General features: G+C 55.1%; 53 protein-coding genes and 2 tRNA genes (2 of these 55 cut by a window edge). 38 read left to right on the forward strand and 17 right to left on the reverse strand.

Features of this window, described 5'->3' with window-relative positions; all coding sequences use genetic code 11:
• Both ACCW71_RS04980 and katG read left to right on the forward strand, forming a co-directional pair.
• Positions 1-518, forward strand: partial view of an LLM class flavin-dependent oxidoreductase gene (locus tag ACCW71_RS04980; protein ID WP_436369976.1) — the 3' portion only. The gene continues 505 nt to the left of window position 1, outside the view; the window shows 518 of its 1,023 coding nt (coding positions 506-1,023); its start codon lies beyond the left edge, outside the window; its stop codon occupies positions 516-518.
• Between the two features lie 430 nt (positions 519-948).
• Positions 949-3,159 carry a catalase/peroxidase HPI gene (gene katG, locus ACCW71_RS04985; RefSeq protein WP_436369977.1) on the forward strand — a complete coding sequence of 737 codons (2,211 nt, stop codon included), beginning with the start codon at positions 949-951 and terminating at the stop codon, positions 3,157-3,159.
• Positions 3,160-3,405: 246 nt separating this feature from the next.
• Here the strand turns inward: katG and ACCW71_RS04990 are convergent, their stop codons facing one another.
• From ACCW71_RS04990 to ACCW71_RS05020, 7 genes are all read right to left on the reverse strand, one after another.
• Complete coding sequence (locus ACCW71_RS04990) at positions 3,406-4,428, reverse strand: type II toxin-antitoxin system HipA family toxin (RefSeq protein WP_436369978.1); 1,023 nt, start codon at positions 4,426-4,428, stop codon at positions 3,406-3,408.
• A complete protein-coding gene (locus ACCW71_RS04995) occupies positions 4,425-4,736 on the reverse strand; it encodes a HipA N-terminal domain-containing protein (protein ID WP_436369979.1) in 312 nt (103 codons plus the stop codon). Before ACCW71_RS04995 ends, ACCW71_RS04990 begins: the two co-directional genes overlap by 4 nt.
• The gene (locus ACCW71_RS05000; protein WP_436369980.1) at positions 4,721-5,053 is read right to left on the reverse strand and encodes an XRE family transcriptional regulator; all 333 of its coding nucleotides are present in this window, start codon (positions 5,051-5,053) and stop codon (positions 4,721-4,723) included. Before ACCW71_RS05000 ends, ACCW71_RS04995 begins: the two co-directional genes overlap by 16 nt.
• Positions 5,054-5,454: 401 nt before the next feature.
• Positions 5,455-6,033 (reverse strand): hypothetical protein, encoded by a 579-nt coding sequence (locus tag ACCW71_RS05005; protein WP_436369981.1) that lies wholly within the window; start codon positions 6,031-6,033, stop codon positions 5,455-5,457.
• Positions 6,030-6,392 carry a tlde1 domain-containing protein gene (locus ACCW71_RS05010; protein ID WP_436369982.1) on the reverse strand — a complete coding sequence of 121 codons (363 nt, stop codon included), beginning with the start codon at positions 6,390-6,392 and terminating at the stop codon, positions 6,030-6,032. The genes ACCW71_RS05005 and ACCW71_RS05010 overlap by 4 nt, the downstream gene beginning before the upstream one ends.
• Positions 6,392-6,880 (reverse strand): type VI secretion system tube protein TssD, encoded by a 489-nt coding sequence (gene tssD, locus ACCW71_RS05015; RefSeq protein ID WP_436369983.1) that lies wholly within the window; start codon positions 6,878-6,880, stop codon positions 6,392-6,394. The genes ACCW71_RS05010 and tssD overlap by 1 nt, the downstream gene beginning before the upstream one ends.
• Before the next feature lie 590 nt (positions 6,881-7,470).
• Positions 7,471-7,546: transfer RNA gene (locus ACCW71_RS05020), tRNA-Asn, on the reverse strand.
• Positions 7,547-7,889: 343 nt separating this feature from the next.
• On the opposite strand from ACCW71_RS05020, the gene ACCW71_RS05025 reads away from it, so the two are divergent.
• Entirely contained in the window at positions 7,890-9,017 is a 1,128-nt protein-coding gene (locus tag ACCW71_RS05025) for a Gfo/Idh/MocA family protein (protein WP_436369984.1), read from the forward strand.
• A gap of 78 nt (positions 9,018-9,095) precedes the next feature.
• Here the strand turns inward: ACCW71_RS05025 and ACCW71_RS05030 are convergent, their stop codons facing one another.
• From ACCW71_RS05030 to ACCW71_RS05040, 3 genes are all read right to left on the reverse strand, one after another.
• Entirely contained in the window at positions 9,096-9,926 is an 831-nt protein-coding gene (locus tag ACCW71_RS05030) for a glycosyltransferase family 8 protein (RefSeq protein ID WP_436369985.1), read from the reverse strand.
• A gap of 8 nt (positions 9,927-9,934) precedes the next feature.
• Positions 9,935-11,320 (reverse strand): D-arabinono-1,4-lactone oxidase, encoded by a 1,386-nt coding sequence (locus ACCW71_RS05035; protein WP_436369986.1) that lies wholly within the window; start codon positions 11,318-11,320, stop codon positions 9,935-9,937.
• 76 nt (positions 11,321-11,396) lie between these two features.
• Positions 11,397-12,035: a TetR family transcriptional regulator gene (locus ACCW71_RS05040; RefSeq protein ID WP_436369987.1), complete on the reverse strand. Its 639-nt coding sequence runs from the start codon at positions 12,033-12,035 to the stop codon at positions 11,397-11,399.
• 152 nt (positions 12,036-12,187) lie between these two features.
• Here ACCW71_RS05040 and ACCW71_RS05045 point away from each other — a divergent pair, with 152 nt between their 5' ends.
• Entirely contained in the window at positions 12,188-12,727 is a 540-nt protein-coding gene (locus ACCW71_RS05045) for a DUF2058 domain-containing protein (protein ID WP_436369988.1), read from the forward strand.
• 18 nt (positions 12,728-12,745) lie between these two features.
• Here ACCW71_RS05045 and ACCW71_RS05050 read toward each other — a convergent pair whose 3' ends face one another.
• Positions 12,746-13,444 carry an RluA family pseudouridine synthase gene (locus ACCW71_RS05050; protein ID WP_436369989.1) on the reverse strand — a complete coding sequence of 233 codons (699 nt, stop codon included), beginning with the start codon at positions 13,442-13,444 and terminating at the stop codon, positions 12,746-12,748.
• Between the two features lie 573 nt (positions 13,445-14,017).
• Between ACCW71_RS05050 and ycgZ the strand changes: the two genes are divergently transcribed.
• The 3 genes from ycgZ to ACCW71_RS05065 all read left to right on the forward strand — a co-directional run bounded on the left by ycgZ (position 14,018) and on the right by ACCW71_RS05065 (position 14,918).
• Complete coding sequence (ycgZ, locus tag ACCW71_RS05055) at positions 14,018-14,257, forward strand: regulatory protein YcgZ (RefSeq protein ID WP_436369990.1); 240 nt, start codon at positions 14,018-14,020, stop codon at positions 14,255-14,257.
• 68 nt (positions 14,258-14,325) lie between these two features.
• A complete protein-coding gene (locus ACCW71_RS05060) occupies positions 14,326-14,601 on the forward strand; it encodes a hypothetical protein (RefSeq protein WP_436369991.1) in 276 nt (91 codons plus the stop codon).
• Between the two features lie 65 nt (positions 14,602-14,666).
• Positions 14,667-14,918 (forward strand): biofilm/acid-resistance regulator YmgB/AriR, encoded by a 252-nt coding sequence (locus tag ACCW71_RS05065; RefSeq protein WP_436370167.1) that lies wholly within the window; start codon positions 14,667-14,669, stop codon positions 14,916-14,918.
• Positions 14,919-14,962: 44 nt separating this feature from the next.
• On the opposite strand, the gene ACCW71_RS05070 is transcribed toward ACCW71_RS05065, so the two are convergent.
• Entirely contained in the window at positions 14,963-15,115 is a 153-nt protein-coding gene (locus ACCW71_RS05070; RefSeq protein WP_436369992.1) for a hypothetical protein, read from the reverse strand.
• A 295-nt stretch (positions 15,116-15,410) separates the two neighbouring features.
• Here ACCW71_RS05070 and ACCW71_RS05075 point away from each other — a divergent pair, with 295 nt between their 5' ends.
• Positions 15,411-15,671, forward strand: coding sequence for a hypothetical protein (locus ACCW71_RS05075; RefSeq protein ID WP_436369993.1), 261 nt, complete (start codon positions 15,411-15,413; stop codon positions 15,669-15,671).
• A gap of 273 nt (positions 15,672-15,944) precedes the next feature.
• Here ACCW71_RS05075 and ACCW71_RS05080 read toward each other — a convergent pair whose 3' ends face one another.
• From ACCW71_RS05080 to ACCW71_RS05090, 3 genes are all read right to left on the reverse strand, one after another.
• Positions 15,945-16,424, reverse strand: coding sequence for an Hcp family type VI secretion system effector (locus ACCW71_RS05080; RefSeq protein WP_436369994.1), 480 nt, complete (start codon positions 16,422-16,424; stop codon positions 15,945-15,947).
• Positions 16,425-16,661: 237 nt separating this feature from the next.
• Positions 16,662-17,351, reverse strand: a complete 690-nt coding sequence (locus ACCW71_RS05085; RefSeq protein ID WP_436369995.1) for a hypothetical protein — start codon at positions 17,349-17,351, stop codon at positions 16,662-16,664.
• Between the two features lie 399 nt (positions 17,352-17,750).
• The gene (locus tag ACCW71_RS05090) at positions 17,751-19,673 is read right to left on the reverse strand and encodes a methyl-accepting chemotaxis protein (protein WP_436369996.1); all 1,923 of its coding nucleotides are present in this window, start codon (positions 19,671-19,673) and stop codon (positions 17,751-17,753) included.
• Positions 19,674-20,955: 1,282 nt separating this feature from the next.
• On the opposite strand from ACCW71_RS05090, the gene ACCW71_RS05095 reads away from it, so the two are divergent.
• From ACCW71_RS05095 to ACCW71_RS05115, 5 genes are all read left to right on the forward strand, one after another.
• Positions 20,956-21,738, forward strand: a complete 783-nt coding sequence (locus tag ACCW71_RS05095; protein ID WP_436369997.1) for an alpha/beta fold hydrolase — start codon at positions 20,956-20,958, stop codon at positions 21,736-21,738.
• A gap of 101 nt (positions 21,739-21,839) precedes the next feature.
• On the forward strand, positions 21,840-22,421 hold the full coding sequence (locus tag ACCW71_RS05100; RefSeq protein ID WP_436369998.1) for a peptidylprolyl isomerase: 582 nt from the start codon (positions 21,840-21,842) through the stop codon (positions 22,419-22,421).
• A 25-nt stretch (positions 22,422-22,446) separates the two neighbouring features.
• Positions 22,447-22,773 carry a hypothetical protein gene (locus ACCW71_RS05105; RefSeq protein ID WP_436369999.1) on the forward strand — a complete coding sequence of 109 codons (327 nt, stop codon included), beginning with the start codon at positions 22,447-22,449 and terminating at the stop codon, positions 22,771-22,773.
• A gap of 10 nt (positions 22,774-22,783) precedes the next feature.
• Positions 22,784-23,620 carry an MBL fold metallo-hydrolase gene (locus tag ACCW71_RS05110; protein ID WP_436370000.1) on the forward strand — a complete coding sequence of 279 codons (837 nt, stop codon included), beginning with the start codon at positions 22,784-22,786 and terminating at the stop codon, positions 23,618-23,620.
• Positions 23,621-23,794: 174 nt separating this feature from the next.
• Positions 23,795-25,006, forward strand: a complete 1,212-nt coding sequence (locus ACCW71_RS05115; protein WP_436370001.1) for an acyltransferase family protein — start codon at positions 23,795-23,797, stop codon at positions 25,004-25,006.
• Positions 25,007-25,161: 155 nt separating this feature from the next.
• Here the strand turns inward: ACCW71_RS05115 and ACCW71_RS05120 are convergent, their stop codons facing one another.
• Entirely contained in the window at positions 25,162-26,049 is an 888-nt protein-coding gene (locus ACCW71_RS05120; RefSeq protein WP_436370002.1) for a LysR family transcriptional regulator, read from the reverse strand.
• A gap of 465 nt (positions 26,050-26,514) precedes the next feature.
• Between ACCW71_RS05120 and ACCW71_RS05125 the strand changes: the two genes are divergently transcribed.
• The 4 genes from ACCW71_RS05125 to ACCW71_RS05140 are packed head-to-tail and all read left to right on the forward strand — an operon-like array spanning position 26,515 to position 31,520.
• Positions 26,515-27,942 (forward strand): bifunctional 2-methylcitrate dehydratase/aconitate hydratase, encoded by a 1,428-nt coding sequence (locus ACCW71_RS05125; protein ID WP_436370003.1) that lies wholly within the window; start codon positions 26,515-26,517, stop codon positions 27,940-27,942.
• A 47-nt stretch (positions 27,943-27,989) separates the two neighbouring features.
• Entirely contained in the window at positions 27,990-29,132 is a 1,143-nt protein-coding gene (locus ACCW71_RS05130; RefSeq protein WP_436370004.1) for a hypothetical protein, read from the forward strand.
• Positions 29,129-30,109 (forward strand): hypothetical protein, encoded by a 981-nt coding sequence (locus tag ACCW71_RS05135; protein WP_436370005.1) that lies wholly within the window; start codon positions 29,129-29,131, stop codon positions 30,107-30,109. Before ACCW71_RS05130 ends, ACCW71_RS05135 begins: the two co-directional genes overlap by 4 nt.
• Before the next feature lie 28 nt (positions 30,110-30,137).
• Positions 30,138-31,520, forward strand: coding sequence for an MFS transporter (locus ACCW71_RS05140; protein ID WP_436370006.1), 1,383 nt, complete (start codon positions 30,138-30,140; stop codon positions 31,518-31,520).
• A 221-nt stretch (positions 31,521-31,741) separates the two neighbouring features.
• Here ACCW71_RS05140 and ACCW71_RS05145 read toward each other — a convergent pair.
• Positions 31,742-31,817: transfer RNA gene (locus tag ACCW71_RS05145), tRNA-Asn, on the reverse strand.
• Between the two features lie 504 nt (positions 31,818-32,321).
• Here ACCW71_RS05145 and ACCW71_RS05150 point away from each other — a divergent pair.
• The 21 genes from ACCW71_RS05150 to ACCW71_RS05250 all read left to right on the forward strand — a co-directional run.
• On the forward strand, positions 32,322-33,245 hold the full coding sequence (locus ACCW71_RS05150; protein ID WP_436370007.1) for a sugar ABC transporter substrate-binding protein: 924 nt from the start codon (positions 32,322-32,324) through the stop codon (positions 33,243-33,245).
• A 32-nt stretch (positions 33,246-33,277) separates the two neighbouring features.
• On the forward strand, positions 33,278-34,762 hold the full coding sequence (locus ACCW71_RS05155; protein ID WP_436370008.1) for a sugar ABC transporter ATP-binding protein: 1,485 nt from the start codon (positions 33,278-33,280) through the stop codon (positions 34,760-34,762).
• Positions 34,763-34,785: 23 nt separating this feature from the next.
• The gene (locus ACCW71_RS05160; protein ID WP_436370169.1) at positions 34,786-35,811 is read left to right on the forward strand and encodes an ABC transporter permease; all 1,026 of its coding nucleotides are present in this window, start codon (positions 34,786-34,788) and stop codon (positions 35,809-35,811) included.
• Between the two features lie 454 nt (positions 35,812-36,265).
• Positions 36,266-37,183: a nitrogen assimilation transcriptional regulator NAC gene (gene nac / locus ACCW71_RS05165; RefSeq protein WP_436370009.1), complete on the forward strand. Its 918-nt coding sequence runs from the start codon at positions 36,266-36,268 to the stop codon at positions 37,181-37,183.
• 969 nt (positions 37,184-38,152) lie between these two features.
• Complete coding sequence (cbl, locus tag ACCW71_RS05170; RefSeq protein WP_436370010.1) at positions 38,153-39,109, forward strand: HTH-type transcriptional regulator Cbl; 957 nt, start codon at positions 38,153-38,155, stop codon at positions 39,107-39,109.
• A 159-nt stretch (positions 39,110-39,268) separates the two neighbouring features.
• Positions 39,269-40,726: an NAD-dependent succinate-semialdehyde dehydrogenase gene (locus tag ACCW71_RS05175; protein WP_436370011.1), complete on the forward strand. Its 1,458-nt coding sequence runs from the start codon at positions 39,269-39,271 to the stop codon at positions 40,724-40,726.
• Between the two features lie 437 nt (positions 40,727-41,163).
• A complete protein-coding gene (locus ACCW71_RS05180) occupies positions 41,164-42,633 on the forward strand; it encodes an aldehyde dehydrogenase family protein (RefSeq protein WP_436370012.1) in 1,470 nt (489 codons plus the stop codon).
• A 28-nt stretch (positions 42,634-42,661) separates the two neighbouring features.
• Positions 42,662-43,330 (forward strand): haloacid dehalogenase type II, encoded by a 669-nt coding sequence (locus ACCW71_RS05185; protein ID WP_436370013.1) that lies wholly within the window; start codon positions 42,662-42,664, stop codon positions 43,328-43,330.
• Between the two features lie 10 nt (positions 43,331-43,340).
• Positions 43,341-44,618 (forward strand): NAD(P)/FAD-dependent oxidoreductase, encoded by a 1,278-nt coding sequence (locus ACCW71_RS05190; RefSeq protein WP_436370014.1) that lies wholly within the window; start codon positions 43,341-43,343, stop codon positions 44,616-44,618.
• Positions 44,619-44,692: 74 nt separating this feature from the next.
• Entirely contained in the window at positions 44,693-46,300 is a 1,608-nt protein-coding gene (locus ACCW71_RS05195; RefSeq protein WP_436370015.1) for an ABC transporter substrate-binding protein, read from the forward strand.
• A gap of 235 nt (positions 46,301-46,535) precedes the next feature.
• The gene (locus tag ACCW71_RS05200; RefSeq protein ID WP_436370016.1) at positions 46,536-47,492 is read left to right on the forward strand and encodes an ABC transporter permease; all 957 of its coding nucleotides are present in this window, start codon (positions 46,536-46,538) and stop codon (positions 47,490-47,492) included.
• On the forward strand, positions 47,489-48,340 hold the full coding sequence (locus ACCW71_RS05205) for an ABC transporter permease (RefSeq protein ID WP_436370017.1): 852 nt from the start codon (positions 47,489-47,491) through the stop codon (positions 48,338-48,340). The genes ACCW71_RS05200 and ACCW71_RS05205 overlap by 4 nt, the downstream gene beginning before the upstream one ends.
• On the forward strand, positions 48,337-50,001 hold the full coding sequence (locus tag ACCW71_RS05210) for an ABC transporter ATP-binding protein (RefSeq protein WP_436370018.1): 1,665 nt from the start codon (positions 48,337-48,339) through the stop codon (positions 49,999-50,001). The genes ACCW71_RS05205 and ACCW71_RS05210 overlap by 4 nt, the downstream gene beginning before the upstream one ends.
• Before the next feature lie 138 nt (positions 50,002-50,139).
• Positions 50,140-51,471 (forward strand): NAD(P)/FAD-dependent oxidoreductase, encoded by a 1,332-nt coding sequence (locus ACCW71_RS05215; RefSeq protein ID WP_436370019.1) that lies wholly within the window; start codon positions 50,140-50,142, stop codon positions 51,469-51,471.
• 11 nt (positions 51,472-51,482) lie between these two features.
• A complete protein-coding gene (locus tag ACCW71_RS05220) occupies positions 51,483-52,325 on the forward strand; it encodes a GNAT family N-acetyltransferase (protein ID WP_436370020.1) in 843 nt (280 codons plus the stop codon).
• Positions 52,325-53,251, forward strand: coding sequence for a 2-hydroxyacid dehydrogenase (locus tag ACCW71_RS05225; protein ID WP_436370021.1), 927 nt, complete (start codon positions 52,325-52,327; stop codon positions 53,249-53,251). Before ACCW71_RS05220 ends, ACCW71_RS05225 begins: the two co-directional genes overlap by 1 nt.
• A gap of 1 nt (position 53,252) precedes the next feature.
• Positions 53,253-54,386: a M20 aminoacylase family protein gene (locus tag ACCW71_RS05230; RefSeq protein ID WP_436370022.1), complete on the forward strand. Its 1,134-nt coding sequence runs from the start codon at positions 53,253-53,255 to the stop codon at positions 54,384-54,386.
• A gap of 113 nt (positions 54,387-54,499) precedes the next feature.
• Positions 54,500-55,816, forward strand: coding sequence for a 4-aminobutyrate--2-oxoglutarate transaminase (gene gabT / locus ACCW71_RS05235; RefSeq protein ID WP_436370023.1), 1,317 nt, complete (start codon positions 54,500-54,502; stop codon positions 55,814-55,816).
• Between the two features lie 289 nt (positions 55,817-56,105).
• Positions 56,106-56,618, forward strand: a complete 513-nt coding sequence (locus ACCW71_RS05240; RefSeq protein ID WP_436370024.1) for an Lrp/AsnC family transcriptional regulator — start codon at positions 56,106-56,108, stop codon at positions 56,616-56,618.
• A 238-nt stretch (positions 56,619-56,856) separates the two neighbouring features.
• A complete protein-coding gene (locus ACCW71_RS05245) occupies positions 56,857-57,303 on the forward strand; it encodes a GNAT family N-acetyltransferase (RefSeq protein WP_436370025.1) in 447 nt (148 codons plus the stop codon).
• Between the two features lie 18 nt (positions 57,304-57,321).
• A protein-coding gene (locus ACCW71_RS05250; RefSeq protein WP_436370026.1) for a hydantoinase/oxoprolinase family protein crosses the window boundary here: on the forward strand, positions 57,322-57,671 show its beginning. Its footprint extends 1,693 nt past the window's final position; 350 of the gene's 2,043 nt are visible here — the first part of the coding sequence; the start codon lies at positions 57,322-57,324; the stop codon falls past the right edge of the window.

The raw sequence follows: 57,671 nt of genomic DNA on the forward strand, positions 1-57,671 counted from the left end.
TGCTGCGACTGGAGCCGCTTTCTGAAGGTTTGCGTCAGCGCATCTGGTGGGGCTCCGGCTCCAACGCCACCGCCGAGTGGGCGGCAAAAATGGGGATGAACCTGCAAAGCTCCACCCTGAAAGATGATGAAACCGGCGAGCCGTTCCACATTCAGCAGGCAAAACAGATCCGCGCCTATCGCGAGGCCTGGAAAGCGGCCGGGCATCAGCATGCGCCGCGCGTCTCCGTCAGCCGCAGCATTTTTGCGCTGGTCAATGATATGGACCGCGCTTACTTTGGCCGCAGCGGTAACGACCGTGATTCCGTCGGCTTTCTCGATGAGAAAACCCGCGCTATCTTCGGCCGCAGCTATGCCGCTGAGCCAGAGGCGTTAATCAAAGAGCTGGCGAAGGATGAGGCGATTGCCGAAGCCGACACCTTGCTGCTCACCGTGCCTAACCAGCTCGGTGTCGACTATAACGCGCATGTTATTGAGTCGATCCTGAAGTATGTCGCCCCGGAACTCGGCTGGCGGTAAATCAATGGCACCGCGTCCCACTTAGCGGGGCGCGGTGCAGCGTTCGGCAGGCAAATGCCGCGCTCTTCCTTGCCTCAATTATCTTCTCTGTTTTCCTCTGCTGTTTGGACAGCGCTGAGTTCTGCCTTTTTTACGCTGCACATCTTTTGCTCGCTATCCCGGTTTAGCTGCCGCTCAGGCAGCGATCGGCTGACCGCTGCGCACGATAAGCCGGTTGTGCAACCGCGTCGGTCGGAATAGTCTGAGGACAATCGGTGCCGCTTCGCTCCGGTCTGACTGTGCAAGAAGACACCGGTTTTCCATCGTTGGAAGCTGTCATAAAGCGTCGTATTCAAAGGGATAAGCTATCAAATATATAGGATGAGACAGGTGTGCGTTCCCGCCAATCCTCTATAGAGTAGCGATGAAAATACAAAGAAGAGGTGTGACCATGAGCAGTTCTGTTGATGAAGATGCAAAAGATGCCAAGCCAATTGTCGAAGCCGATCGGGAAGCACCGGCGGGCAAATGTCCTTTTCACGCCGGAAAGTCAAATCAGGCGCCGGGTGGCGGCACCACTAACCGTGACTGGTGGCCGAATCAACTGCGGGTTGACCTGCTGAATCAGCACTCATCCCGTTCTAACCCGCTGGGTGAAGCCTTCGATTACCGTAAAGAATTTGCCAAATTAGACTACTCCGCGCTGAAGGCTGATATTAAAGGCCTGCTCACCGACTCACAAGCCTGGTGGCCCGCCGACTGGGGCAGCTATATCGGCCTGTTTATCCGTATGGCCTGGCACAGCGCCGGAACCTATCGCTCCGTTGATGGACGTGGTGGTTCAGGCCGTGGTCAGCAGCGCTTCGCCCCGTTAAACTCCTGGCCCGATAACGTCAGTCTGGATAAGGCCCGCCGTTTACTCTGGCCGGTAAAACAGAAATATGGTCAGAAAATCTCCTGGGCCGATCTCTACATTCTGGCGGGCAACGTGGCGCTGGAAAACTCCGGCTTCCGTACCTTTGGTTTTGGTGCCGGACGTGAAGATGTCTGGGAACCGGATATGGATGTGAACTGGGGCGAAGAGGCCACCTGGCTGGAGCATCGCCACCCGGAAGCCCTGGCGCAGTCACCGTTAGGCGCCACCGAAATGGGGCTGATCTACGTTAACCCTGAAGGCCCTGAACACAGCGGCGATCCCGCATCCGCCGCCCCGGCGATCCGTGCCACCTTTGGCAATATGGGGATGAATGACGAAGAGATCGTGGCGTTAATCGCCGGTGGTCATACGCTGGGGAAAACCCACGGTGCCGCGCCCGCAAGCCATGTTGGCGTTGATCCTGAAACCGCGCCACTGGAAGCGCAGGGCCTCGGCTGGGTCAGCGACTACGGCTCCGGTGTCGGCGCAGACGCTATCACTTCCGGTCTGGAAGTGATCTGGTCCCAGACGCCTACCCAGTGGAGCAACTACTTCTTCGAGAACCTGTTCAAATATGAGTGGGTCCAGACCCGCAGCCCGGCGGGTGCCATTCAGTTTGAAGCGGTGGATGCGCCGGAGATTATCCCGGATGCGTTTGACGCTAACAAGAAACGCAAACCCACCATGCTGGTGACCGATTTAACGCTGCGCTTTGACCCGGAATTTGAAAAGATTTCGCGTCGTTTCTACAACGATCCGCAGGCGTTCAATGAAGCCTTTGCCAGAGCCTGGTTCAAACTGACCCACCGCGATATGGGGCCAAAGGCGCGTTATATCGGCCCTGAAGTGCCGCAGGAAGATCTGATCTGGCAGGACCCGTTGCCTGCACCGGTTTATCACCCGACCGTGGCTGATATTGCGCAGCTGAAAGAGAAGATCGCAGCATCCGGTCTCACTGTGACCGAGCTGGTTTCGGTTGCCTGGGCCTCGGCGTCTACTTTCCGTGGTGGCGATAAACGGGGTGGTGCGAATGGTGCCCGTCTGGCGTTGCTGCCGCAGCGTGAGTGGGAGGTCAATGCCGTAGCCGCGCGCGTGCTGCCGACGCTGGAAGGTATTCAGCGTGAAGCAAACAAAGCGTCGCTGGCGGACATTATCGTTCTGGCCGGTGTGGTTGGTGTTGAGCAAGCGGCGAAAGCGGCTGGTGTCGGGATTGAAATGCCGTTTACTGCTGGCCGGGTCGATGCGCGTCAGGATCAGACCGATATTGAGTCGTTCAACCTGCTTAAACCGCGTGCCGATGGTTTCCGCAACTACGGCACCGGCTTTGGCAAAACCACTACCGAAAATCTGCTGATCGACAAGGCGCAGCAGCTGACGCTGACCGTGCCAGAGCTGACGGTGCTGGTGGGCGGGATGCGTGCGCTGGGCGCAAACTTTGACGGCAGCCAGCACGGGGTTTTTACCCACCACGTCGGCGCGCTGAATACCGACTTCTTCGTGAACCTGCTGGATATGCGCAACGAGTGGAAAGCCACCGACGGCAGCAATGAACGATTCGAAGGACGCGACCGCGCCACGGGTGAGGTTCGCTTCACCGCTACCCGCGCCGATCTGGTATTTGGTTCAAACGCCGTGCTGCGCGCCTCGGCGGAAGTCTATGGCAGCAGCGATGCCCGCGAAAAATTCGTCAAAGACTTTGTCGCCGCCTGGACCAAAGTGATGAATCTCGACCGGTTTGAACTCTGATTAATCTCTGAGTCGTAAAGGTAACAAACCCGCTGAAGCTAGCGGGTTTGTTTATGGTGAGGGTTTTCTGCGGTGAAGAGAGAGGGGCAGAGGATGCGGCACGAGGGGACAGGCGATTCACAACGGGTGCGCTGTAATGGATTGCGCAGCCTTTTTTTACCGTGCTGCCCACAATGCTTTGTCAGGATTTACCGTATGAGCTTCTGTCAGCGAGATGGCAGCAAAATGGTGAATAGTCGCCTCGTATTAAAGCTCCATTACTTCCAGCAATTTGATCCTGCGCGCAACATAGTTAAGGACAGCTTCCCGCTGCGCTTCAGGCATATGACTTTCAGTGTAAGTATCACTAATAAGCTTATGATTGCTGACAACTTCTTTCAGCCATTTTTTTGCAAGCGCGGGATTAATATCCATACCCTGAGCAAGCAGGATAAAATCTGCTCCCACATATTCGCCATAGTCTGAATCCAGGCCCGGTGCATTTTCGGTATCATTTTCTTCACGCTCAAGCAGAGGGAGGGCTAAATATTCTCCGAACGCCGCAGGATAGGGGACCACGCTAATAAAATCATAGACTGGTGCCAGCCGGGGGGAGTGATTTTCAGGTAGTATGATGCCAATATTCCGCAGATGAAAATCGTTATTACCCAGTACATAGGCATAAACAATGCGCAAAAAGAGGTCGCGTTTACTCTTTAAGCTGTTGCTCACTCTGCTGTTCAGGAACTTAGCGGCTTTCTCATAACTGATAGTTTTTTTGTTACTGACCCTGCCATATTTATCGCTGAGTCCCATCGCACCATCCAGCTGCTCCTGATGCAATCTCCCCTGATTAGCACTCAGGCGATCATACCTTTTAATGACAAACGCCAGTTCGGTTCGCTGGTTTTCCTGCTGCCTGAAGGGCATGAGTCCAAAGGGGGGGACATCAAATTTCAGGCGTTGCATGACGCACATTGTCGCATGCTCATTCTCTGCCAGATGAGGATACTCTTCGGGTGAGGGCTTCAGGATATAGGTGCCGTCATTGTTGACAACCACCAGTTCTCCCTTCTCCAGCCGAAGTGACAGTTTGGGTTGATAGCCAGAAATGCTCATTCCTTTCTGACGCTCAGGCAGTTCCTGAATGAACTGGCTGCGCGTAAAAGGCAGGCTCAGCGCGACATTCTGCTCACCCAACAGATGCAGAATTCCTTTTTTTGAAAAGCCGGTTTTTAAGCCAGAATCATCCAGTGGGTTCAGGTTTATCAGACAGCGTTCCGTATTCATGATGTTATCTCTCTGAACACGACTGCACCGAGCAGGTCGTTACTATTTTGCATCAGTAAGCCAAACAGATCTTTATCGTCAATTTTTTGAATTTCGGAATATCGCTTACGCAACCAGCCCTCAGGGGCTAATCCTTTAAAAAAAGGATGAAGCTCCTCATTCAGATAAGGCTCACGTCTCACCGGCATGCTCAGTGATATTGCACATCCGTTATAATCGGGCAGGTAGCAAAATGAATACCCGCCATCTTGCTCACTTAATATGCCCACGGGTCTGTTGTACAGCCACACCGCTACTTTTCGATCCATACTTTTATACCCAGTTCCCTAAGCAGTGCATGGAGATTGACCGCCTTAGCAGAAGAAGGTTTAGCGATCATTCGCTTAAACGTAGAAAGTGAAACGCCAATCTGAATAGCCATCTCTTCATAGGTGATGTTCTGCCGCTTCAGCTCGCTGACTAAACGTTGCGGCAATAGAGCGAACACTTCAGGCGTCATCACCTGGCTCTTTTCCGTCATAGCTGCATCTGAGGATTGATTCTCCAATGCCCACTTTGCTATCACTTTCTTTTTTTCTGACTCAGGAAGGTTTTCCAGCAGCGAGTCAATGTCGTAAAGGTTCATTTTTGACCCTTTTAGCCATTTATTGAGCTTACACCAGGAGTATAACGCCAGAAAGGGTCATTTTTGAACCTTTATGTCCCTCCGTGGTGAATATCAGCTGTCCGTTCAGGCTAAAGTTGCGCAAAGTGTCATTTATGACCCTGAGGCTATAGAGAAGAGAGCAGTAACAGAAGCGGTATTCTTAGCCGGTCACATCAGGCTGGCAGCTGGATAGCAGGAGATAGCCGATGCCACAGATGGTACAGGCAGGAAACGAACGGTAAACAGCTACAGAAGGTTTTTTCCTTAAGTGAGCGGGATAAGCAAGGTGCCCATAAATTCATTGAAGCCTTCACCTGGCCTGAAGTTAACGGATGTTGAAGGTAAAAGGCCATCCTTCGGACAGCCATCTGGGTTAATTTTTAGTTGGATGTGATCTGATTGATAATCACGCCTTTAACATTATTTTTTTTAAAAAAATATTGAAGACAGTTCATCTGAGTAAAGTTACCGTAATTTTTAGTGTTGTTACAATATTGAACCGTATTACCATTTGGTTTATGCGAAAATAGTGATGAGAGAGTTTCTAATGAAGCGTTTAGCAAGGGAATTTTCTTAACTGTAACGCTTAAATCACCATTATAAGAAGAGCAACTTTTTGGCTGGGCGGTCCTGGCAATTGCTATAGAAGTTAAATCTCCTTGCCCCATCTCATTATCAGAGATAAACCAGTAGTTGATACCTTTAGAAGTAAGACACAGCCATGATGTCTGGTCATCGTGGTTAACAATCACGCCAGCAGTTTTTGCAATATCTGTAAGGCTGCTAAATTCCATCGAGTAGGCATGATCGCCAACAATCACATCAGGCACTAAGTTTTTATTGGTATCGTAGTTAATGATGGATGAATCGTCCTGGTAATAGTTAGCTCCGAAACTTTCCATTTGCGCAGCCATCGCTACGGAAGATGTTACGGAAAAAGCAAGAAGGATATATCTCATTTCACCTTTAACTCCCTATCACCGCTAGCCCAGATGTTCTTTCTGACGCCAAGCGGGGCGATAATACAACCTTCTGATGAATCAAGCGGATGCTTTTTGCTTGCACCATGAATACGGAAAGCCGAACGCCCACACATAGCATTACTTAAATTGGGGGTAAGGTTGAGGGTGTATTTACCCGTATGGGCTGAGTTATGAGGGGAGCCAATTGTATAAGTGCCTCTGGGAAGTGGGCCTTTACCACTTACACATTCCTTTGAGCTATCATTCTTATAACCTGTCGCACCTGCGTAATCTGCCGCGTATTTTTCACCATTCCGGGTGAAGGTGTGTGTTGCTACATCGTATTCCCAGGCCATTATGCAGTCCGTCCTTTCCATGAATCAGAGTGAATAATATTGCCATCCAGGTAGTGCCATGTGATTTTCTCGTAAGCTAAATCAACATATTCAAGGTGGTCATGCCTTTCCCATCGAGGATTTTTTATGTCCATCATAAAAGGCTCAATCTCTGTCACCTTCACGTTCTCCAGTGTAGTCCTGAAATATTCTTCTTCCTGGCCGTTATAGTTGATTCGGTAGAATTTGAATACGGCCTTTTTAAGGGTTTGACCAGAAGAGAGTGCTTTGTATAGATGGGATGATGAGTTATCAACGCTTTTCATAAATGCATATGAACTATGTAAGCGTTTTGCTGTAGCCTTGCCAGTCAGGGGATCGGTAGGCTGTTCAATGGAGTGCATTAGTTCGCTTACTTCTATGCTTCCTTCTCTGCCATTCACATCAACACTGCCTTTTACAGGCGCGCCGCCATCATCCTCAAGCCATAAGTAAACCGGAATAGCCATTCAACATACTCCTTTGTCGAGATAAAGAGGAAGATTATCTTCCTTATCGCCGGTATAGATAAAATGTTAATCAATATTTGATTGATTTGTATCAATCAAATTTCACAATCAACTGATGGTTCTGTGCAAAAAAGAAAGGGATAAATAAGCGCATTCTGAACAATGTTATCACCAGTGTAGTTGATGACTTTTGTCATTAATAATAAATTGGCGGTAACTGCGGGAGTTATTTATATTTATGGCTAAGTGGGGTGCTGACATTAAAATATTATTTAAATTTAAAAAACTGAAATTACCTGGCTATGACCGGGATAAATTCTGTTCTTAATTATGGGTGGACAAAAGCGCGTTCTCTGGTGTGAAAGGGATGAATAAACCTGCTGATGGTGCGAAAACAAGCTTACTTTGGTATCAGTAAGTGTCATTACAGCACTCACCCGCTTGTTGGTAAAAACGCAATCGAACTACCATCATATTTACCAGCCAAAGGGTATGGCTTCGAGTGAACGAGGGGGGAACGTGAAAGAAGGGATAACCAAGTGATAGAAATGCAGAAAGCAGACGTCAGTGAACGTCTGCTTTCTTGAATTTGGCTCCTCTGACTGGACTCGAACCAGTGACATACGGATTAACAGTCCGCCGTTCTACCGACTGAACTACAGAGGAATCGTTTGAACGGGGCGCATAGTAACGGCCCCGCCGGATCATGTCAAAGCTCTTTTTCACAAAATCGCACGACTGCTGAAATAGTCGCCACCGCCGGGTTTGACACCGCTTAAAAAGCCGCGACACCCCCGGAACGGGCTTGCCACCAAAGAAAACCACCGCCGCTAAAAGTGAGGTGTTTATGAGGTGTTTTCTGGCCGTCACCTGCTTGTCAGCCCCGATGGAACGTGGTTTGCCAGGATAGTTTTCTACTATCGTCACAAATATTTCATTCTGGCTTTGTCACCGGCATAAATGAAATTTAGATTTCATTTTACCCCTGAACTGCGTGTGTGGAGTGAAAATGAATAAAGTCAGAATCGGCATGATCGGCAGTGGCTATATCGGACGCTGTCATGCCATTGCTTATGCTCAGGCGCCCGCTGTGTTTGCTCTGAAAGGTGAAATTGTGCGGGAGATGCTGGCGGAGGTGAATCCTGAACTGGCGGCCCGCCAGGCGGCGGCATTTGGCTTTGCCCGCTCCACCGGCGACTGGCGTGCGCTGGTCAGCGATCCGGCGATTGATGTGGTGGATATTTGCGCCCCCAACTTTCTGCATAAAGAGATGGCGCTGGAGGCGATCCGTCATGGTAAGCATGTCTATTCCGAAAAGCCACTGTCGCTAAGTGTGGCGGATGCGCAGGAGATGGTGGCGGCAGCGGAGGCGGCCGGAGTCAAAACCCTGGTCGGCTTCAACTACATGAAAAATCCCACCAGCCAGCTGGCGAAAGAGATTATTGCCCGTGGCGAGATTGGTGAAGTGGTGCATTTTTATGGTACTCACAATGAAGATTACCTCGCCAGGCCGGAAACGCCGCTCGACTGGCACTGCCAGAAAGCGCTGGCTGGGCTGGGGACGCTGGGCGATCTGGCGGCGCATATCGTGAACATGGCGCACTATCTGGTGGGTGAGATTGCCGAAGTCAGCGGCGATATGATGACGGTGATCACCTCCCGACCCGATCCCGGTGATCCGACGCAGCAGCGACCGGTGGAAAATGAAGATCAGGCCAGCGCGCTGCTGCGTTTCCAGAGTGGCGCGCACGGTGTGATTGAAACCTCACGAATCGCCTGTGGGGCGAAAATGGGTCTGACCTATGTGGTGACCGGCACCAAAGGCACGCTGCGCTACACTCAGGAGCGGATGGCGGAACTGGAGCTCTATCTGCATGATGAACCCGCCGGACGCCAGGGATTTAAAACTATTCTGACCGGACCGGCGCATCCTGACTATGCGAACTTCTGTGTCTCAGCCGGGCACGGCATCGGCTTTAACGATCAGAAAACGGTGGAGATCCGCGACCTGATTAACGGTATCGCGGCGGGCGATCGCCTGTGGCCCGATTTCGCAGAGGGATTACAGGTGCAGAAGGTGCTGGAAGCCATTGCTCACTCCGCCGAGCAGCGGTGCTGGATAAGGGTATCAGGCTAAGCCACGCGAGAAGAGCGAGGCCAGCACGGATTAACTCACAGACAGGGCGGGAAACTGCGGCTTCCCGCCCGCACTGAATCAGATCAGACCGCTTTTTTCCCACCAGAGTTTATCCAGTGAATAAAAGCGATCGCGCTCGCTTGCGGGCTGGCTGAGATCGCGCTTCCAGGGCTTGGCCAGAATGTAGTGCAGGTTTTTCACCTCATTCTCGCGCCAGAGTCCGCTGTGCTGAAATGGCAGCGTCTTGAGAGCATTGTAGATGTAAGAGAGCGGCTGCCAGCGGTCGGCAAACACTTCGTTCAGCAGATCCTGCTCGGAGAAGGGATAGGCGCTGAGATCGTCAATGGCGTTAATGCGCTTTTCCAGCGCCGCAAACACCGCGGCGTCGGGCGTCAGTACCAGAAAACCGCCGTTCAGGTAGAGATCCACACTCTCCGGGGCAGCTTCGCCGCGTGCCTGCCAGGTGTAGTGACACTGTTCAGGCTGCCAGTCGGCGGGATAGGAGGCGATCTGGTTAGGGTTACAGCGGCAGGCGTGACAGGCGGCCAGCGGCTTATCAGCCAGATTCAGGGTAAACAGCTCATCCATGTTGCGCAGCACCAGCATATCGGCGTCCAGAAAGACTACGCGCTGGTATTCGGTCAGCTGCCAGACCCGCAGCTTGGTCCAGACCTCCCCGAACTGCGCCGAAGCGTAATGCTGATCGAGGTCGGCGCGCGGGTAGAGCGGATCGACCGGTTTTACCACGCAGCCCGCCTCCTGCAATGCCTGACAGTCAGCCGCGGAAATCGCCGGGGTGGTCATGACCACCAGCGGCCACTGGCTGTGGCTCTGTTGCAGTGAACGGTGCAGCGCTTTTACGCCCACCAGATAATCGGGTTGTGTTAACAGCGTTACCCAGGCAAACATAATGTTCCTCAGTCAGTCAAAAGTGGCGTGATGTAGTCGTTACCCAGCCGGCCCTGCGGGTCAAGCTGGTTGCGCAGGGCGCGGAAGGCGTCCCACTGCGGATAGATCTCACGCCAGTGATAGCGTTCTTCATCGTAATATTTGCCCCAGTGCGGGCGGCCACCCTCTTCGGCCAGCAGTTTTTCCACTTCAGTCAGGAAGTGCAGCCCCTCCTGAGAGAGCGAGCCATCGTCGGCGTAATAGACCACAAAGCCGAAAAAGCAGGTGGGCTGATCGGCGGCGGGACTCAGCCAGGCGGACGAAGCACCGGTGCAGCGCAGAATAATCGGGTAGTGCATATGTGGCCGGTTTTCGGCATACCACTGCTTGATGCGGCGGATAATGGCCGGGGTTTTCCCCAGCGGCACGCCGATTTCCACATTAATCTGCGGCACCGCGATGCCCCGGCAGAAGAGCTGGTAGATGTCACCGGTAACATCGGTAAAGTCGCGAAAGCGGGTCACGGTGCGAAACTGCTTACCGCCTTTACCCTCAATCTGGGTATCGCGATGCATGTGCGCCAGCGTCTGATCGATGGTGTCGTTCAGGCTCTCATCCACTTCACCCTCGTGTTCTACCACCTGGCGATCCTGCTGCTCATAGCGCTGGCGCTCCTCCTCGCTGGCTTGGTGGGCGTTCCAGACGTGCACCAGATTGTCATCGACAAACCACCAGGCTTTACTCAGCGGATAGTCGTTGTTCCAGCGCAGCAGATCCTCTTCCAGGGTATCGGCGGAGACGGCGTTTTTGTGGCAGGTGAAAATGCGAAACGGCTCGGTACGCAGCGTCACGGCGGTGACAATGCCGAGTGCGCCCAGCGAAACCTGCGCCGCCGGGAAATCGGGCTCGCCGCGGATGAACTCGCGGATGGTGCCATCGGTCAGCACCATACGGATCGCCAGCGCTTCATCAGCAATCGAACTCTGCTGGAGTCCCTGGCCGTGGGTGCCGGTCGCCATCGCGCCAGCCAGCGTCTGAATGGCAATCACGCCAGGCGAGGAGGCGAGCATCCGGTTCATTGAGGTCAGGTGGCGATAAACCTGATCAAGCGGCGTCGCGCCGCCGAAGGTCACACTCTGTTCATCACTGGCGATCGCACCGCTTAACGCGCTGAGATCGAGCAGCAGGTCATCATCTTTGACGTGCAGCATCCGGCCGGGTGACAGTTTGCTGCCAATGACGCGGATCTGGCCGCGTGTCTGACGGATCATCTCCTGAAGCTCCGCTTCACTGGCGGGGCGCTGAACCTGGTGGCGGTGACCAATTTGCGCGTTCTGGGCCCAGTTCCATAGCGCATCATCACTGGGGTCGATCCGGGTCTGACGAAGCGGATAGAGGTGTGCGTCTCTGCTCACAGCAGCATTCCTTTTTGACAGTTTTATGACGAATGTTTAGTAAGCGTAGACCATGACTAAGCGAAGCCCGTACGGGTCATGCGGATTTGCGGATATAGCGTAACGTTGCGGTGACCGCCAGCTGGCGATTGCGACGGATACTCTCTTCTTCGCTATTATCCGGGCTGAATAACGCATTGAAGGTATAGCGGTTTGAGACATGATGAACGCAGATACTGCTGATCAGGCGGTGCACATCGATGGTCTGCACATCGGCAGTAAACACGCCCTGTTGCTGACCGCGCGCCAGGATCTCATCCAGCAGATCCAGCGCGCTGCGGTTCAGCGCTTTAATCTGCGGTGACTGGCTGATATAGCGGCCGCGCAGCAGATTCTCGCTGCACACCAGCCGCATGAAATCGGGATGGGCAACGTGATAATCGAAGCTGGCTTCCACCAGGCGGGTCATTGCCAGCTCCGGCGTCATCGCCGCCAGGTTCAGTCCGGTTTCGTGCTGACGGATCTGCTGATAGACCTGCTCCAGTACCGCAATATAGAGCTGTTCTTTATTGCCAAAGTGATAGATCACCATGCGCTTGGTGGTGGAGGCATACTCGGCGATCTGCTCCACTCTTGCCCCCTGCATACCAAATTCAGCAAAGGTTTTCAGCGCCCCGGCGAGGATGCGTTTCTTTAATCCCTCGGGATCGTTTTTACGTCTGGTTATCTCTGACATGGTGCTCTGTAAGGTGATTTTCCCGCGAAGAATGGTAGCACAGCGTTGATCAGATACCGTCAAACGTCAGCAGGCGGATTCTGCTGCCTGGCACAGCCCGGCTGATTACAGGTATAATCCCGGAAAATGCGTTTACAGATTCAGAGGCGATAATGACAAAGCTCACCTTACAGGAGCAGATGCTGAAAGCAGGATTAGTCAGCAGTAAAAAAATGGAGAAGGTCCAGCGCACCGCGAAGAAATCACGGGTTCAGGCGCGTGAGGCCCGGGCGGCGGTGGAAGATAACAAAAAAGCCCAGCAGGAGCGGGATAAGCAGCTGAACGAGCAGCAAAAGCAGGCGCTGTTAGCGAAAGAGTACAAAGCGCAGGTCAGGCAGCTGATTGAGATGAATAAAATTGATGTCGCAAAAGGCAATATCACCTTTAACTTCACCGACAATAACCTGATCAAAAAAATGCTGGTAGACAAGCTGACCCAGACACAGCTGATCAACGGCCGACTCGCCATCGCCCGTCTGGTGACCGATAGCAGCGCGGAGAGCCAGTACGCGATCATCCCGGCCAGCGTCGCCGATAAAATCGCCCAGCGCGATGCCAGCGCCATCGTCCTGAACAGTGCGCTGAGTGAAGAAGCGCAGGATGAAGACGATCCTTATGCCGACTTCAAAGTCCCTGACGATCTGATGTGGTAAAGCCAGGCGCAGCCCGCTTCAGAACGGGCTGTCTTGCGCGGTGACGATGGTCTCGCCGCTGACCGGATGAACAAAACGCAGTTCACTGGCATGCAGCATCAGCCGCGCGACCTGTTCCGTGCCTGGCAGCAGGCGGCCGCCATAGAGATCACATCCCAGAATCGGGTGTCCCAGCTGCTGGCAGTGAATACGCAACTGATGGGTGCGCCCGGTTTCCGGCAATAGCCTGACCCGCGTTACCGGCACGCTCTCTCCCTGTGTCAGCGGATAATCGCCTCGCGCCATAACCTGATAACCTGAGCGCGCCGGCTTGCCGTGGCGGTCGCAAATCACCATGCGCGGAAACTGCGCCGGATCTTTCGCTATCGCGGCATCAATCACCCCCTGATTTTGGGGAAGATGCCCGCACAGCAGCGCCTGATAAACTTTGGTCACGCTTCGCTGGCTGAACTGCTGGCTCAGAGCCGCGTTGATCGCTTTATAACGGGCGACCACCATCAGCCCGGAAGTGCCAAAATCGAGCCGGTGAACCAGCGTGCAGCCGGGAAAATCTCTGACCAGCCGGTGATGCACGGAGTCGAGGTTTTGCGGATTTTTGCCCGACAGACTCAGCAACCCGCTGGGTTTACTGATCACCAGCAGATGGTCGTCCTGATAGAGAATGGCTATCTCATCGTGGCAGGGTGGGGCAATAAAAGTATCGATAATCGCAGACATCGGGCAACCGCAGAGTAAAGGGCAGAGGATAATAACGGATTGTCCGGCCAGTGACGAACCTGACGGCAGCGAATGCCGCTGTCAGGCAAAAAAACGGCGGTGCCGGGTGCCTCCCGGTAGAGAACAGATGTTCTCCGCGCCAGCTTCATCATCCCCCTCAGAATTATGATCGCCAGACGCCCCTTCGCTGAGAAGAGATCCACCGCCGTTTGCAGACGCTTCCTGATTGCCCGCTATCGAAGCGTAGCTGGAGAAAACCGAAGCGGGAAGGCTGAATGAAAATAGATCGCCAGATTTCTTTCTGGCCTCGACCCGGCAGGGCGTGATGCCGTGGCTGGAGGCGACCGCATCCTGCAACGCGGGCGGATATTTTCCCGGTTAACACCGGTTGTACACCTTTTTTCCTGATATTCAGAAATCAGATGGTTTCATAAGTGATTGTCTGAAAACAAATTATCACAGCACTAAAAAAAAGTTCCTTTTTGTGCACAATATTTCTGTACAACTTTGCCTGGTTTGTATAACTTTGCCCTATCGTTCTTCGTTTAATTAATGTACAACAAGGGGTGGTTCATGCAGCAGAATCTGCGCTCGCCTGACTCGTCAGAATTTATTGCCGCTTTTTTTACTAAAGCCTCACAGCCTTCGCAGCAGGAGACGCTGGGAACCGTGGTAGTGGAGATCCTGCGTTCAGGCCGTAGCCTGAACCGCAAAGCGCTCTGTTCACGGCTGCTGGTCCGGCTGGAGCTGGCCGAAACGCCGGATGAAGAGCAGCATTTGCAGACGTTAATCGCCCTGCTGCTGCGCGACTGACGGGTTTCTGCCCGGAACAGAAGATTGTTGCCAGGCAGGTGATTACCCTTTCAGTGAGTCGATCAGATATGAATAAAAAAGAGAAGCTCAGCGAGATTCTCATTGGTGAAGCGGTACTGGCGTTACTTGAAGCGGACGAAGCCATTTCCTGGCGTGCTCTGCTTGGCAAACTCCAGCTTAAGCTCGCCGAAGGTTTGGATGAGGATCGTACGCAGGCCGCAATGCTTGCGATTCAGGAAGTGAAGGCCGAAATGCGTTCGCGCGGCACCCGCAGGGGCGGCGAAGCGGACAACGTCGTTACTCTCACTCGCCATGGCAGTGACAGTGACTCAACCAGACACTGACCCCGACCGACGGGGCAAGGCGGAAGCGCGAAGCGAATATTGCGCGCCGCAGGGAGCAAACTTTGATGCAGCAGACAGCCACCGAAACCGATGTTCTCTCTTTTTTGCATAGCGCTGGCGATCAGCTGGCTCCAGAGGCAGAAGTGCTGGGCACGATTATCCAGTCGATCGTCGCCAGCGGCCGCAGAGTGACTAACAAAGCAATTATTCTTTATCTGATTGGCGAACTGGAAGGTACCACCGATATTGTGCGCATGGACGTGCTGCGCAGCTGCCTGGAGATCGTGGTCGGCCGCACCCCGGATGACAATATCTGATCTTCACTCCGCGACGCCTGTCGCGGAGCCTCTCTCTGCCCGCTTTACCGGTTCTCCTCCGATTCTCCGCTTATCGCTTCACCACTCTGAGTGACCAGCTGCGTTTTATGGCTCTGATGTGATTCAAATCCGCCGTGTGCGGCGAACACGGAGCAGACCGTCGCGGCCAGCAGGGTAAGGAGAATGGAGAGTTTCATCGAGGCGTCCTTTCAGTCATCAGAGATAAAGGGTATTAGCCTGGCAGGCGGAGGGCAGGGCGCAAAGAGAACAATCTGAAACTGGCTGCCCGGCAGAAATTCCCGCCTTCCCCACACCGCTGTTTTCGCCCTTATCACGACGATCTCATCGCAGGAAAAGCCTGGCGAAACCGCCTGTTCAACGCTTTTTTCTCTCTTTTTTCCGCTTTTTTGCAACAAATCCGGGCAGAACTGCGTGTTGCGACTACAGTCTCTGGTGAGGTTGGTATCAATTCCCACTAATGGAGGATTTTCAGTGTTATTTCAAAACGACGAGAAAGGCCACGTCATTATTGGCGAAGCGGCACTCAGCCTTGCATTGGGTGAAAAGGAAATCAGTGTTGCCACGCTTTTTACCGAGCTTGGCCATATGGCCAAATCTGAAAACAACACTGACCGGATGATACAAATTACCCAGGCCAGAAACTGGCTGCGGAGTTTTGAGTCACCGGCGATAGCCCTACAGCGAGTGCCCTACCTGCAAACACTTGCAGGCCTGAACGAAGAGCTGAACTAGCAGTAAGTGAACTGACGCCAGTGGACGTAGTCCGGCTCCGGCCGGAAAACGACGAAGCGAACAACCTCATCGGTTACGCGAGAGCGTATACCGGCCGGAGAAACTGTCAGGGACGACACTTCATCCGCATCAGCCAGCGCCAGAGTTCTGGCTGCCTCAATGCTCACGCTTCTTAATCACACCTTATCCATGCTCCCTGTCGCCGCCAGGCTTTGTGCCAGAGGGGCTGCCGGACAGGCCTGGTGCTGCATAGCGCTTTGCAAGCCGCAGGTATCAGGCACAGACACGATCGTTCCAGCTGTCGCGGTAGAAAATATTGCCTTGATTATGTTTCCAGGTAATCGCCCGATAGCGTAATTCAAGCGTTTCCTGATGCGTACTGCTTATTCCGTTCGGCGCGAGATAGGGGGAAACGGTTGTAATTTTGACATCTTCCAGAATGATATTGAAATAGTCTGACTCCACCCCGGATTCCAGAATGCGGTACATTTTTATTGTGGCTTTTTTCAGAGTCCGGCCTTCACACACCGCGCGATAGAGCAGCGGAGTTGTCACATCAAACTCTTTAACAATAACAATCGGCTTGTGAACACGCTGTCCGGTCAGTTTTCCCCAACTGGGGTCAACCGGAATGGTTACGCCGTGGGAAAAAGATTTTAACTCAATAGAGCCGGTGCGCAGCGGCATGATACAGGGACCGGTAATCGGTGCGCCGTTTTCATCTTCAAGCCATAAATGTGCAGGAGCAGACATCGTGATTTCCTTATAAAATAATTCAGCATAAACGGGTTTATGAGCATTACCATTTCACATAACGATAAAAGATAACTATCGTGATGAAGAAGAATAGAGGAATTAACCAGACAGGACTTTCCGGAAGAAAAAAAGCCTGTACTAACGCGAAGATGATAGTCAGTACGGTAGGGCCGTAATAGGAAATCAATGACCTGAATAATCGCCTGAATATTCTTTGCATACTATTTAACATGATTAGCGGATCATCCTGGTGATGATGTCTGCGATGCGATCATTTGATAAGGGCGGCCTGAAGGCATTTGCCCGCTCAAACAAAGGCTCTACTAGAAAGTACATCATTTCCAGTTGTTGGGCATAAAGCGCAGTGTAGTAAGCGGGATAGAGAGAGTGAAGGCGATGAGCACTGTCGGCTGCCTTTTGAATAACGCCGTATACGCTGATCCCTGTCAATATCCCTGCGGTCCGTTGCCCCAGCAATGCCGTCATTTGAAGGTTAAGGTTCAATCCGATAGCGATGGCAGATGCAATAGCTAAGGTAAATCCGGCGCTTGTCAGCGAGCTTGCAGCAATATGTATATTAACCGTCATTAACTTTCTTTTGATCTGCTCTAGCTGATCGGAGGTTTTATATCTTAATATCTCTGCAAAATACAATCTGAGCATGTCAAAGACCACGCTGTCATGCTGAAGAAGATGTATCACGCCATTTTTGAAACGGATATCCTCGATTTTCTGTTGCTGGCAAACTTCCTGATACGCATCGGTGAAACAGGATGTGTAATAGAGCGCCCGTTTTGCACCAGCCCCGAGAGTGTCAATCTGATTCGAAACGGCGTCAGCCACGCCCGATAAGGCATGGTCAAGTTTAAGGGCGAGAATATGACAGGCTTGCAGATAACGAATCACTTCATCCCTGTAATACATAGCGGCTCCATGCTATATCACGTCGAATCCTGTCAGGAAGAATACGCCTTCCCGATTAATCAGTAAACCAGCGATTATCGGTTAGCCGGAGCTGTTAAATATCAGCGTAATGGATCTTGCTATAATAGGGATTTTATTGCGCAGGGATAATGAATGAAACAGGTCATCTTCCTGGGCCATTAAACAGGTTGTTTGCCCGGCGGGCTATTCTGTCAGGCTGGGCATCAGATTAATTTCAGGATTTTTGCGCGATAATCCGGGTGATGAGCAGAGAAGGGTGGATTTCGTTAGCGAGGTTCAGCAGAGAGTGAAATCTCTGCTCAATATAAGCCAGCCCCGGTTACTCAGGGCTGGCTTATTACAAAACCTTTCCGGCAGGATGATATTGCCGGTCAGCGATTAAAAACTTTCCCAGCTGCCATGGGCTGATGCCTGAGCTGGCGTGCTGGTGACTAAACGCGGTGTGACCAGCGGTGCGGCCTGGGCAGTACTTTTCCGCTCCCCGGCAAGACGGAACACCGCCACTGTTTTCTCCAGTTCATCTGCCTGTGACTCCAGTGAACTGGCCGCGGCAGAGGATTGTTCAACCAGCGCGGCGTTCTGTTGCGTGGTGGTGTCCATTTCAGCCATCGCGGTGGCTATCTGAGAGATGCCGCGGTTTTGCTCATCGGAGGCCGCAGCGATTTCACCCATAATATCCTTAACCTGGCTGACAGAGCGCACAATATCCTCCATGGTATTCCCGGCGCGCTCCACAAATTCAGAGCCATCATTCACCCGGTCAAGCGACTCACGAATCAGGGTTTCAATCTCTTTAGCCGCCAGTGAACTGCGCTGCGCCAGATTCCTTACCTCACCGGCCACCACCGCAAAGCCGCGTCCCTGTTCGCCGGCACGGGCGGCTTCAACCGCCGCGTTCAGGGCCAGGATATTGGTCTGGAAGGAGATGCCGTTAATCACATTGATGATTTCGCCAATTTTCCCTGAACTCTGGCTGATGTTATTCATGGTGACGATAACATCACGAATAATCTCGCCGCCGCGTCCGGCATTGACGGAGGCCTCTGTCGCCAGCTGGCTGGCATGATGCGCGTTTTCGGCGTTCTGTTTCACCGTGGACGACAGCTCTTCCATGCTGGCAGCCGTCTGTACCACCGCGGCCGACTGCTGTTCTGTGCGCGATGAAAGGTCACTGTTACCCGCTGCGATCTCCGCCGACGCCCGTGCCACGCTGCCGACACCGTCACGTACGTTAGTGATGATGTTTTGCAGACTCAGATTCATCGCATCCACCGCCTGCATCAGCTGACCTAACTCATCACCGCGTGTCGTCTGAAGTGAGATGGTTAAATCGCCCCCGGCGATACGCTGGGCGGCATTCAGCGTTTCTTTCAGTGGCAGCGTGATGTTACGGGTGATCCGCCAGGCGATCAGCAGACTCAGCACCACACAAATCACCGCGGCTAACGCAATACGCCACTCCGCCTGTTTAATAAATTCCGCTGACAGTACGGATTGATAGGTGAAAGTATCCGATACTGCGCTATTCAGCCGCTCGGCGGCGGCGGTCAGACCGGTCGATTCGCTCTTCTCGCGCTCTGTCGCCTCTATATAGAGCGGGAAAAACGGGCTCTGTTGAGCCAGCGTGCTCACCACATTGGCGGTTATCGCGGTGATCTCCGCATGGTTAAAACCGTCAAGCTGCTTACTCAGGCCATCAATGGCGGTAAACACCGTCATCACCGCCGCTTTGTTCGCTTCAGAGGGCTTATCAAGAAAGGCGTTTTCAAGATTCGCCGCATCGAACAGCGCTGCGGTCAGACGCATCACCGGCAGGGCGGCATCGGGTAACGTTGTCAAATCCAGAGATTCAAGCTGATGCGCCATGGCAATCAACGCATCCGGTTTTATTGCCGTAAAGTCGGTGCTGGTGGTCTGGGCCGAAGCGATAAATTTTTGCCGCTTCGCCTGATACTCCTGCAAGAGCTGGCCTAACAGCGTGACCTTCTGCTGCCCGGTTTCATCCCACTTAAAGCCATTCAACTGGGTGAAGAGGGCATCTAACTCTTTCAGCGCCTGCGCGTTCTGTGCGGCAAACTTTGGATCTTTGGTGTACTGAAAGAGGGTGCGGTTCAGGCGTGCTTTACCCAACGTATTTACCATCTCTACCGTGGTGGTACGGCGTGCTGAGTTGTCTTTAATACTACGGAAACAGTCAAAAGCAAGAAACGTAATGGCCAGAGAAGCTGCGATGACGATGATAAAACCGACACCCAATTTCTTGCCAATTTTAATATCAGAGATGCGTTGAGAAAGGCCCATGGTTTTTACCTTTAGTAAGAGAGCAGAAGCAAAATAGAGGAATATCAGTAATCTCAATCGTGATCTCCTTATCGTCATGGGCTGATAAACCTTTAATCTGATTTATGCTGAGTTAACGAGGTAATTAATTAGAGGATTAGTATTTCATCGGGTGATTATCTGGCTTAAAAGATTAGGGTTTATATGTAAGCCATTGAAAATAATAAACTATAAATTATTAACTGCTTTTTTTTCTATTCTGGTTTGTTTTTTTTGATCATGATCAATGTATTAATTTTAAAGCAGAAGGGTACGCGGTTGTCTGCCGGAGAGAGAAGCGAACCAGAGAGGAAAAAACAATGAAATTAAATATTAACACCCGTAGTTGATGGGATGACTCCCCATTATTCGCCAGCCGGGCTTTGCCATACCCGATGACTCAAAAGAAATTATCCCTGTCAGATCTGTCCAGGTAAAAATAGTCACGCTTATGTGAAGCAGCGCACATTAGCGCACGCTGTGAGAGTTTCCTTTTCTCAGCCTGACTGTCAGAGAGCAGAAAATCCCCTGGCGTTGGGGTACGCCTGTTTATCGCTGGCGTCCGCTAAAGCAGAGATTACGCCTGATTATCCCGTGCAGAGCCAACGGCAGACGACGGTTGCTTTACCCGCACCCGATGGGATATGAGCTGCGCCGCTGAGTTGAGGGGCAGGGGGAGAAGAAAGAGCCTGAAAACGTTAATGCCGCTGAGGTCAGGCAGGCCGGTAAGCGCCTGACCCATATCAGAAAGAGAAGGCTACTGACCGTCATAACTTTTTAGCTGGCGCGGATACCATGCCGTTAACAGACCTCCTTACTGCAATCGCTGAACCTGTTTCTGGCGAAACCCAGCGGGGAGGTGAATCTGCCCGTTCACATGCCCGGCCAGCCCCCTGTCTTTGACGCTGACGCAACAATGATTTCAATCAGACATTATCGCCACCGGAAATAACAGGCTGCGTGTTTAACACCTGCATCGTCCAGCCCGCCATGGCTGACCATTAAAGCCACATTGATAAAATCGATAGCTGTATCGAAATTATTCACTAGAGGCAGGCTGGGAACTGTTTTATTAATAATAGCACCAGCAGGAATGAATGCTAAAGGGTAGTAAGTTCACTCCATCAAACTGGGTAATCTATTTAATAAAGCATCTCTCCATCCTGAGTTTTGTTAGCCTTTCGATATAAAAAAGGAATTTTCCGTTTTGTAGCGTACAGATTATCAGCGCAATACAAGGGATGGAAAATAAAGGGCGTCTTAAATGTTTATTCGACCACTTAAATTAACCCAGCATGTAGATGTGCAGGGGCCAGAAAATGCGCCGGTTCTGGTGCTTCTTCACTCTCTGGGGACAGATTTGCACCTCTGGGATTTGCAAATGCCGCGTCTGATTGAACGCTATCGTGTCATTCGTCTGGATATTCGCGGGCATGGACTGAGTGCCGTCGACGCGCTTGAGTTTTCGATGTCAGATCTGGCTGATGATGTTATCGCAGCGCTGGATTATCTTCACATTGATACCTTCTACGTTGCTGGCGTATCAATAGGGGGAACCATCGCGCAATGGATTGGCTTCACCATTCCTTCAAGAGTGATGGGAATGATTATTGTTGATACGGCGCTGGTAAATGCCGCGCCACCGGCACTCTGGCGCGCCCGGGCTGAAGATGTATTCCAGCATGGTATAGAACATCTCGAAATGGGCATTTTAAGTAAGTGGGTGACGCCGAAATTCCTGGACTCGCCCTATGCAGACGGGATGAAGCAGATGCTACGGCGGACCACCGTCGAAGCCTTCGCCGGTTGCTCTTATGCCATTGCTGATACGGATTTAACCGACATGAACATCCCGGGGATAAGAGCTGTTGTAGTAAGAGGAAGTGAGGACCAGCTTACGCCACCGGACTATGCGCAACGGCTTGCCAGAAAAAGAAACGCACAATTGCATACTCTGGCGGGTGCGGCTCATTTACCCAATTTCGAACAGCCTGAAGCGCTAACCAATGAAATTATCTCTTTTATAGAGGTGGATAAAAGGCATTAAACAGTTAAGCAGTCAGTTACCTTGCGAGATAAATGCAAAGAGTGAACCAGCGCATCGGGCATTACGGGCGATAAAGCCAGATTCAGAATCGGGAAAAGCAGATGAATCGTCGAATGTTTATTGGTGGGGGGCTAAGCCTGTGCGCAGGAGCAATGATGCTCCCGGCTATATCTAAAGAAGCAATGCAGGAGAGCGACCTCCTTGAGATGGAACTTGAAAGCGGAATAGTGAGCATCCGTTTATTTTCCGATCTGGCACCACGGCATGTCGAGCGTATTAAAGCATTGGTGCAGGCCAGATTTTACGATGGCATGCCGTTTGCGCGTGTTATGAAGGACTTTATGGCACAGACGGGTGAGCCATTGAATATGACGCGAATCAACCCGCGACAGCTACCGACCCTGGCTGCTGAGTTCAGCACTCTGCCGTTTGAGCGGGGTACGGTCGGTATGGCCAGATCACGCCATCCACACAGCGCTGCCCACCAGTTTTTTATCACCACGGGCAGAGCCAGATATTTAGACCAAAACTACACAGTTTTAGGCAAAGTGACAGGGGGTATGGAGCTGGTAGATCAACTTCACTGCGGATCGCATGAGACGGGAGCGGTGTTAAATCCAGAGCTGATAAAGCGCTTAAGATTAGCACCAGTCAGATCAGTTCAACAGGTTTCAGAGAGTTAATTTCATTGCGGAGAGACGTTACAGGATGCCCAGTATTACTCTGTATACATCAGAAAGTTATCGGTTTGATGGTGAATCCTGTGCAAAATTTTCAACGGCCTTAGCGGGTCTTGCACAAGAGATACTCAAAGCTAAACATAACAATATTCATATCAGCTATCTCATCGCAGAGATAGGATTTGGCACGCCCATTTATTTTGAAGCCAGGCTGAGGCAGGAACTGTTCAGAACGGCCGATCTGATGGAAGAATTCATGCAGCAGGTTGATGTACTTATCAAGGAAATGACGGGCGTTTCAGCAAGGATTCGCTGTTTTTCTTTTGACGCGAGTAATATTTATGGAAAGAACTAAGGAGCATTTTATGAACGCCAGTTTTCCAGCAAGAGATCTTGGCAATACAAGGGTGATAGCACTCAGCGATGGATACCTTGAAGTCGGCTTTAACATGCTTTCAAATGTTGATGAAAAAGAGTGCGAGAAGATCCAGCGCGATGCAGAAATCAGTGAGTTGAATGCTGTTCATATTAATACATTTTTAGTTCGCCGTAATGGTAGAAATATACTTATCGACAGTGGCGCGGGTGGAGTGAAAGGCTGGGGCGGCAGATTGGTAGCTAATCTTGGCAAACTAAACATACAGCCCGAAAATATTGATGCTGTGCTTCTGACCCACGCCCACCCTGACCATATTGGCGGATTGTTAAATTCGGAAGGCGAAGCCGTATTTAACCGGGCGGAATTAATCATAAGTAGCGATGAATTTAATTATCTCGAAAGTGATGAAAATTTCGCAGCAGTCAGTGACCGGATTAAAGGAAATTTCCTGTTAGCACGGAGCATATTCAAAAAGTATCAGAAAAAAATTCGTCTGATCGAAAGTGGCGAGGTGTTTCCTGGTATTTTTGCCATTCCTTTAAAAGGGCATACCCCTGGTCATACAGGTTACCGGATTGAAGGAGATCAGAGCAGCCTGTTAATCTGGGGGGATATTGTTCATTTTCCGCATATTCAACTCAGCAGGCCGGAAGTGGCCATCGCCTTTGACTATGATCCGCAGATGGCGGCTGAGACACGTTCAGGCGTGCTTGAGGCCGTGAGTTCAGACAAGGTGCTTGTCGGGGGGATGCATTTCGGCGAACAGGCTTTCGGCTATATCGAAAAACGTGAATCGGGATACGGTATTGTGCATAAAGAATAAATTCAGATGTCAGATTAATTCGCTCGGTTAAAACTTATTTTTGTACGGCAACGCATGATAAATCGCGGGCTTTCGGCCGGGGTTTTTCATTTCGCGTTGCCCTGGGTTTTTTTACATCGTCAATCTGCTATCGGACAGAATTACCGGTATCGGATAATATCCTGGGGAGGTGCTATGAAGTCTGAAGTCAATAAAGAGATCATTATCGATATTAATCCTGATACAGGAAAGTCATCGGGCGAACGCCCAACGCTAAAAGAGAGCTCAGCCTGGTTACCTAAGCTTCCATCCCTTACCGGAAGTCGGTTCTGGGCTGCGTTACTGGTTTTTTTATTTCATTCATCCCTGCCGAGTGATCTTGCGCCCTTCTCAGATCCGACTATTCAGCATGTGTTCACCGTGATTGTTGGAAAAGCGGGGTGGCTCGGTGTTTCATATTTCTTTATTCTTAGCGGATTTATCATGGTCTGGTCAGCCAAAAACCATGACACCGTAGGGGATTTTTATCTGCGGCGATTCGCAAAGATTTACCCTACACATTGTCTGACCTGGATTATAGCCTTTATCCTTGGTGCTGTGAGTCTATATCAGTATAAGCTATGGTTTTCGAACCTGCTTTTACTGAACACATGGGTCGATGATGTTCATTATTTCTTTGTAGGTAACCGGCCGAGCTGGTCTTTGTGCATAGAAGCGATGTTTTATCTTTCTTTCCCTTTTCTTTTCAGAGCAATGAAAGCGATACCTGAAAAATATGATTTACAGGGATTAATCATCGTAACCTTAGCATCCCTGCTGGTACAAACCGGAATCTACTATTGGGTTGAACCGAATCATTTAATGGGTGCCTTTCCAATTTCTCAACGCCACTTCTGGGTGTCCTATATTTTTCCACCATCGCGTATCTTTGAGTTTGTTGCCGGTATGTTTGCTGCCCGGTTGCTGATTAACGGTCGGGCATTGATCCTTACGAAAACAGCGTCACTGACTCTGCTTTTAATCGCCTACATCGGTTCTATGTATCTGCCTTATCAGTTCAGCATGAGCGTGGTTTTCATTATTCCTGTTTGTCTTTTGATCATCTCGATGGCAGGTGATGACCTAAAAAACCGGAACACACCATTGAACACGAAAATGTCAGTATGGTTAGGGGAAATATCCTATTCATTCTACATGGTTCATTTCCTTGTGCTTTTCTACTTTCTCAATCTGACGGCAGGCAAAAAGTTTGACCTTCCTCAGGGCGTGGCACTTATCGCGGTAGCGCTGATTCTTTCAGTCTCATGCGCTGGATTTTTATACAAATATTTTGAGGTCCCCGTGATGAAGTGGATTCTGGAGAAGTGCAGAGCGAAGAAGTTGGTTATTCTGCCTGAAACGGTGTGAAGTGCTCCGGGCAGTTAAGCGTGATGTTATGAAAGTCATAGCCGTTTAGCAATCAGGTTGTCAGGAGAGGGGAGCAAACGTTGGACGTGTGCTCACCCGCTCTCTGTTAAGGCGTTTTTTTAATAAAGATGGATCGGAAAGAAAGCAGTTAAAATTCAGTAACCAGGAGCATTCAGGCGTGGGTCCTGAAACACTGAGTTCATAATACCTTTGAATTTAGTACCTTCTATCTGCATTGCATCTGTACGATAAACCAGCTCTATTCTGAAGTCATTGAACTGCCCGTCAAGCTCATGAATTTTTATTTTATTCTGTACTTCGCTGCTGATTGAGCAACGTAATACCAGTGACACACCTTTACCTGCGGCGATGCTGGAGAACAATACCGGATACGATCCGCATTCCACCACGCGCTTAGGTGTAATCCGGGCCTCATTGAACAGCAGGTTATAATTTCGCGTAGTTGTTGCGCATTTTTTACTACTCAGTAAGAAAACCTCCCCATCCAGAGCAGAGAGATCTTTAATATCGGGATAATCTTTTTCGGTAATAATAACCAGCTCGCTGGTAAGCAGCGTAGAAGATGTATGTTGCGTGTTTGAAAATCCCGCGCCAATGATAACGGCATCAAACTCATTATGGTCAAAGGCTTTCAGCAAACTGATGGTATTTCCAACTGAAATGTCGATATTCCATCCCAGGTCATGGCCCAGGTCAATCAATGCACTGACAATATAGGGCGGTAAGCACTCAATTATACCGATACGTATATTGATTTGTCTGTTTTTTGAGCAGGAAATGTTGTTTTTACAATCATCTGCCAGGTTTAATATTTTTCGCGCATAGTCGTAAAGTATCTGACCCTGTGCCGTCAGCGAACATCCGTCGGCTTTTCGATCTAATAACGTCACATCCAGATTATCTTCCAGGCTCCTGATTCGGTGGGAAATACTCGATTGCACACGATTAAGACGTTCGGCTGCCTGGGTTATGTTCCCTGTCTCCACGACTGTCACGAATGCAAGAAGCTCACTTATCTTCATTTGAAACCTCATGCTTGAAAGTGGTCTATCATTACAGCAATTATTTATATTCTTTATTAACAAATTTGTCACTCGTTTTACAGCAGCTGCCTGCGGAAGTGAACCAAAAAGGGGGGGCTACAATTCGGTCCGATAACAATGCAATTGCTAGTTAAACAGATGTTAATCCTGGTTAAATAAATATCACGATAGATTCTGCTTTTTTGCTTTCTATTTCATCCGCATTCTCAGGCCTCAAAATTCTCCTTTATTACCCCTGGAGATGGCAGGTCATCAATATTTTCGATGAGCACCCCGGTTTTATTCACTGGTCTTTTAATTCCCCGACATTTACGCTTTGAATAAGCGAAAACAACTATTTCTATATAAATCAATTGATTGTCAATTTTTGTAAATTACTTTCTGATGTGATGAGTCTGTATTATCAGTTTTCTGGAAAATTCTTATTCATTTGTGGGGTAAACCATGGCAGGCGCGGAGTACGATAAGGTATTGGTACAACTGGTTGATTACGCTTACGAGCAGACATCGTTCGATGATGAGACTTTATATCTGGCACGTTATTGCCTGCTTGATTCGATAGGTTGCGCAATTGCAGCCTCGACGGATGCTGACTGTACGAGGCTAATGCAGGGTGCTCAGTTCAGTAAGAGTGATGAAGGTGTGCCTGTTGCGGGTACAGCGTTAAGACTGGGGCCTGTTGAGGCGGCTTTTCATATCGGTTCCATGATTCGCTGGCTGGAGTTTAACGATACCTGGCTGGCTCAGGAGTGGGGGCATCCCTCTGATAACCTGGGGGCAATTCTGGCCGCGGCCGCCTGGCACAGCCTCGCGGACACCCATCAACCGGGCATTAATATGACCGCGGTTTTGAATACGATGATTCGTACCTACGAAATCCACGGCGTGCTATGTCTGTCAAACTGCTTTAATGCGCTGGGTATCGACCATGTGGTGCTGGTTAAAATGGCTTCTGCTATCGCTTCAGCACAACTCATGGGCTTGTCAAAAGATCAGGCGCTGAGTGCGCTGTCAAACGCTGTTATTGATGGTCATTCGCTCAGAACTTACCGGCATGCGCCCAATGCGGGGACTCGTAAGTCGTGGGCTGCGGGAGATGCAACGGCGCGTGGTCTGCAACTGGCGCTATTCGCACAAACCGGAGAAATGGGGTATCCCACTGCGCTGACGGCCAGTCGCTGGGGATTCGACGAGGCTGTGCTAAGAGGCAATCCCCTTAATCTGTCGCGTAGTTTATCCGATTTCGTCATCAAAAATATCTTGTTCAAAGTCCCTAATCCGGCCGAATACCATGCTCAGACAGCAGTGGAAGCGGCTATAAACTTGCGCACACATATTCTTGCGGCGGGTTTTTCCCCTGAGAGCATTGAGTCTGTGCGAGTGGAAACAACGCGCCCGGCCATGCAGATTATTGATAAATCCGGCCCGATGAAAAATTCTGCGGATCGCGACCACTGCCTGCAATACATGGTTGCGGTAGGACTGCAAACCGGCAACCTCACTATTAATGATTTCCATGATCCTCTCGCTTCTGATCCGCACCTGGAAGCATTGCGCCTGAAAATTACCTGTACGGAACGCCCTTCATTTACTGAGAGTTATTACGATCCAGAAAAGCGCGCCATTCCGAATTCACTTTTCCTGAAATGTTACGGCAGGGATGAAGAGTTCACTGAAACCATTGAATATCCGCTCGGGCATGTTCGTCGGCGTGAAGAGTGTTTCGACGCATTGCTGACAAAATTCCATCTGAATCTTTCAGGTAGCCCATTACGTGATCGTTCTCCTGCGCTGGCCGGGATCCTGACGTCTGAATCGAAGCTCGATGCCATGACCGTCACCGATTTTTTGAAATTGTTCTCCTGGAACTAATTCGCCCCTGAAACTCTTTCAGTTAATTATCAAGTTCGGAGTAAGAGATGAAAAAAGCAATACTGGCAGGCTGTGGCGCGGAAATTGGCGCGAACCTTCTGATTCAGAACGATCCTGAGAAGGATGGATTTATTATTCAGACCGTGGTGACGAATCCCCCTTCACTGGACAAACATTATCCTGAGTTGCGTCCTATTGATGGCATCGTGGCCCGTCTTGCCATGGCATATCCAGGCATACAGTCCCACATCACTGTTATCAACGATGAAACGCTCCGCATTCATGAACGCGAGGTTAACTTTTTCTTTGGCGATCTTGCTAAAGTAACTCCTCCGCAAGCAGGCCGCTTCGACATTGGCTTTATTGCAACCAGCAAGCTCGACATGGATAAGAACAGCCCTGTTGCCCGTAACATGCAGGAACTTGCCGATGTTGTGCTGGGTGTTGCAGAAGCCAATGCGTTGCCCAGCATCTATGGTTGTCTGGAAGATCTGACTCGTGACGAAATAGGCACCATTGACCGTAAGGTAGTCAGTTCGGGCATGTATTGCCTGGGTTCCTGTCAGACTAATGGGATGCATGCCTCACTGCGTGTCCTTATCGATGCGCTCAGAGCCATTCACTGTAATGCTTCGCATATTCTGTCGGTAGAAACCGATATTGTGCACCCGGATACGCCAAATGGCGTACTTGGCACCCGATCATTCGAGGGGCGTCAGCAGGATGCCCGGGACAATCTTCGCCCGAGTTTTTCACAGATCGCTATGAGTCAGGATAAGGTGATGCCCTGGGCACCTCTGGTAAATACGGTTTCATTACGCGCGCCTGTTCATGCCCCTGGGTATCAGATCAATCGCTTTATCGTCAGGGATGGAGGGGCGTTAACCAGCAGTCTCATTGAGGCCGCGATAGAGAGGGTAAACAGTACCCATCCTCATGTGGTGAAAGCTTCGCGTTCGCCTCTGGGTAGCAGAGCCTATGCCTATGAACGCCGCTGTTCAACCGTCCTTACCGACCAGAATCATCTGCTTACTCTCAGACCCCCCCATCTGGCCAGTCAGAATCTGAGTGAAATCATTATCCAGTCTTTTGTTAATAACACTGTTGGCTACAGCGCAGTCGTCCGTGCCGTGGCACGGAGTATCGCGTCCGGCCTGCCCGTTGCCACTTTCCAGGAGATTGAAAAATGACAAGCTCCCATACCGTTGATTTTCTGAGTTCAGGCTTTGTTGTGAAGACAGCCAGATCCGAACAGTTTAACGGCAAGATAAAAGCCGAAGTCGAACAGATTCGCCTGTTACACGCTATTTATCCGCAACTTATGGTGCCGGTGTTACACGACGGACTGGCTGCGGGACGGCAATTCTATATTCTTGAAAAAATGGATTCCCTGCCGTTATCAGGCATCGTTTTTGATGAGCAGCGCTCACTGGCAGGGCGCAGAATGATCGTGAGAAACGCACTGGAGAAAATACAGGAAGCCATTAGCCTGGAATCAGAAACCTCGTCAGTGATGGTCAGTGATATGGCCGACAGATTGCGGGAGGAGTGGGAAGGGACGCGCTTTGCGCATGAACTGTTTGATAAACCTGTTCTTCTCAATGGAGCGAGCTTTACCACAACCGCGCAAGAAGTTTATGAAAAAGCCTTAAAAATGGCGCTGACAGAAGAGTTCAGGTCGGTGGACAAAGCCCATTTCAATTTTCATTTCGGCAATGTGCTTTATAACGAGGAATTTGCTGAGACACGCTTTATCGATCCTGACTTTTCAGTTCGGGGCCTGGATCCGCTTTTTGGCTTCTCCCGATTTGCCTTTTCTTTCTGGCATGAGTTGGCGGCAGAGGTAAAGGACGCGGTCAAAGTGGTGCCTATGGCTGATGCCCTGATGTTTGTCCTGGCGAAACCCGACTACGGAAATATTCTCACTGAAATTCCTGAGTTGGGCAGCATCTCAGGTCTGCTGCCATTGATGGGTGAGAGCGTGCGTAACCGATTTTATGTGCTGACTACCTACTGTTTCCTGAGAAGCATACGCATCAACGGCAGTAAACAGTCCTGGAAAGCGCCGCGTTCACCTGTTGTTGCCAGCCCTGAAGAGGTCCTGATGCTGGGATTGCTGGCCTACCTCGAAGGAACCGTTGCCGAAACAGCCAGTCTCTGCGCGTGACGCCCACTTACTTAAGGATATTCGGGATATGTCGTTGGTTAGCAGTAATAGAACAGAACAAGGTTTTGCAGCACCAGGGCGCTATCTGGCGGCCGCGGCCATTCTCATCGGCGTGGTAATGGCCGCGCTGGACGGTTCCATTGTTAACATCTCCTTGCCCTCTATTGCTGAGGCGTTACAGGTAGATTCAGCCTCGGTCATCTGGGTAACCAACGGCTATCAGGTGGCCAGCGCTGCAACGATGCTGATCTGCGCATCGCTGGGCTCGCGGATAGGGGAGCGGCGCTTCTATATCGCGGGAATGGTGTTGTTTACGCTGGCATCATTGGGTTGTAGCCTCTCTTCAACTTTCGGCATGCTGGTTGCCATGCGGATACTTCAGGGAGTGAGTTATGCCGTAATGATTAGTGTAGGGTTAGGTCTCTATCGGGTGATTTTCCCAGCCAATGCGTTAGGCACCATTCTGGGTCTGAATGCGCTGGCCTTTGCCGTCGGCACAGCCATCGGTCCGGCGTTGGGAGGTCTGATTATCTCGTGGCTCGACTGGCCCTGGTTGTTTTATATCAACATTCCGTTGGGGATAGTGGCAATCGTGTTCGCGCTGGTCTCACTCGGCACTGATGACGAACGGGAGAGCGGTTTTGACTGGGGGGGCGCGGTCACGTCCGCTGCGGCTATGGGCCTCATGGTTGTTGCTGTCGATCAAATCGGGCGCTGGGACAGCCACACGCTCATTCTTTGTGGCGTTGCTTCAGGCGTATTGATGGCTATTTTCATCATTATGCAGAGACGATCGAAACATCCGTTACTGCCGCTGGATGTCTTTCATTCACGGCGTTATTCCTTTGCTGTCATCTCTTCCTTTTCCATGTTTATTGCTCAGGGGATGGCGCTGGTCGGTCTGCCTTTTGTACTACAGCATACCTATCACTACTCTGTACTGGCGTCGGCGTTCATCTTTACGCCCTGGCCGATTGCCGTGGCGGTCTGTGCGCCGATTGCTGGCAGACTGTCGAATCGGTTAAACCCTACCCAGATTTCAACGGTCGGCGTCGTGATTTTTAGCCTGGGTTTAGGATCGCTGGCAATGTTACCCCCGGCAGCCGCGATGAATGATTTCATCTGGCGTGTAGCGCTATGCGGGATAGGTTATGGACTCTTTCTTCCGCCGAACAATAAAGAGATGTTCTCCAATGTGGCCGCGAACCGGACTGTGACGGCGTCAGGGCTGTTATCGACGGCCAGAACCGCGGGGCAATCGATAGGTGCGGCCCTGGTGGCGATGGTTATAGCATTGTTGAATGGACTGACGGAGGGTGCAGACGCACGTTTTACCCTTTATCTCTTTGGTCTGGCCTGCCTGCTCTCAGCACTTTCATCCCTCTCAAGCATGCTGCGTCTGCATCGATGATCGACGGCATTAAAAGCGTTACAGCCCCCGTCATCAGGGGGCTGTAAAAGGCAACCGCAGGAGAAGCGTGTCCTGTGCAGGCCGGGGGTTTCCGGCCTGCCTGAGGATGCCGATGACAGGCTCAGGCTGTGAGCCCTCGCGCTGCGGATAACTTTCCGCCAGTCACGAAAGCGCAAAAGCAAAAAACCCGCTCAGGTTTCCCTGAGCGGGTTTTTTTAATCTGGCTCCTCTGACTGGACTCGAACCAGTGACATACGGATTAACAGTCCGCCGTTCTACCGACTGAACTACAGAGGAATCGTTGGGACGGGGCGAATATTAACGGCGTCGTTTCCGCTTGTCAAAGCCCTGTTTACTGAATTGCGTTCAGATGCTCGTAAAAGCAGCGGATTGGCGATTTTTACCCGATTTTGCTGGCTTTTCAAACTGCCGACAGGATCTCACTTTGCGGCCATTTCTCCGCAGATGTTAGATGCATGTCAAACTTTTGTTATTTGGCGATGTTAAAACAGGCGTTTCAGTGCTTTTATGATAAAAATTTCAAAACATGAAGTTATGGAATAAATAAACTGCTTATCATCACGGTCGTCATCATTGCAGATAAGTGAAACGACATTTCGAAACTAACTGTTTGTAGATCAAGTGATTGTGAAAAGGAGTGGTCGATCACAAAAATAGCCATAACCTGAAGTCTTACCTCAAATTTCCTGAAACAGACGCCAGCCAGGCGGGAGGAATGTAAAAGATATTTTTCATTCAACCGACAGCCGCTGAGCAAGTTAACAAATAAGAAGGGTCCCTATGAACATTAAAAAAACGATTGTCGCCTCACTGTTAGCCTGCATGTTACCTGCCGCGGTTATGGCAAAAGATCTCTCGGTGGGTGTCTCGATGGCGCTGTTTGATGACAACTTTCTGACCATTCTGCGCACAGCCATGCAGAAAGAGATGCAAAAAGATAACGTCAAAGGGCAGGTTGAGGATGCCAAAGGCGATGTTTCACAGCAGTTACAGCAGGTGCAGAACTTTATCGGTCAGGGCGTCGACGCGCTGATCGTCAACCCGGTCGACACCAACGCGGTGAAACCGATTATGGACCAGGCGAGCAAAGCGGGTATCCCGCTGGTGTTTGTTAACCGTCGGCCACAGGCGGAGCTGACCGGCAAAATGGCCTATGTCGGTTCCGACTCTGAACTGGCCGGGCGCTTACAGATGGAAGCGCTGGCGAAAGCGATGAACGGCAAAGGTAACGTCGCCATCCTGATGGGCGATCTGGCGAATGAGGCCACCCGCGATCGTACCAAAGGGGTAGAGCAGGTTGCCGCCAAATTCCCTGGTATCAAAATCGTGCAGAAACAGACCGCCAAATTTACCCGTAACGACGCGGTGGATGTGGTCAGCAACTGGATGACCGCCGGTGATGAGATCAATGCCATCGCCTCGAACAACGATGAAATGGCGATCGGTGCCCTCCAGGCGCTGGGTAAAAACCCGAACAAAATCCTGATCGCCGGTGTCGACGGCACCCCTGATGCGTTGCAGATGCTGAAGCAGGGCAAGATGATCGCGACGGTCTTCCAGGATGCGCAGGGTCAGGGTGAAGGTGCCGTGCAGACCGCGGTGAAACTGATCAAGGGTGAGAAAGTCCAGAAAGTGATCAACATCCCTTACCAGCTGATTACCAAAGAAAACATGGATCAGTTTACCAATCGTAACCTGAAATAATCGTTCACGACTCAGCGGTACGGAGGTGATGTATGAACGCTTTTGCGCTTGAAGCCGAAGGCATCAGCAAGTTCTTCCCCGGCGTAAAAGCACTCGACAACGTTTCGTTGCGGGTGCGCCCGGGAACGGTACATGCCTTGATGGGCGAAAATGGCGCGGGCAAATCCACTTTAATGAAGTGCCTTATCGGGATGTATCGTCCCGATAAGGGCACCATCAGAATTAAAGGGGAGCCGGTGCAGTTTCAGGACACCATGGACGCATTGCGTTCCGGCATTTCAATGATCCACCAGGAACTGAATCTGGTGCCCTATATGACCGTTGCCGAGAATATCTGGCTGGGCCGTGAGCCGATGAAGTTTGGCTTTGTCGATCACGCCCGGCTCAATCAGGTGACGCAGGCGTTGCTGAACCGCCTCAATATCCGCTTAAAAGCCGATCGGATGGTGGGTGAGCTGAGCATCGCGTCGCAGCAGATGGTTGAGATTGCCAAAGCGGTCTCCTGGGATTCCGACATCGTGATCATGGATGAGCCCACCTCCGCCCTGACCGAAACCGAAGTCGCCCATCTGTTTACCATCATTCGCGACCTGCGTGAGCAGGGCAAAGCGATCATCTATATCAGCCATAAGATGGATGAGATTTTCACCATCACCGATGAGGTCAGCATCTTCCGCGACGGCAGCTGGATTGGCAGCGATCAGACGGCGAAATATACCCGCCAGTCGCTGATCACCCAGATGGTGGGACGCGAGCTGACCCAGCTGTTCCCGAAATTCAACAGCGCTATCGGGGAAGAGGTACTGACGGTTCGCAATCTCACCTGCAAAGATCGTTTCACCGATGTCAGTTTCAGCGTGCGCCGGGGTGAAATCCTCGGCGTCGCCGGGCTGGTGGGCGCTGGCCGCAGCGAGGTGATGGAGAGCCTGTTCGGCATGGAGAGCTTTGACAGTGGCGAGATCTTAATTGATGGCGTCCCGGTAACCATCGACTCCCCCTCAACCGCGATTGAAAAGGGCATGGCGTTCCTCACCGAAGACCGTAAAAAGTCCGGGCTGTTTCTGGTGCTGTCGGTGATGGAGAACATGAGCATCGTCAACATGCCGGAATATAGCGGCAAAAGCGGCTTTGTCAGCCATGTGAAGATGGCGCAGGACTGCATGGATCAGATCCGTCGTCTGAATATCAAAACCCCGACCATGGATCAGATCATCAACAACCTCAGCGGTGGTAATCAGCAGAAAGTCCTGATCGCCCGCTGGCTGCTGGCGCAGCCGAAAATTCTGATTCTGGACGAACCGACGCGCGGCATTGATGTTGGCGCAAAAGCGGAGATTTACCGCTTAATCAGTGAACTCGCTAACCGTGGCGTGGCTATCATCATGGTCTCCTCTGAGCTGCCGGAAATTCTGGGCATGAGCGACCGGGTGATGGTGATGCACGGTGGGCGGATAACCGGCATCCTCGATAAAGAAGAAGCCGATCAGGAAACCATTTTGTCGCTGGCATCCGAATGAGGCGCGAGACCACTATGAGCAATATGAAAGCCACTGCCACTCCGGCAGCCCCGCAGCAACCCTCTTTTTTTGCCAGTCTGCGCCATAAGTTGCCGAAAGATACCGGCATCTTTGTGGTGATGGTGGGGATTGCGCTGATTTTTGAAATGTTTGGCTGGTACGTGCGTGACCAGTCTTTTCTGCTCAACACCAACCGTCTGATCCTGATTGTGTTGCAGGTCGCGATTATCGGGATTATCGCCGTGGGCGTGACGCAGGTGATTATTACCACCGGTATCGATCTCTCTTCCGGCTCGGTGATTGCCCTGACGGCGGTGGTGGCTGCCAGCCTGGCGCAGACCTCTGACAGCCTGTCACCGATGTATCCGTCGCTGGTTAACCTGCCCGCGGTAGTCCCGGTAGCCGCCGGTATTGGCGTCGGCCTGCTGTGCGGCGTGGTGAATGGCGTATTGATTACCCGCACCGGTATTCCGCCGTTTATCGCCACGCTGGGGATGATGGTGTCGGCGCGCGGTCTGGCGCAGTATTACACTCAGGGCAACCCGATCAGCTTCCTCTCCGACGGCTTTACCTCAATCGGGCAGGGTGCGATGCCGGTGGTGATCTTCCTGGTGGTGGCGCTGCTGTTCCACATCGCGCTGAAACATACCCGCTACGGTAAATATGTTTACGCCATCGGCGGCAACATGACCTCCGCCAAAGTCTCCGGTATCAACGTTAATAAGTACCTGATCATCGTCTACACCATTGCTGGCGCACTTTCGGGTCTGGCGGGCGTGGTACTGGCGGCGCGCGTCAGCAGCGGCCAGTCAAGTATGGGGATGTCCTACGAGCTGGATGCGATTGCCGCAGCCGTGATCGGCGGCAGCAGTCTGATGGGCGGGGTGGGCCGCATCACCGGCACATTAATCGGCGCGGTGATCCTCGGCCTGATTAAAAGCGGATTCACCTTTGTCGGCGTCGATGCCTACATTCAGGACATCATCAAAGGGATGATTATTGTGGCGGCGGTCTCTATCGACATGCACCGCAACCGCAAAAAACGCTGACGGGCAGGCGTTGCCCTCTTCAGAATATGGGAGAGGGCAACGGTTGCTTTTTAGCCTTACAGATTCGCCAGCGATAAGAAATCGCGCTGATAGCGGTTACATCTTTTCCCCTCTCATCACGCTTCCCTTCAGGCTCCGCAAGCCTTTATCAGGTGCAGGGCATTTTCACTGCACCAGAACTGAACACCTTGTCATCACTTTTCTGCACGTCTGACTCGCAGCGCCTGCACTGTCTCAGTGCGCCCGCCAGCCTCAGTCAGGGTGATAACGCATTCCTGATGCTTATTAACCCTTAAGAGGTAATCAGAATCGCTTATTTTCCGGGCCGTTAGGAAAAATCTGGCTGGCGGCAGCCCGCGGTTGTTTAAACCTGGCCTGCATCTTGCAAAATCTCTGGTATCAGGGCGAGGGGATTAGACTCCTTTCGCTATTCGGGGTGAGTGACGGAGGCAAGATGAATTTAAGACGACTGAAGTACTTTGTGAAAATCGTCGATATCGGCAGTCTGACACAGGCGGCAGAAGTGCTGCACATCGCCCAGCCTGCGCTCAGTCAGCAGGTTGCGACGCTGGAGAATGAGCTGGATCAGCAGTTACTGATCCGCACCAAGCGCGGCGTTACGCCGACCGAGGCCGGTAAAATTCTTTATGGTCATGCGCGCACCATCCTGCGCCAGTGCGAGCAGGCTCAGACCGCGGTGATTAATGCCGGTCAGGTGCTGAGCGGTCAGGTGTCGATTGGCCTGGCACCCGGCACGGCGGCGTCATCGCTGACTATGCCGCTGCTGCAAACCGTGCGCGATCAATACCCGGAAGTATTGGTTTATCTGCATGAGAACAGCGGCAGTCTGCTGAATGAGAAAGTGATGAACGGTCAGCTGGATATGGCGGTGCTGTACGATCGGGCACCCACCGCCGGGATCAACAGCATGCCGCTGATGAAGGAGGATCTCTATCTGGTCGGGGCCACCGATTGTCCGGGTGCCAGCGTCGATCTGGCGGATGTGGCGCAGATGAGCCTGTTTCTGCCGCGCGACTACAGCGCGGTGCGCAAGCGGGTGGATGAGGCGTTTTCATTGCGCCGTCTGAGCGCGCGCATCATTGGTGAGATTGAATCGATTTCCACCCTGACCGCGGCGATTTCCAGCGGGATGGGCGTAACGGTGCTGCCTGAATCCGCCGCCCGTTCGCTGGTGGGCTCCACCGACGCCTGGATGTCACGCATCAACAGCCCGTCACTGAGCCTGCCGCTGTCACTGAACATCTCGGCCCGCCTGCCGCTGTCGCCGTCCGCCCTGGCGGTGAAAAATATTCTGCTGTCGCTGCTGAATAAGCCGTTGAGCGAGGAGCGGGAGTTGATGTTAGTGAGTTAATGGTTTTTTGCAGCGGTTACACGCTGAGCGGGTTTCGCTTTGCAGCGGGCTGACACTGAGCGGGTTTCGCCCGCCAGGCGTGGGGGAGTTTCAGGCCGCCGGTGCAGGCGGTCGCGTCAAGGGGCGGACGCCCGCCCCTTAACAATCCCGGCGCCCGGCAGCCTGCGCGCCCCGCTTTGCGGGGTACCTTCGTCACGCCCTGCGGCCACGGACCGGCCGGACGCGCCCTCCCTGGCGCGGCCCGTCCTTTCGCCGACGTCCTGTCGGCTCATCCTTGCCTCCGGTTGTTCCTCAGCGCTTCGGATGCCTCCCCAACAGCCCCGCCTGTGAGTTTTTTCTTTTTGGTGGTGCTGCCGCGTTGCCTGTGAACCTGCAAAGCACATCTGCCCATGCCGTGATTAAAAATACGCACAGCGACGAAGAACCTGGCAAAGAAAGAAAAGCTAACAGCGGGAGGGGAGGCCGTCTGAAGCGCTGAGCCGAAGAGGGATTTCAGGACGAGCGACAGGGATGTCGCGAAGAGGCGGGTCAGCGCCAGGGATGGCGCGTTCCGCCGGTCCGTCGGAAATCCCGAAGAGGCGAAGGGACCGCGAAGCGGCGTTGAAGCCGGCCGGAGCCGGGGGTCAAGGGGGCGCGGCGCATGGCGCCCCCTTGTTGTTCGCCCGCAGCGGCGAACCTGAAACTACTGCATCCGCCAGGCGAACAAAACCCTCTCATAGCCTGTTCGCTGCCGAACCCATCCAGCCTGTTCGCTGCTGAACAACCCAGCCCGTTCGCTGCCGAACAAACCCAGCCCGTTCACCGCGTGAACAACTCAAGCCCGTTCGCGCAGCGAACAACCCGCCTCTGCCCACCAGGCACCCCTCCCTTATTCCCTCCATTCATATAAGAATTTTTTTTATTATTTCCGGTTATCAATAAGAGTGCTTACCCTCAGCTAATCAGATCAGCGAAAGGGAGGCAAATACCATGAATTTCCAGCAACTTAAAATCATCCGCGAGGCGGCGCGCTGTGAATTTAATTTAACAGAGGTGGCTAACGCCCTGTTTACCTCCCAGTCGGGCGTCAGTCGCCACATCCGCGATCTGGAAGAGGAGCTGGGGGTTGAGATCTTTATCCGGCGCGGTAAACGTCTGCTCGGCATGACCGAACCGGGCAAAGCGCTGCTGACCATTGCCGAACGCATCCTCGATGAAGCGGGAAAAGTGCGGCGGCTGGCCGATCTCTTTACCAACGAAACCAGCGGTATTCTCACCATCGCCACCACCCACACCCAGGCGCGCTACAGCCTGCCGCGGGTGATTAAGGCGTTTCGTCAGCTCTATCCCAACGTCCGGCTTGAACTCAATCAGGGATCGCCGCAGGAAATTGTCGCAATGCTGCTGGCGGGTGAAGCAGACATCGGCATCGCCAGTGAAATGCTGGCCAGCAACAGCGGCCTGGCCGCCTTTCCCTGGTTCAGCTGGCACCACGCCATACTGGTGCCCAAAGCGCACGAGCTGCTCCAGCACCAGCCGGTGTCACTGAGTACGCTCAGCCGCTACCCGCTGATCACCTACCGCCAGGGGATCACCGGGCGCTCGCGCGTCGATCGGGCCTTTCAGGCGGCAGAGTTAAAACCTGACATCGTGCTCAGCGCCCAGGACTCCGACGTGGTGAAAACCTACGTGAAACTCGGCTTAGGGGTGGGGATTCTGGCCGATCAGGCGTGTGAAACCGAAGCGAGTGAAGAGCTGGTCCGCCTTGATGCCACCCACCTGTTTGATGCCAGCACCGTCTGGCTCGGCCTGAAACGCGGCCAGTTGCAGCGCAACTATGTCTGGCAGTTTCTGGAACTCTGCAACGCCAACCTCTCGCTGGAGGAGATCAAACGTCAGGCGCTCTCATACGGTGAAGATGAACCGGTTATCGACTTCCAGATCTGACCCGCAGGCGCGTCCCCACCGGATGCGCCACGCCTCACACGGCATAAAATTTCAAATCGCCGCGAAAAACTCCCCGGCTGACCTTTCTCGCCCCGCATAACAACATCCTGCGCTGACAGGGCGCGATAAAGTGGAATCAGCTGACCACAAGGGGATGTTATGTCGCGAATAAAACTTACCGATAGCGATCTGCTGCGCCAGCAGGCGCTGTTTGCCGGACGCTGGCAGGATGCGCATCAGGGCGCCACGCTGCCGGTCATCGATCCTGCCACCGGGGAAACCCTCGCCACCATTCCGGCCCTGGGGCGCGCGGAGACCGGGCAGGCGATAGCCTGTGCGGAAAGCGTGCGCATCAGCTGGGGCAAAACCCCCAACGCCAGCCGCGCCGCGCTGCTGGAAAAGTGGCATCAACTGATTATTGAGCATGCGGACGATCTGGCGATTATCATGACCGCCGAGCAGGGTAAACCGCTGGCGGAGGCCAGAGGGGAAGTGCTCTACGGGGCCAGCTTTGTCAAATGGTTCGCGGAGGAGGCGCGCCGCATCTATGGCGACACCATTCCGGCCCCCAGCGATGACCGCCGTATCCTGGTGCTGAAACAGCCGGTCGGCGTCGCGGCCGCCATCACGCCGTGGAACTTCCCGATTGCGATGATTACCCGCAAAGTCGCTCCGGCACTTGCCGCCGGTTGTCCGATTATCGTGAAACCTTCCGAGCTGACGCCGCTCTCCGCGCTGGCGCTGGCGGTGCTGGCCGAGCGCGCCGGTTTTCCCGCCGGGGTGTTGCAGGTGCTCACCGGCCTGCCGACAGAGATTGGCGCGGCGCTAACGGAGAGCCGCACGGTGCGTAAAATCTCCTTTACCGGCTCGACCCGCGTCGGCCAGCTGCTGATGCAGCAGAGCGCCGACAGCATCAAACGGCTGAGTCTGGAACTGGGCGGCAACGCGCCGCTGATTGTGTTCGATGATGCCGATATTGAGATTGCGGTAGCGGGCGTGATGGTCAGTAAATTCCGCAACGCCGGGCAGACCTGCGTCTGTGCCAACCGCATTCTGGTGCAGCGCAGCATCTATCCGCGCTTCACCGCCCGGCTGCTGAAGGCGGTCGCCAGCCTGAAAGTGGGGGATGGCTTCGCACCCGACAGTACCATTGGCCCGCTGATCAACAGTCGGGCGGTGGAAAAGGTGAATGGTCACATCGATGATGCGCTCAGTCAGGGTGCGACCCTGCTGACCGGCGGCATCAGCCAGGGCAACGGCACCTTTGTCGAGCCTACGGTGCTCGGAGAGGTCACCGCCGCAATGCGCATCGCCCATGAAGAGACTTTCGGCCCGGTCGCGCCGCTGTTTATCTTTGATGATGAAGCGCAGGCGATCGCCATGGCCAACGACACTCCCTACGGTCTGGGAGCCTATTTCTTTACCGAAAATATCCGCCGCGCCTGGCGGGTGGCGGAAGCGCTGGAGTTTGGCATGGTCGGCTTCAATACCGGCGCAATCTCATTAGAGGTGGCTCCCTTTGGTGGCGTAAAACTCTCCGGCATTGGCCGGGAAGGTTCCCGCTACGGCATTGATGAATATCTGGAACAGAAAACCTTTCATATCGGCAGTCTGTAAATAAAAAAGAAAAAAGCGCCAGCCGGGTTTACCGACTGGCGTTTTTTTTTGCCTGCGGCGCATGGCGATTTTTATCCGCGTCAAATTATTATTTTTAAAAGATGAAAAATTTATCAGGGCTGTGAAGCCGATCGATAAATCCGTCAGGCCATGACCAGCCTGCCCGGCAATATCCGCTTTGGTGCAATATCTGTGCAGGCTGCACCAGCAGAGCGCATAAATTTTGTGAAGTAAATCATCTGTTTAATTGTTCGGCAATTCCGCAAAAAATCGCTCGCCAATACGGCAGAAAATTTTTTTGCGCTGTTTTAAACGCATTTTTATTTTTTGTCCGGCTGGCATACTTTCTGCATTAGCTTATTAACACCGCAACTATCGGATGGGTAAAACGCTAATAAGTCAGCCACTGATGGGTGTAACAAATAAGGAATTCTTCCATGTTAAGTTTCGACCCTGAAAAAGTTTCTCTTCCGGCCGGTCATTATATCGGCGGCCAGCATCTTCAGAGCCAGGGCGCGCCTTTTGCGGTGAAACGCCCCTCCGATGGCCAGGTTTACGCCACGCTGAATGACGCCACCGGGGAGGATGTCGATCACGCCGTGACCGTGGCGCATCAGGCGCTGAAAAGCAGCGGCTGGTCAGGCTGTGCGCCGCGTGAGCGGGGCCGCGTGTTACGGCGCTGGGCCGATCTGATTGAGCAGGACCCGCTGCTGGCGCAGCTGGAAGCGGTCGGCTCAACCCGGCCAATCAGCGACGTGGTGCAGCATGAAATTCCGTTTACCGCCGAAGCGATTCGCTTCTACGCCGAATGCGCCGACAAATACAGCGGCGACCTGTTTCCCACCCGCGACAGCAGCCTCGGCATGCTGATCGCCGAACCTTATGGCGTCATCGCCGCGATTACCCCGTGGAATTTCCCGCTGTCGATGGCGTCGTGGAAGTGCGGACCGGCGCTGGCGGCGGGCAATGCGGTGGTGCTGAAACCCTCGGAGCTGACGCCGTTTTCCACCGTGCGTATGGCGGAGCTGGCGATCCAGGCAGGCTTACCGGCGGGGGTGCTGAACATTGTGCAGGGCAGTGGCGCAGTGACCGGCAGTGCGCTGGTCAGACATCCGCTGGTGCGCAAAGTCTCCTTTACCGGCTCGACGCTGACCGGCGCGCGCATCATGAGCGACGCCGCGCAGTATGGTATGAAGCCGGTTACGCTGGAGCTGGGCGGCAAAAGCCCGCAGCTGGTGTTTGATGACGCTGGCGACCCTGAGCTGCTGGCGCAGCGCATTCTGCGCGGCTTCACCGCCAACGGCGGCCAGGCCTGTGTGGCGGGCACCCGTCTTATCGTCCAGCGCAACATCGCCGAACCGCTGGTTGAGCGTCTGATTGCGCTGTGCCAGACGCTGAAGCCTGGCGTCACCTGGCAGGAGGAGAGCCGCTACGCGCCGCTGATCGATGAACGCCAGGGCAACAAAGTGAGTTCGGTCATCGCCGCGGCGAAAGCGCAGGGTGCCGAGGTGCTGGTGGGCGGAGAGCGCTTTGCGGATACCGGCGACGGCTGGTTCTGGCAGCCGACGCTGCTGAGCCACGTCGCGCAGGATAACCCGGCGGTCCAGCAGGAAATTTTCGGGCCGGTGCTGACGGTGCAGACTTTTGACGAAGAGGAGCAGGGGCTGGCGATGGCCGCCCATGACACCTACGGCCTCTGCGCCAGGGTGCACACCCTGAGTCTGCCGCGCGCCCTGCGGGCGATGCGCGCCATTGAGGCCGGCACCGTCTGGATCAACCGCTATGGTCGCTCTGGCGACTTCATCATTCCCACCGGCGGCTTTATCGGCTCCGGCATTGGTAAAGATTTAGGCCGTCAGGCGTTTCAGGCCTGCCAGCGCCAGAAAAGTGTACTTATTGATTTCTAAGCGCAACTGACAATGACGAGGGTGTTACATGGCACTGTTTAAACCGAAATTCATCACGTTTGACTGTTACGGCACGCTGATCTTCTTTGACATGGCCGGTGCCGCGCAGCGCTGCTTCAGCGACCGCGTCGACCCGGAGGCGATGCGCGCCTTCACCAACGATTTCTCCAGCTACCGGCTGGATGAGGTGCTCGGTGCATGGAAACCCTATTACGACGTGGTCAGCAATGCGATTCAGCGCACCTGCAAAAAGTGGGGCGTTGAGTGGGATAAAAGCGACAGTGACTTTATCTACACCGACTGCGCCAGCTGGGGACCGCACCCCGACGTGCCTGCCGGGCTGGCGAAAGTGGCTGAAGAGTTTCCGCTGGTGCTGCTGACCAACTCGATGAAAGACCTTATCCCGCACCACATCCCACGGCTGGGCGCGCCGATCCACATGGCGATCACCGCTGAAGAGGCGGGGGCTTACAAACCGCAGATGAAGGGCTTTGAGTACATGCTGGAGAAGCTCGACTGCGGCCCGGAGGAGATCCTGCACGTCTCCTCCAGCTTCCGCTACGACCTGATGACCGCCCACGATCTCGGCATCAAAAATAAAGTCTGGGTCAATCGCGGTCACGAACCGGCAAACCCCTACTACCACTACACCGAAATTAAAGACATCGGCGGCCTGCCGGGCGTAGTCGGACTCTGAGGATCACCCCATGAAACTGGAATCGTTCTGGCAGGCCACCGCGCCCGCATTTACCGGTGCCGCCCGCGAGCCGCTGCCCGCGCAGGCTGACGTCGTGGTGATTGGCGGTGGCTTCACCGGCGTCTCGGCGGCGCTTAACCTGGCGCGCAGCGGCCTCAGCGTGGTGCTGCTGGAGAGTGGCGAGGTGATGAGCCAGGCCTCGGCGCGCAACGGCGGACACTGCAACACCGGCGTGGCGCAGAACTTCGCCTCGCTGGTGGCGAGTCAGGGGCTGGAGCAGGCCAGTCGCTTCTACCGGGCGTTTGATGACGCGGTGAGCTACGTCCAGCAACTGATCCAGGATGAACAGATCGACTGCGATTTCCGGCTGTGCGGCAAGCTCAAGCTCGCCAGCAAAGCCTCGCACGTCGCCGGGCTGCGGGAGGCGTATGAGCTGATGCGCCGCACCGTTGACCCGGAGATTGAACTGCTCGACAAAACGGCAGTGCGCGACGAGATCGCCAGCGACGATTTCCACGGCGGCCTGTTGCAGAAGCGTGGCGGTCAGATGCACATGGGCAAGTTTGGCGTCGGACTGGCGCAGGCGGCGGCCCGCAGCGGCGCGAAGATCTTCCCGCACCACGCGGTGACGAAACTGGAACGTCTCTCGGGTTATCAGCATCGGGTCCATACCGCGCAGGGCGTTATCACCGCGGACAAAGTATTGATGGCGACCGGCTGCTCCAACGTCGGCCCGTTTCCCTGGTTTCAGCGCCGCATCGTGCCGGTTGGCAGCTTTATCGTGGTCACCGAAGCGATCGACGCCGCGCTGCTGCGTCAGGTGCTGCCGAACGATCGCACCTACGTCACCTCACTGAACATCGGTAACTACTTCCGTACCACCGCCGATCGCCGGCTGGTGTTTGGTGGCCGCGCCCGCTTCGCGGTCAGTAATCCCACCTCCGATTCGCGCAGCGGGGAGATCCTGCGCCGGGCGCTGGCGCAGATGCTGCCGCAGCTCAGCCAGGCGCAGGTGGCGTACTGCTGGGGCGGCATGGTCGATATGACCGCCGACCGTCTGCCGCACGCCGGTGAACAGGATGGCCTGTTCTATTCGCTTGGCTACAGCGGTCACGGCACCCAGATGTCGGTGTGGATGGGCCGGGTGATGGCCGATCTGCTGGCCGAAAAACGCACGGAAAACCCCTGGCAACGCGACGCCTGGCCCGCGCTGCCCGGCTATCACGGTAAGCCCTGGTTTCTGCCGCTGGCAGGACTCTATTACAAAGCAAAGGATCGCCTTTCATAACTTCCCATCGAGTGCTGACCCCCAGCGTCAGCTGAGAATGAATCCACGTTCGCTTTACGATTGAGGGTACTGAGATGAGTAAATTTGATAATAACGACGCTGACGCGGGTAATCCGGCACTGACGCGCATGATCACCGAAGGTTCGCTGTCACGTCGCCACCTGATGAAAATTCTCTCCGCCGGGGCGGTGATGAGCAGCGGGCTGATCGGTTTTTCCGGGGCGGCATGGGCCGACGATAAACCGGTCAAAGGCGGCAAACTGCGGGCGGCAATGTCCAACGCCTCCGCCACCGACACGCTCGATCCGGCGAAAAGTAACAACAGCGCCGACTATACCCGTCAGTTTATGTTCTACAGCGGCCTGACCGAACTGGATAAAAACCTGATGGCGCAACCAGCGCTGGCGGAATCGGTGGAATCCAGCGATGGTCTTATCTGGCACATTAAACTGCGTAAAGGGGTCACTTTTCATGATGGCAAACCGCTGACCGCCAAAGATGTGATCTTCTCGCTCAGCCGCCACAAAGATCCCGCCATCGCCTCTATCGCCTTTAAGCTGGCCGATCAGTTCAAAGCGTTCAGCGCGGTCAATGACAATGAGGTGCAGCTGGAGCTGAACAGTGCCAACTTCGACGTCCCTTACATGCTGGCGACGCCCCCGTTTTTAATTGTGAAGGATGGCACCACCGATTTCAGCAAAGGCATCGGCACCGGCCCGTTTGTCTGCAAAACGTTTATGCCGGGTACGCGCACCATTGGCACCAAAAATCCCAACTATTACAAGCCCGGACTGCCACATCTGGATGAGGTTGAGCTGATTGGGGTCACTGACGGCGCGGCGCGCGTCAATGCCCTGATGTCGGGCGATCTGCAAGTGGTCTCTACCCTGAGCGCCACGGATTGCAAGCGCATCAAAGCCAGCAGCGAATTTGGTGTGCTGGAGAGTAAATCGGGCATGTACACCAACCTGATTATCCGCACCGACGTGAAGCCAGGCAGCAATGAAGATTTCGTACTGGCGATGAAATATCTGCAACCGCGCGAAATGCTGGTGAAAACGGTGCTACAGGGCTATGGCGACGTCAGTAACGACACTCCGGTGCCGCCGTGGCATCCGCTCTACAACGCCGACCTCAAACCGCGCGCCCTCGACATAGAAAAAGCGAAGTTCCATATCAAAAAAGCGGGCATGGCAGGCTCCACGGTAGAAATCATCACCACGCCGAATATCGAAGGCGCGAATGAAGGCGGGCAGATGATCCAGCAGATGGCGCGCGGGGCAGGCCTCAACGTAAAAGTGCGACGTGTGCCGTATGACGGTTACTGGTCTTCGCACTGGATGAAAGATCCGGTGGGATATGGCTCGATAAACCCGCGTCCGACGCTCGACATGCTCTTCTCACAGTTTTATCTCTCTACCGCACCGAACAACGAATCGGGCTGGAAAAATCCCCAGTTTGATCAGCTGGTGGTCGCCGCTCGCGGTGAGCGCGATCAGGCGAAACGCAAGCAGATGTATGGCGACATGCAGACGCTGATTTATGACCATTGCGGCACGATTATCCCGACCTTTATCAGCTCCACCGATGGCTACAACAAAAAGGTCAAAGGGATTGAGGCCTGGCCGTCGGGCATGATGATGGGTTATCGCTTTCATGAGTTTGCCTGGCTGAGCGCCTGATTCCGGTTTAGAGCCTGGCCCCTCAGGCGCCATTGTTGCAGACAGTCTGGAGACGGACTGCGCGGAGCAACCGGAGCGTACAGGCAGTACGTGACGATTACGCGCTGTGCCCGCCCCTTCAGGGCCGCCCTGACGGGCGTTCAGGTTGCTAAAGCAGCCTGGGTGAGCACTCTCCAGATTCAGATTGCCAAATAAAATAGCCTGGCGGGGCAGGCTCTTCATAAGGAGTACGCCGATGAACCGTTACATGATGTTCCTGATTGCCCGGCGAATTGGCGCCGGCATCCTGACTTTGCTTATCGTCTCGGCGGTGGTGTTTTTTATCACCAGCCTGCTGCCGGGCGACGCGGCGCAGATGATCCTCGGTCAGAACGCCACGCCGGAGACGGTGGCGGCGTTACGTCAGCAGCTGGGGCTGGATCAGCCGTTACTGATGCGCTACTTCAGCTGGCTGGCGGGCATGGTGCAGGGCGACTTTGGCACCTCGTTCGCCAGTCATCTGCCGGTGTCGCAGCTGGTGGCGCAGCGTATTCCCGCCACCTTTGAACTGGCGGCCATCACCACGCTGATCTGCGTGCCGCTGGCGCTGATTATTGGCATTATCGCCGCGATGAATCGCGGTTCCCGTCTCGATCGGGCGCTGGTAATCGGCACCATGGCGACGGTGGCGGTGCCGGAATTTCTGGTGGCGACGGTGGCGGTGCTGATCTTCGCCGTCAAACTGCACTGGGTGTCGGCGATGTCGTTCGGCAGCCCGGAGAGCGGCCTGCTGAGCTACCTCAAAGCCTATGCGCTGCCGGTGCTGACGCTCTGCTGCGTGCTGGTGGCGCAGATGGCGCGCATGACGCGGGCGGCGATCATCAATCAGCTCGACAGCCCCTATCTGGAGATGGCGCTGCTGAAAGGGGTTTCGCCGCTACGGGCGGTGCTGCGTCACGCGCTGCCCAACGCGGTCGGCCCGATCGCCAACGCCATTTCACTCAGCCTCTCCTACCTGTTTGGCGGGGTGATCATCATCGAAACCATCTTCAGTTATCCCGGCCTGGCCAGTCAGCTGGTGGACGCGGTAAGTAACCGCGACCTGCCGGTGGTCCAGCTCTGCGTGATGCTGTTCGCCGCCTGCTATCTGGTGTTGCTGCTGCTGGCGGACATTCTGACCATTGCTTTTAACCCTAAATGGAGAAGCGCATGAATATTCTTCTGCTGCCCTGGCGTTTCTTACAGTCGCTCTCCGGGTCTGGCCGGCTGGGCCTGCTGATCTCCCTGTTCTGGCTGCTGATGGCGCTGTTTGGCACCGCACTCGCCCCGCACAGCATTGATGACATCGGCGGCGGTCCGCTGCTGGGCGGCCTGACCGCCGATAACCTGCTGGGCACCGACTATCTCGGACGCGACATGCTGAGCCGTATTCTCTATGGCGCGAAGTTCTCTATCGGCCTGGCGCTGAGCGCGGCGCTGCTGGCCAGTCTGATCGGCACCCTGCTGGCGCTGCTGGCGGCGGTGACGGGACGCTGGCTGGAGGAGCTGCTGGGGCGCGTCAACGATGCGCTGCTGGTGCTGCCGGGTAAAGTGCTGTCGCTGATGATTGTCGCGGTGTTTGGCTCCTCGCTGCCGATGCTGATCCTGACGGCGGTCTTTACCTACTGGCCGGGCGCTTTCCGCATCGCCTTCGCGATGGCCAGCACGCTGCGCAGCATGGATTACGTCCGCGCCTCGCGGCTGCGCGGCGAAAGCCGCTGGTATATCGCCATTCATGACATTCTGCCCAACATGGTGCACCCGATGCTGACCGATTTTGGCCTGCGCTTTGTCTACATCGTGCTGCTGCTGAGCGGTCTGAGCTTCCTCGGCCTCGGTGTGCAGCCGCCGTACGCCGACTGGGGCACGCTGGTACGTGAAAACATTCAGGGGCTGTTTGACGGCTCGCCCGCGGTGCTGATGCCCGCGCTGGCAATCGCCAGCCTGACCATCGGGGCCAACCTGTTTATCGACAGCCTACAGGCGATGCGTCCGATGACGCTGGCGAAGGAGGGAGCATGAACGTGACACCACATAGTGCCATGCCGGTAATCTCGGTTGATAAACTGCGCGTCACCGCGCAGACCGATCGCGGCGAAGAGATTGACCTGGTTTCTGATATTCACTTCACCGTTCAGAAGGGCGAGGTGCTGGCGCTGATTGGCGAATCCGGTTCGGGCAAAACCACCATCGCCATGGCGCTGATGGGCTATGCCCGCAACGGCTGCCGTATTGCCGAAGGCAATATTCACGTCGCCGGAACCGACGTCAACAGCCTCTCCGCGAGTCAGCTGCGCGCCTTTCGCGGCAACAAAGTCTCCTATATCGCCCAGAGCGCGGCCGCCTCGTTTAATCCGGGCATGAAGATTATCGATCAGGTGATTGAGCCGGTGGTGATCCACGGCACCCTGACCCGTAAAGCGGCCAAAGCCAAAGCGATTGGCCTGTTCCGTGAGCTGGCGCTGCCTGACCCGGAGCACATTGGCGACCGCTTCCCGCATCAGGTGTCGGGCGGTCAGTTGCAGCGCCTGATGACGGCGATGGCACTGATCGGCGATCCCGATGTGGTGATCCTCGACGAACCGACCACCGCGCTGGATGTCACCACCCAGGTCGAAGTCCTCAAGGCGTTTCGCCGCGTGGTGGTACAGCGCGGCGTCACCGCCATCTACGTCAGTCACGATCTGGCGGTAGTGGCGCAGATGGCTGACCGGATTCTGGTGCTGCTGCGCGGCAAAATGGCGGAGTATGGCAGTACCGCGCATCTGATCGGCGCGCCACAGGCGGAGTACACCCGGCTGCTGATGGAGGCGGCGCGGCAGAAGGAACGCCCCAGCAACTGGTGTCCGGTTGCTGCCGATATTCAGCCGCTGCTGGAGGTGCGCGATCTCAGCGCCGGTTATGGCCCGCGCGGCAGCGACGGCCATCCGAAAGTGCGCATTCTTGAACAGATCAATCTCAAGCTGTGGAAAGGGCAGGCGATTGGCATCATTGGCGAGTCCGGCTCCGGTAAAACCACCCTGGCCCACGCCATCGCCGGGCTGAACGCCCCCAGTCACGGGCATATTCTGTTCAACGGCCACTACATCGCGGGCGATATGCAGAAACGTCCTGACAACGAGCTGCGGCGCATTCAGTATGTGTTCCAGATGGCGGATACCGCGCTGAACCCGGCGCACAGCGTGGAACGGATTCTGAGCCGCCCGTTGACCCTGTTTCACGGCCTGAGCGGCGCGGCCCGTCAGCAGCGCCTCTGGCAGCTGCTGGATCTGGTGCAGCTGCCGCGCAGCGTGCTGTGGCGGCGTCCCTGGGCGCTCTCCGGCGGGCAGAAGCAGCGCGTCAATCTGGCGCGGGCGCTGGCGGCGGAGCCGGATCTGATCCTGTGCGATGAAGTGACCTCGGCGCTGGATACCGTGGTCGCCGCCGCGGTCCTCGACCTGATCAGCGAACTGCGCCGCGAGCTGGGGCTGTCGGTGATCTTTATCAGCCACGATATGCACGCGGTCCGCGCTGTGTGTGACGAGATTGTGGTGATGAAGAGCGGGCGCGTCGTTACCCAGCTGGCGCGTGACGATTACGATAAGCCGACCAGTGAACTCTACTTCGAGCGGCTGAAGCGCGCGGTGCCGGAGCTGCGTCAGGGCTGGCTCGATGAACATGAAGAGATATTAAAAGCCGAGTAGGTTGCCGCTTAACCGGCTCAGCGCCTGAATTTACCCGTCTGCCCGCCGCCTGGTGCGGCGCAGACGGCACCGGTCAGTGCACCGCGGCCAGCGCCGCGTCGTGCCAGACCGACAACTTACAACAGAGGTAGCAATGCTATGCCTGCACCGATTCGTTATGTACAGGACAGTGCAAACTTTCCCGATTCCGCCGATGTGGTGGTGATTGGCGCCGGTATCGCCGGGGCTGCCGCCACCTGGGAGCTGGCGAAACAGGGAATCAAGGTGGTGCTGATTGAAAAAGGGCTGGTGGGGGCGGAACAGTCGAGCCGCAACTGGGGCTGGTGCCGTCAGCAGAACCGCGACGAGCGCGAGCTGCCGCTGATTATCTATGCGCTGCAACGCTGGGGTGAGCTGAACGACGAAACCGGTGAAGAGCTCGGTTTTCGCCGCAGCGGGCTGGTCTACGCCACGCAGGAAGAGTCGGACATCGCCGCCTGGGATAAGTGGATCCAGATGGCAAAAGGCTATGGCGTAAACAGTTCGATTCTCACGGCGGAGCAGGCCAAAGCGATGACGCCGGGCAGCACCACCCACTGGCGCGGCGGTCTCTCCGCGCCTACCGACGGTCACGCTGAGCCACGGCTGGCCGCACCTGGGCTGGTGGCCGGTGCGCTGAAAAAAGGCGCGCTGCTGTTTCAGCAGTGCGCGGTACGCGGGCTGGACATCGCCGCCGGTCGGGTCAGCGGCGTCTGGACCGAACGCGGGCTGATTAAAACCAGCCGGGTGATCTGCGCCGCCGGGGCCTGGACCTCAATGTTCTGCCGTCGTCACGGCATCGATCTGCCGCTGGGCAACGTGATTGGCACCGCCTTCCGCACCCAGCCCATTGAGCAGGCGATCGCCATGCCGCTCTACACGCCGGGCTTTGCCTGTCGGCCACAGCTGGATGGCAGCTACACCGTCTCTGTCTCCGGGCGCGGACGGCTGGAGCCGGGCGCGCAGGGGCTGCGCTATGCCCGCCAGTTCTACCCGACCTTTAAAAGCCGCCGTAAAAATCTCACCCTGAACCTCGGCCTGTCGCCGTTTTTCAACGGCCCGGAAGCGATGGGACGCTGGGCATTTGACCGCGAATCCCCCTTTGAGCGGATGCGTATTCTCGACCCGGCCGCCGATGCAAAAATCGTGGAAGAGGGACTGGCGGCAATGCGCCGCGAATACCCGGCGCTGGCGAACCTGAAGCTGGCGCAGTCGTGGGGCGGGATGATCGACAGCACCCCGGACGCGATCCCGGTGATCTCCGGCGTGGCGAAACTGCCGGGGCTGGTGCTTTCTGCCGGTTACAGCGCGCACGGCTTCGGCATCGGGCCGGGAGCCGGACGGCTGGCGGCCGATCTCGCGACCGACGCCACACCTATCGTTGATCCTACCCCTTACCGCTACAGCCGTCTGGTGGACGGCAGCGGATTAGATACCCCAGGCATGATGTAAGGAGAGCCGCAATGAGCCTGACAATACGCGCAATGACCCCGGACGATCTCGACAGCTGCTACGCCATGACCCAGGCGCTGAAGTGGCCGCACCGGCGCGAAGACTGGACGCTGGCGCTGCAACTGGGCGAAGGCACGGTGATTGAAGAGCAGGGCAGGCTGATCGGCAGCGCCGTGCTCTGGCGCTGGGGCGAGAGCGCCGCCACCGTGGGGCTGGTGATCGTCGATAACCAGCAGCAGGGGCGCGGCCTGGGCAAGCAGCTGATGCTGGCACAGCTGGAAAAGCTGCCCGACTATAACGTGCGGCTGCACGCCACCGAAATGGGTAAGGGCCTGTATGAAAAGCTGGGGTTTGTCAGCTGCGGTGAGATTCGTCAGCACCAGACCCGTGCCGTCACCACGCTGCCCGATGTCGTGATCCCGGCGGGACTCCAGCTGCGCCCGGTGACACCGGCGGATCACGCCACGCTGGTCGCGCTCGATCAGCAGGCACACGGCATGCACCGCCCGACGCTGTTTGACCATCTGCTGCGCGACTGTCAGACGCTGCTGTTACAGGATGCGGCGCAGCAGATTCAGGGCTTCGCCAGCCTGCGTCGCTTTGGTCACGGCTGGGCGATAGGGCCAGTGATCGCGGCCGACTTCCCGCAGGCGCAGGCGCTGGTCGCCAGCCTGATGCAGTCACTGCACGGCGAGTTCCTGCGCATCGACACCGACGCCAGCCTGCCGATGTCCGCCTGGCTGCATAGCCTGGGCATCGATCAGGTCGATGCGCCGACCACCATGGTGCGCGGCACGCCCTGGACGCCGCAGGGGATGCAGGCGTTTGGGCTGATGACCCAGGCGATGGCCTGATGCATATCGTCTATAAATCGGAGCCGGAGCGTGGCCGGATCTGGCAGCGCTGGCTGGCAGAACATGCGCCTGACATTCAGCTGCACATCTGGCCGGAGACCGGCGATCCCGCGCAGGTGGAGGCGCTGGTCGCCTGGCAGCCACCCGCTGACATTCCGGCGCTTTTTCCCCGTCTGAAACTGCTGTTCTCGGTGGGAGCCGGAGCCGATCAGTTTGACTTCAGCGCGCTGCCGCCCGACCTGCCGGTGATCAGGATGATTGAACCGGGGCTGACCCAGGGCATGGTCGAATATGTCACCTTCGCGGTGCTGGGGCTGCATCGTGATATGCCGTGCTATTTTCATCAGCAGCGCCAGCAGCAGTGGCTGGCCCATGCGGCCAGACCGGCCGCGCAGCGTCGGGTGGGGGTAATGGGGCTGGGGGAACTCGGTCAGGCGGCGCTACAGCAGCTGGTGGCGCTCGGCTTTGACTGCGCCGGCTGGAGCCGTACCCCGCGCCAGTTAACCGGCGTGCGCTGCTGGCACGGGGCCGATCAACAGGCTGACTTCCTGGCGCACTGCGACATCCTGGTCTGCCTGCTGCCGCTGACCGACGCCACCCACGGATTACTGAACCGCAGCCTGTTCAGCCAGCTACCGCCGGGCGCGGCTCTGGTGCAGGCCGGGCGCGGCCCGCAGCTTAACGCTGACGATCTGCTCCAGGCGCTGGAGAGTGGCCAGCTGCGCGCCGCCGTGATTGATGTCACCGACCCTGAGCCGTTACCGCCGGAACATCCCTTCTGGCACCATCCCGCTATCTGGCTGACGCCGCACATCGCCAGTCAGACCCACAATGAGAGCGCCATTGCCGCCCTGCTGGAGAACCTGCGCCGCTATCAGCGCGGAGACGCGCTGCACGGTGAGATTGACCGTTCGCGAGGATATTAAGATGGAACACTTAGTGGCACTGCGCCGCGATCTGCACGCGCACCCGGAGCTGGGCTTTCAGGAGCAGCGCACCAGCGACATAGTGGCGAATTACCTGCAACAGCTGGGGCTGGAGGTGCATCGCGGTATCGGCAAAACCGGCGTGGTCGGGATACTGAAAAAGGGCAGCAGCCAACGCAGGATCGGCCTGCGCGCCGACATGGATGCGCTGCCGATGCAGGATCAGAGCGGCACCGCGTGGCAGAGCCAGCTGGCAGGGGTGAGCCACGCCTGCGGCCACGACGGTCACACCGTGATGCTGCTGGGCGCGGCGGAAAAACTGGTGCGCGAGGTCAGCTTCGACGGCAGCGTCTGTTTTATCTTCCAGCCTGCCGAAGAGGGGCTGGCGGGGGCGAAGGCGATGATCGACGATGGCCTGTTCAGCCGCTTTCCCTGTGAGGCGGTCTACGCCATTCATAACTGGCCGGAACTGCCGCTCGGCCAGGTGCAGACCCGGCCCGGCGCAATCATGGCGGCAGCTGACCGCTTCGATATACGGGTGCTGGGCGGGGGCGGACACGCGGCGCAGCCGCATCTGACGCGCGACACGCTGCTGGCGACCAGCGAGCTGGTAGTGCAGCTCAATACCCTGGTGTCACGCGCGCTCGATCCGTGCGAAACGGCGCTGCTCAGCGTCACCCGGATGCAGGGCGGCTTCTCGCACAACATGATCCCGGCGGAGGCGAGCATCACCGGTACGGTACGCACCTTCAGCCCGGCGGCGCAGGAAACCATTGAAGCGCGGCTGCGCCAGATGGCGGAGCATGTTACCGCCGCCCACGGCCTGCACGCTGAGGTCAGCTATCAGCGCTACTACCCGGCGACCCTCAATCATCCCGCCGAAGCGGCGTTTTGCCTGCGGGCGCTGAGCGAGGCGGGTATCCCGGCGACGGCCGCGCCGCAGCCCGCGCTCACCTCGGAAGATTTTGCTTTTATGTTACAGGCGCGCCCCGGTGCCTATCTGTGGCTCGGCTCTGCGCCCGCTAAGCCGCTGCACCACGCCGCCTACGACTTCAACGATGCGCTGATCCCGCATGGCGTTAACGTGTTTGTCACCCTGGTTCGCCAGGCGCTGGCAGAGAAATTTCCCTGCTGAATGCAGCGGGATTTTGACAGGAAATGCCGCTGCCTGCGGAATTACGGCAGCGTGAGAAACCAGCAGGTTGCGATACTTGAGCCAACCGAACGTTACGTGGATGAGGGTTTAAAATGCAGAATGTCATGGCAGAGCAGCAAGCAGTCTCCGATAACAGCCTGTTACTGGATGCACGCGAGCAGAACGTGCCGCGTGGCGTGGTCACCGCCCATCCGTTGGTGATCGAACGCGCCAGAGGCAGTGAAGTGTGGGACGTGGAGGGTAATCGCTATCTCGACTTTGTTGGCGGCATCGGTGTGCTGAATGTCGGCCACAACCACCCGGCGGTGGTCAACGCCGTCACCCAACAGCTCGGTCTGGTGTCGCACGCCTGTTTCCAGGTAGTGGCCTATCCGGGCTACATCGAGCTGGCGCGGCGGCTGAACCGGCTGGTGGGCGGCGATGAGGCGTACAAAAGCGTCTTCTTCACCAGCGGCGCGGAAGCGGTGGAAAACGCGGTGAAAATTGCCCGCTCACACACCCAGCGTCCGGGAATTATCGCTTTTGATGGCGCGTTTCATGGCCGCACCCTGCTGGGGGTGACGCTGACCGGCATGTCCGCGCCTTACAAACAGAACTTTGGTCCTTTCCCTGGCGAGATCTACCGTCTGCCGTTCCCGAACCCGCTGCACGGCATCACCGAAGCGGACTGCCTGAAGGCGCTGGAACAGCTGTTCGCGGTGCAGATCCTGCCGGAGCGGGTGGCGGCGATCATCATTGAGCCGGTGCAGGGCGACGGCGGCTTCCTGCCCGCGGGTCCGGCCTTTATGCAGGCGCTGCGGCGCATCACCACGCAGCATGGCATTCTGCTGATCTGCGATGAAGTGCAGTCCGGCTTTGGCCGCACCGGCACCATGTTCGCCTTCCAGCAGCTGGGGATCAAACCCGATTTAATCACCCTGGCGAAAAGCCTTGGTGGTGGCCTGCCGATTTCCGGCGTGGTGGGGCGGGCGGCGATTATGGATGCGCCGACCCCTGGCGGATTAGGCGGCACCTACGGCGGCAACGCGCTGGGCTGTGCGGCGGCGCTGGCGGTGCTGGATCTGTTTGAGCAGGAGAACCTGTTGCAGCGATCCTGTCAGCTCGGCGAACAGCTCAATGCGCGCCTGCGCCAGCTGGCGGATAAATATGCCTGCATTGGTGACGTGCGCGGCGTGGGCTTTATGCAGGCGGTGGAAATCCTCGATTTTGAAACCGGTCGTCCCGATGCCGCGCTGACCCAGAAGATCCTCGACTGCGCCTGTCAGGAGGGGCTGCTGCTGATCAAATGCGGGCTGCATCGCAATACCATCCGTTTCCTGGCCCCGCTGGTCACCACCGACTCCCAGCTGGAAGAGGCGCTGCATATCTTCGATATTGCGCTGGCCCGCGCCACCGGCCGGTTGGGTTAAATTTGCGTTCCTCATTGATTTTGTTAGGGTAATTTTAAAATCTCCCGCTGGTATAACCACTGCGAAGCGCTGGCGCGTTTACCGTAAAGCATGTTATATCTTCGGGAGGTTCTGAACATTTGATTAACAGCCCATCCCATCAGACTCTCTGATTTGCCAGTCTGAACCCGGGCAGTGCGTCCAACCCTCACGTAGCTTGGTGTACGTTCCGGGTGTGCCGCGCTCTCCCTGTTCACTCTGCCAGCAACCATGACGCCTGATGGGCCAGGCGCTGACAATGAGGGGTGCTATGAACGGCTTAATGAAACTCGACCGCATCGACATCAACATCCTGGTGCAACTCCAGAAAGATGGCCGTATCAGCAACGTTAACCTCGCCGACGCCGTTGGCCTCTCCCCCAGTCCCTGTCTGCAACGGGTTAAACGTCTGGAGCAGGCGGGCTTTATCACCGGTTATGAAGCCCACATCAATCTCACCCGCATCACCGACTCGGTGACGGTGTTTACCGAAGTCACGCTGTCGGGCCATCGCCGCGAAGATTTTATGAAGTTTGAAAGCGCGATGCGCGATGTCGATGAGCTGATGGAGTGCCATCTGATCACCGGCGGCTACGACTATTTGCTGCGCTTTATTACCCGCAGCATTGAACATTACCAGGAAGTGATTGAGAAGATGCTCGACGCCCAGCTCGGCATCGATAAGTACTTCAGCTACATCGTCATCAAATCCCCGATTATGAAAAGCAGCGTGCCGTTGCGCTCGCTGATCGGCAAGCACAATTCGGTGGAGTTCGGCGTATAACGGGCGACTTCGCGTCGCCCCTCTCTGCCTTCCCCGACCGGGGAAGGGCGGTTATCTCTCTTTCACCCGCTGTTAACCGCCATGCTTCACCTCTTCCTCTGACGCGCCGCCAGCCCCTCAGCATAAAATTTCTTTCCGACGCGAAATTCAGGCGCTACAACCGGTTCAGTGCTGCGCTTCAGCCGCAACCGCCGGGTCAACCCTTTTACACTGTTTTCAACCGATACAAGGAGTTGTCATGGACTCATTACAGATTGCCGACCAGCAGTGGCAGCGCGATGCATTCACCGTCTCAACTGAACGCCAGCGGCTGGATACGGAGTGGATCCACACCCAGCTGGCTGAGAAGTCTTACTGGGCGCAGGGGCAGTCGCGCGATAAAACCCTGCGGGCGATTGCCGGTTCCCTGCCGTTTGGCCTCTATCACCAGCAGGCGCAGATTGGCTTTGCCCGCCTGATCACCGACTACACCCGCTTTGGCTGGCTGTGTGACGTGATCATTGACGAAAACTGGCGCGGACACGGCCTGGGTAGCTGGCTGGCGACCTGCGTTCGTGCCCACCCGGAACTGCAAACGGTGCATCGCTGGATGCTCTCCACCCAGGATGCCCACCCGGTCTACCAGCGGCTCGGCTGGCGTGTTGTGCAACAGCCGCAGACGCTGATGGAATTTCCTCCCTCCTGACACCGGAGTTAACCCGATATGCGATACCGCGTTGGCGTGGATATTGGCGGATCCTTCACCGATTTCGCCGTACTCGATCAGCAAACCAACCAGATCCACACCCTGAAAGTGCTGTCACGGCCCGACCAGCCCGGCAGCGAGATGGTCACCGGGCTGACGCAGTTTCAGCAGCAGGGCATCGATCCGGCTGAGATTGGCTACTTCACCCACGGCACCACGGTAGGTATCAACGCGGTGATCCAGCGACGCGGCGTGCGGCTGGCGCTGTTCGCCACCGAAGGCTTCTGCGATGTGCTGGAGCTGGCCCGGCTGAAAATCCCCCATATCCACGATCTCTTCTCCCGCCGTCCCGCGCCGCTGATTAGCCG

The sequence above is a fragment of the Pantoea sp. C2G6 genome (assembly GCF_051336815.1).
Taxonomy (GTDB): Bacteria; Pseudomonadota; Gammaproteobacteria; order Enterobacterales; family Enterobacteriaceae; genus Pantoea.

Coding starts and splice junctions, on each gene's coding strand:
- katG (WP_436369977.1), top strand. CDS start 949: ATGAGCAGTTCTGTTGATGAAGATGCAAAAGATGCCAAGCCAATTGTC.
- ACCW71_RS04990 (WP_436369978.1), bottom strand. CDS start 4,428: ATGAATACGGAACGCTGTCTGATAAACCTGAACCCACTGGATGATTCT.
- ACCW71_RS04995 (WP_436369979.1), bottom strand. CDS start 4,736: ATGGATCGAAAAGTAGCGGTGTGGCTGTACAACAGACCCGTGGGCATA.
- ACCW71_RS05000 (WP_436369980.1), bottom strand. CDS start 5,053: ATGAACCTTTACGACATTGACTCGCTGCTGGAAAACCTTCCTGAGTCA.
- ACCW71_RS05005 (WP_436369981.1), bottom strand. CDS start 6,033: ATGAGATATATCCTTCTTGCTTTTTCCGTAACATCTTCCGTAGCGATG.
- ACCW71_RS05010 (WP_436369982.1), bottom strand. CDS start 6,392: ATGGCCTGGGAATACGATGTAGCAACACACACCTTCACCCGGAATGGT.
- tssD (WP_436369983.1), bottom strand. CDS start 6,880: ATGGCTATTCCGGTTTACTTATGGCTTGAGGATGATGGCGGCGCGCCT.
- ACCW71_RS05025 (WP_436369984.1), top strand. CDS start 7,890: ATGAATAAAGTCAGAATCGGCATGATCGGCAGTGGCTATATCGGACGC.
- ACCW71_RS05030 (WP_436369985.1), bottom strand. CDS start 9,926: ATGTTTGCCTGGGTAACGCTGTTAACACAACCCGATTATCTGGTGGGC.
- ACCW71_RS05040 (WP_436369987.1), bottom strand. CDS start 12,035: ATGTCAGAGATAACCAGACGTAAAAACGATCCCGAGGGATTAAAGAAA.
- ACCW71_RS05045 (WP_436369988.1), top strand. CDS start 12,188: ATGACAAAGCTCACCTTACAGGAGCAGATGCTGAAAGCAGGATTAGTC.
- ACCW71_RS05050 (WP_436369989.1), bottom strand. CDS start 13,444: ATGTCTGCGATTATCGATACTTTTATTGCCCCACCCTGCCACGATGAG.
- ycgZ (WP_436369990.1), top strand. CDS start 14,018: ATGCAGCAGAATCTGCGCTCGCCTGACTCGTCAGAATTTATTGCCGCT.
- ACCW71_RS05060 (WP_436369991.1), top strand. CDS start 14,326: ATGAATAAAAAAGAGAAGCTCAGCGAGATTCTCATTGGTGAAGCGGTA.
- ACCW71_RS05065 (WP_436370167.1), top strand. CDS start 14,667: ATGCAGCAGACAGCCACCGAAACCGATGTTCTCTCTTTTTTGCATAGC.
- ACCW71_RS05070 (WP_436369992.1), bottom strand. CDS start 15,115: ATGAAACTCTCCATTCTCCTTACCCTGCTGGCCGCGACGGTCTGCTCC.
- ACCW71_RS05080 (WP_436369994.1), bottom strand. CDS start 16,424: ATGTCTGCTCCTGCACATTTATGGCTTGAAGATGAAAACGGCGCACCG.
- ACCW71_RS05085 (WP_436369995.1), bottom strand. CDS start 17,351: ATGTATTACAGGGATGAAGTGATTCGTTATCTGCAAGCCTGTCATATT.
- ACCW71_RS05090 (WP_436369996.1), bottom strand. CDS start 19,673: ATGGGCCTTTCTCAACGCATCTCTGATATTAAAATTGGCAAGAAATTG.
- ACCW71_RS05095 (WP_436369997.1), top strand. CDS start 20,956: ATGTTTATTCGACCACTTAAATTAACCCAGCATGTAGATGTGCAGGGG.
- ACCW71_RS05100 (WP_436369998.1), top strand. CDS start 21,840: ATGAATCGTCGAATGTTTATTGGTGGGGGGCTAAGCCTGTGCGCAGGA.
- ACCW71_RS05105 (WP_436369999.1), top strand. CDS start 22,447: ATGCCCAGTATTACTCTGTATACATCAGAAAGTTATCGGTTTGATGGT.
- ACCW71_RS05110 (WP_436370000.1), top strand. CDS start 22,784: ATGAACGCCAGTTTTCCAGCAAGAGATCTTGGCAATACAAGGGTGATA.
- ACCW71_RS05115 (WP_436370001.1), top strand. CDS start 23,795: ATGAAGTCTGAAGTCAATAAAGAGATCATTATCGATATTAATCCTGAT.
- ACCW71_RS05120 (WP_436370002.1), bottom strand. CDS start 26,049: ATGAAGATAAGTGAGCTTCTTGCATTCGTGACAGTCGTGGAGACAGGG.
- ACCW71_RS05125 (WP_436370003.1), top strand. CDS start 26,515: ATGGCAGGCGCGGAGTACGATAAGGTATTGGTACAACTGGTTGATTAC.
- ACCW71_RS05130 (WP_436370004.1), top strand. CDS start 27,990: ATGAAAAAAGCAATACTGGCAGGCTGTGGCGCGGAAATTGGCGCGAAC.
- ACCW71_RS05135 (WP_436370005.1), top strand. CDS start 29,129: ATGACAAGCTCCCATACCGTTGATTTTCTGAGTTCAGGCTTTGTTGTG.
- ACCW71_RS05140 (WP_436370006.1), top strand. CDS start 30,138: ATGTCGTTGGTTAGCAGTAATAGAACAGAACAAGGTTTTGCAGCACCA.
- ACCW71_RS05150 (WP_436370007.1), top strand. CDS start 32,322: ATGAACATTAAAAAAACGATTGTCGCCTCACTGTTAGCCTGCATGTTA.
- ACCW71_RS05155 (WP_436370008.1), top strand. CDS start 33,278: ATGAACGCTTTTGCGCTTGAAGCCGAAGGCATCAGCAAGTTCTTCCCC.
- ACCW71_RS05160 (WP_436370169.1), top strand. CDS start 34,786: ATGAAAGCCACTGCCACTCCGGCAGCCCCGCAGCAACCCTCTTTTTTT.
- nac (WP_436370009.1), top strand. CDS start 36,266: ATGAATTTAAGACGACTGAAGTACTTTGTGAAAATCGTCGATATCGGC.
- cbl (WP_436370010.1), top strand. CDS start 38,153: ATGAATTTCCAGCAACTTAAAATCATCCGCGAGGCGGCGCGCTGTGAA.
- ACCW71_RS05175 (WP_436370011.1), top strand. CDS start 39,269: ATGTCGCGAATAAAACTTACCGATAGCGATCTGCTGCGCCAGCAGGCG.
- ACCW71_RS05180 (WP_436370012.1), top strand. CDS start 41,164: ATGTTAAGTTTCGACCCTGAAAAAGTTTCTCTTCCGGCCGGTCATTAT.
- ACCW71_RS05185 (WP_436370013.1), top strand. CDS start 42,662: ATGGCACTGTTTAAACCGAAATTCATCACGTTTGACTGTTACGGCACG.
- ACCW71_RS05190 (WP_436370014.1), top strand. CDS start 43,341: ATGAAACTGGAATCGTTCTGGCAGGCCACCGCGCCCGCATTTACCGGT.
- ACCW71_RS05195 (WP_436370015.1), top strand. CDS start 44,693: ATGAGTAAATTTGATAATAACGACGCTGACGCGGGTAATCCGGCACTG.
- ACCW71_RS05200 (WP_436370016.1), top strand. CDS start 46,536: ATGAACCGTTACATGATGTTCCTGATTGCCCGGCGAATTGGCGCCGGC.
- ACCW71_RS05205 (WP_436370017.1), top strand. CDS start 47,489: ATGAATATTCTTCTGCTGCCCTGGCGTTTCTTACAGTCGCTCTCCGGG.
- ACCW71_RS05210 (WP_436370018.1), top strand. CDS start 48,337: ATGAACGTGACACCACATAGTGCCATGCCGGTAATCTCGGTTGATAAA.
- ACCW71_RS05215 (WP_436370019.1), top strand. CDS start 50,140: ATGCCTGCACCGATTCGTTATGTACAGGACAGTGCAAACTTTCCCGAT.
- ACCW71_RS05220 (WP_436370020.1), top strand. CDS start 51,483: ATGAGCCTGACAATACGCGCAATGACCCCGGACGATCTCGACAGCTGC.
- ACCW71_RS05225 (WP_436370021.1), top strand. CDS start 52,325: ATGCATATCGTCTATAAATCGGAGCCGGAGCGTGGCCGGATCTGGCAG.
- ACCW71_RS05230 (WP_436370022.1), top strand. CDS start 53,253: ATGGAACACTTAGTGGCACTGCGCCGCGATCTGCACGCGCACCCGGAG.
- gabT (WP_436370023.1), top strand. CDS start 54,500: ATGCAGAATGTCATGGCAGAGCAGCAAGCAGTCTCCGATAACAGCCTG.
- ACCW71_RS05240 (WP_436370024.1), top strand. CDS start 56,106: ATGAACGGCTTAATGAAACTCGACCGCATCGACATCAACATCCTGGTG.
- ACCW71_RS05245 (WP_436370025.1), top strand. CDS start 56,857: ATGGACTCATTACAGATTGCCGACCAGCAGTGGCAGCGCGATGCATTC.